The 43170-nt window shown below is 73.3% G+C and carries 34 protein-coding genes and 1 pseudogene; 16 read left to right on the forward strand and 19 right to left on the reverse strand.

Annotated elements, in window-relative coordinates; genetic code table 11:
• Positions 1-19 precede the first annotated feature (19 nt).
• The 4 genes from ACFXHB_RS33000 to zapE form a co-directional block, all read right to left on the reverse strand.
• A complete protein-coding gene (locus tag ACFXHB_RS33000) occupies positions 20-1003 on the reverse strand; it encodes a TerC family protein (protein ID WP_380578563.1) in 984 nt (327 codons plus the stop codon).
• A gap of 344 nt (positions 1004-1347) precedes the next feature.
• Positions 1348-1929 carry a TerD family protein gene (locus ACFXHB_RS33005; RefSeq protein WP_380578565.1) on the reverse strand — a complete coding sequence of 194 codons (582 nt, stop codon included), beginning with the start codon at positions 1927-1929 and terminating at the stop codon, positions 1348-1350.
• A 260-nt stretch (positions 1930-2189) separates the two neighbouring features.
• Entirely contained in the window at positions 2190-4283 is a 2094-nt protein-coding gene (uvrB, locus tag ACFXHB_RS33010; RefSeq protein ID WP_380578567.1) for an excinuclease ABC subunit UvrB, read from the reverse strand.
• A 41-nt stretch (positions 4284-4324) separates the two neighbouring features.
• A complete protein-coding gene (zapE, locus tag ACFXHB_RS33015) occupies positions 4325-5434 on the reverse strand; it encodes a cell division protein ZapE (protein WP_380578569.1) in 1110 nt (369 codons plus the stop codon).
• A gap of 87 nt (positions 5435-5521) precedes the next feature.
• Between zapE and ACFXHB_RS33020 the strand changes: the two genes are divergently transcribed.
• The 4 genes from ACFXHB_RS33020 (at position 5522) to msrB (ending at position 8883) form a co-directional block, all read left to right on the forward strand.
• Positions 5522-6307, forward strand: a complete 786-nt coding sequence (locus tag ACFXHB_RS33020) for a pyrimidine reductase family protein (protein WP_380578571.1) — start codon at positions 5522-5524, stop codon at positions 6305-6307.
• 143 nt (positions 6308-6450) lie between these two features.
• Complete coding sequence (locus ACFXHB_RS33025) at positions 6451-6912, forward strand: indole-3-glycerol phosphate synthase (RefSeq protein WP_380578573.1); 462 nt, start codon at positions 6451-6453, stop codon at positions 6910-6912.
• A 127-nt stretch (positions 6913-7039) separates the two neighbouring features.
• Positions 7040-8476: a UDP-N-acetylmuramate--L-alanine ligase gene (gene murC / locus ACFXHB_RS33030; RefSeq protein ID WP_380578575.1), complete on the forward strand. Its 1437-nt coding sequence runs from the start codon at positions 7040-7042 to the stop codon at positions 8474-8476.
• Positions 8473-8883 (forward strand): peptide-methionine (R)-S-oxide reductase MsrB, encoded by a 411-nt coding sequence (gene msrB / locus ACFXHB_RS33035; RefSeq protein WP_380578577.1) that lies wholly within the window; start codon positions 8473-8475, stop codon positions 8881-8883. Before murC ends, msrB begins: the two co-directional genes overlap by 4 nt.
• A 49-nt stretch (positions 8884-8932) precedes the next feature.
• Here the strand turns inward: msrB and ACFXHB_RS33040 are convergent, their stop codons facing one another.
• The 8 genes from ACFXHB_RS33040 to ACFXHB_RS33075 all read right to left on the reverse strand — a co-directional run bounded on the left by ACFXHB_RS33040 (position 8933) and on the right by ACFXHB_RS33075 (position 16507).
• Positions 8933-10210: a cytochrome P450 gene (locus ACFXHB_RS33040; protein ID WP_380578579.1), complete on the reverse strand. Its 1278-nt coding sequence runs from the start codon at positions 10208-10210 to the stop codon at positions 8933-8935.
• Positions 10207-10896: an ATP/GTP-binding protein gene (locus ACFXHB_RS33045; protein ID WP_380578581.1), complete on the reverse strand. Its 690-nt coding sequence runs from the start codon at positions 10894-10896 to the stop codon at positions 10207-10209. The genes ACFXHB_RS33040 and ACFXHB_RS33045 overlap by 4 nt, the downstream gene beginning before the upstream one ends.
• Positions 10874-11227, reverse strand: a complete 354-nt coding sequence (locus ACFXHB_RS33050; protein WP_380578583.1) for a DUF742 domain-containing protein — start codon at positions 11225-11227, stop codon at positions 10874-10876. Before ACFXHB_RS33050 ends, ACFXHB_RS33045 begins: the two co-directional genes overlap by 23 nt.
• A complete protein-coding gene (locus ACFXHB_RS33055) occupies positions 11224-11652 on the reverse strand; it encodes a roadblock/LC7 domain-containing protein (RefSeq protein WP_380578585.1) in 429 nt (142 codons plus the stop codon). The genes ACFXHB_RS33050 and ACFXHB_RS33055 overlap by 4 nt, the downstream gene beginning before the upstream one ends.
• On the reverse strand, positions 11649-13685 hold the full coding sequence (locus ACFXHB_RS33060; protein ID WP_380578587.1) for an ATP-binding protein: 2037 nt from the start codon (positions 13683-13685) through the stop codon (positions 11649-11651). Before ACFXHB_RS33060 ends, ACFXHB_RS33055 begins: the two co-directional genes overlap by 4 nt.
• A gap of 156 nt (positions 13686-13841) precedes the next feature.
• Complete coding sequence (locus ACFXHB_RS33065) at positions 13842-14867, reverse strand: MBL fold metallo-hydrolase (RefSeq protein ID WP_380578589.1); 1026 nt, start codon at positions 14865-14867, stop codon at positions 13842-13844.
• A gap of 179 nt (positions 14868-15046) precedes the next feature.
• Positions 15047-15793 carry a hypothetical protein gene (locus tag ACFXHB_RS33070; RefSeq protein ID WP_380578591.1) on the reverse strand — a complete coding sequence of 249 codons (747 nt, stop codon included), beginning with the start codon at positions 15791-15793 and terminating at the stop codon, positions 15047-15049.
• A gap of 165 nt (positions 15794-15958) precedes the next feature.
• Positions 15959-16507, reverse strand: a complete 549-nt coding sequence (locus ACFXHB_RS33075) for a GNAT family N-acetyltransferase (RefSeq protein ID WP_380578593.1) — start codon at positions 16505-16507, stop codon at positions 15959-15961.
• A 466-nt stretch (positions 16508-16973) separates the two neighbouring features.
• Here ACFXHB_RS33075 and ACFXHB_RS33080 point away from each other — a divergent pair.
• The 3 genes and pseudogenes from ACFXHB_RS33080 (at position 16974) to ACFXHB_RS33090 (ending at position 20184) form a co-directional block, all read left to right on the forward strand.
• Positions 16974-18220, forward strand: a pseudogene (locus tag ACFXHB_RS33080) (DUF692 domain-containing protein).
• A gap of 36 nt (positions 18221-18256) precedes the next feature.
• Positions 18257-19315 carry a TIGR04222 domain-containing membrane protein gene (locus tag ACFXHB_RS33085; RefSeq protein WP_380578595.1) on the forward strand — a complete coding sequence of 353 codons (1059 nt, stop codon included), beginning with the start codon at positions 18257-18259 and terminating at the stop codon, positions 19313-19315.
• An 86-nt stretch (positions 19316-19401) separates the two neighbouring features.
• Positions 19402-20184, forward strand: coding sequence for a TIGR04222 domain-containing membrane protein (locus tag ACFXHB_RS33090; protein WP_380578627.1), 783 nt, complete (start codon positions 19402-19404; stop codon positions 20182-20184).
• A 92-nt stretch (positions 20185-20276) separates the two neighbouring features.
• On the opposite strand, the gene hemQ is transcribed toward ACFXHB_RS33090, so the two are convergent.
• The 3 genes from hemQ to ACFXHB_RS33105 are packed head-to-tail and all read right to left on the reverse strand — an operon-like array spanning position 20277 to position 23054.
• A complete protein-coding gene (hemQ, locus tag ACFXHB_RS33095; RefSeq protein WP_380578597.1) occupies positions 20277-21002 on the reverse strand; it encodes a hydrogen peroxide-dependent heme synthase in 726 nt (241 codons plus the stop codon).
• Positions 20999-22432 (reverse strand): protoporphyrinogen oxidase, encoded by a 1434-nt coding sequence (gene hemG, locus ACFXHB_RS33100; protein ID WP_380578599.1) that lies wholly within the window; start codon positions 22430-22432, stop codon positions 20999-21001. The genes hemQ and hemG overlap by 4 nt, the downstream gene beginning before the upstream one ends.
• A gap of 34 nt (positions 22433-22466) precedes the next feature.
• Positions 22467-23054 carry a Uma2 family endonuclease gene (locus ACFXHB_RS33105; RefSeq protein ID WP_380578601.1) on the reverse strand — a complete coding sequence of 196 codons (588 nt, stop codon included), beginning with the start codon at positions 23052-23054 and terminating at the stop codon, positions 22467-22469.
• Between the two features lie 116 nt (positions 23055-23170).
• On the opposite strand from ACFXHB_RS33105, the gene ACFXHB_RS33110 reads away from it, so the two are divergent.
• Together ACFXHB_RS33110 and ACFXHB_RS33115 are read left to right on the forward strand one after the other, a co-directional pair.
• Entirely contained in the window at positions 23171-23605 is a 435-nt protein-coding gene (locus ACFXHB_RS33110; RefSeq protein WP_380578629.1) for a DUF523 domain-containing protein, read from the forward strand.
• A 138-nt stretch (positions 23606-23743) separates the two neighbouring features.
• Entirely contained in the window at positions 23744-24814 is a 1071-nt protein-coding gene (locus tag ACFXHB_RS33115; RefSeq protein ID WP_380578603.1) for a DUF4349 domain-containing protein, read from the forward strand.
• A 63-nt stretch (positions 24815-24877) separates the two neighbouring features.
• On the opposite strand, the gene hemE is transcribed toward ACFXHB_RS33115, so the two are convergent.
• Entirely contained in the window at positions 24878-25981 is a 1104-nt protein-coding gene (gene hemE, locus ACFXHB_RS33120) for a uroporphyrinogen decarboxylase (RefSeq protein ID WP_380578605.1), read from the reverse strand.
• A 145-nt stretch (positions 25982-26126) separates the two neighbouring features.
• On the opposite strand from hemE, the gene ACFXHB_RS33125 reads away from it, so the two are divergent.
• From ACFXHB_RS33125 to ACFXHB_RS33145, 5 genes are all read left to right on the forward strand, one after another.
• Positions 26127-26789: a DUF3000 domain-containing protein gene (locus ACFXHB_RS33125; protein ID WP_380578607.1), complete on the forward strand. Its 663-nt coding sequence runs from the start codon at positions 26127-26129 to the stop codon at positions 26787-26789.
• 321 nt (positions 26790-27110) lie between these two features.
• Positions 27111-27836: a LuxR C-terminal-related transcriptional regulator gene (locus ACFXHB_RS33130; protein ID WP_380578609.1), complete on the forward strand. Its 726-nt coding sequence runs from the start codon at positions 27111-27113 to the stop codon at positions 27834-27836.
• 185 nt (positions 27837-28021) lie between these two features.
• Positions 28022-29272, forward strand: coding sequence for an HRDC domain-containing protein (locus tag ACFXHB_RS33135; protein ID WP_380578611.1), 1251 nt, complete (start codon positions 28022-28024; stop codon positions 29270-29272).
• A 341-nt stretch (positions 29273-29613) separates the two neighbouring features.
• Positions 29614-30855, forward strand: a complete 1242-nt coding sequence (locus ACFXHB_RS33140) for a thiolase family protein (RefSeq protein ID WP_380578613.1) — start codon at positions 29614-29616, stop codon at positions 30853-30855.
• A 2-nt stretch (positions 30856-30857) separates the two neighbouring features.
• On the forward strand, positions 30858-32987 hold the full coding sequence (locus tag ACFXHB_RS33145; RefSeq protein WP_380578615.1) for a 3-hydroxyacyl-CoA dehydrogenase NAD-binding domain-containing protein: 2130 nt from the start codon (positions 30858-30860) through the stop codon (positions 32985-32987).
• Positions 32988-33109: 122 nt separating this feature from the next.
• Here ACFXHB_RS33145 and ACFXHB_RS33150 read toward each other — a convergent pair whose 3' ends face one another.
• The 3 genes from ACFXHB_RS33150 to ACFXHB_RS33160 form a co-directional block, all read right to left on the reverse strand.
• Positions 33110-34624, reverse strand: a complete 1515-nt coding sequence (locus tag ACFXHB_RS33150) for an ArnT family glycosyltransferase (protein WP_380578617.1) — start codon at positions 34622-34624, stop codon at positions 33110-33112.
• A 159-nt stretch (positions 34625-34783) separates the two neighbouring features.
• A complete protein-coding gene (gene dxs, locus ACFXHB_RS33155; protein WP_380578619.1) occupies positions 34784-36691 on the reverse strand; it encodes a 1-deoxy-D-xylulose-5-phosphate synthase in 1908 nt (635 codons plus the stop codon).
• A gap of 281 nt (positions 36692-36972) precedes the next feature.
• On the reverse strand, positions 36973-38175 hold the full coding sequence (locus tag ACFXHB_RS33160) for an ROK family protein (RefSeq protein WP_380578621.1): 1203 nt from the start codon (positions 38173-38175) through the stop codon (positions 36973-36975).
• A gap of 336 nt (positions 38176-38511) precedes the next feature.
• On the opposite strand from ACFXHB_RS33160, the gene ACFXHB_RS33165 reads away from it, so the two are divergent.
• Positions 38512-40356, forward strand: a complete 1845-nt coding sequence (locus ACFXHB_RS33165) for a PQQ-binding-like beta-propeller repeat protein (RefSeq protein WP_380578623.1) — start codon at positions 38512-38514, stop codon at positions 40354-40356.
• 155 nt (positions 40357-40511) lie between these two features.
• Entirely contained in the window at positions 40512-43103 is a 2592-nt protein-coding gene (pepN, locus tag ACFXHB_RS33170) for an aminopeptidase N (protein ID WP_380578625.1), read from the forward strand.
• The last annotated feature ends 67 nt before the right edge of the window (positions 43104-43170 follow it).

The following is a 43170-nucleotide window of genomic DNA, read 5'->3' on the forward strand; positions in this document are numbered from 1 at the left end:
GCCGCGGGCCGCCCCGGACTCAGGCGTCGATCTTCTTCTCGGCGGCCTCGTCGGCCCCTTCCTGCTTCTTCGCGGCGATCAGGCTGGTCACCGTGGTGACGGCCAGCACCACCACGATGAAGCCCAGCGAGAACGGGATGCCGATCTCGGGGACGTGCACGCCCTGCTCGTGCAGCGCGTGCAGCACCAGCTTCACGCCGATGAAGCCGAGGATCACCGACAGGCCGTACGAGAGGTGGACCAGCTTCTTCAGCAGCCCGCCGATCAGGAAGTACAGCTGGCGCAGACCCATCAGGGCGAAGGCGTTGGCGGTGAAGACGATGTACGGGTCCTGGGTGAGGCCGAAGATCGCGGGGATCGAGTCCAGGGCGAACAGGACGTCGGTGGTGCCGATCGCCAGCATCACGATCAGCATCGGCGTCATCAGCCGACGGCCGTTCTCCCGGATGAAGAGCTTGGTGCCGTGGTACTTGTCGGTCGACGGGAAGCGCTGCTCGATCGACTTGAGCAGGCGGTTCTCCTCGAACTCCTCGTCCTCCTCGTCGGCCCGCGCCTCCTTGATCAGCTTCCAGGCCGTCCAGATCAGGAAGCCGCCGAAGATGAAGAACACCCAGGAGAACTGGGCCACCAGCGCCGCGCCGCCGGCGATGAAGACCGCCCGCAGCACCAGCGCGATGATCACACCGAACATCAGCACGCGCTGCTGGTAGATCCTCGGCACCGCGAACTTGCTCATGATCAGAATGAACACGAACAGGTTGTCGACGCTGAGCGACTTCTCGGTGATGTACCCGGCGAAGAACTCACCGGCCGGCTTCGAACCGGAGTGCCACCAGAGGAACCCGCCGAAGATCACGGCGAGCACGACCCAGACCGTGGTCCAGACACCGGCTTCCTTGACCGACACCTCGTGCGGCTTGCGGCCGCCGATGAAGAAGTCGGCCACGATCAGGGCCAACAACACACCGATCGTGCCGACCCACATGCTTACGGAAACGTCCACTACTGCTCCTCCGGCAGGTAGGCGAGACAGTCATCGTCACTGCCGGAGGTCTCTTCCGCCCGTCGGGCACGCTGCGAGGCGCCCGCGGACCAGCGCCCCGGGACGCCGCTTCGGGGGCGTCCGTGATGACGGGACAACTGCGAGGGAATACTCCCCTCCGCTCCCACGAGGCTAACAGAAGAGCCAAGAGAAGGTAAAGAAGGTAAAGAACCGCCCCGCGCCCCCACCGCCCGGGAGCCACCGCGCCCGGCGCCGGAAGGACGCCACCGCGCCGGAAGGACGCCACCGCGCCGGAAGGACGCCACCGCGCCGGAAGGACGCCACCGGGCAGCGGAGCCCGCCGGCTAGAGGAAGGGCTCGATGGCCGGCAGCAGGTCCTGGAAGGTCCGGCCGCGGGCGGGCGCGCCGATCGCCTGCATCCCCCAGCCACCGGACGGCTCGCGGAACACCTTCGCCATGATCTGCCCGGTGTGCGGGCCCCCGCCGGCCAGCTCGTACCGGGCCAGCTCCAGCCCGGTCGAGTCGTCCACCAGCCGGCAGTACGCGTTCTGCACCTCGGCGAAGGTCTGCCCGGTGTACGAGCTGACCGTGAACACCACCTGGCTGATGTGCGGCGGCACATGGGCCAGGTCGACCAGGATCGACTCGTCGTCCTCACCCGCTCCGGTGCCGCCGACCAGGTTGTCCCCGGTGTGCCGGACCGAGCCGTCGTTGCTCTCCAGGTGCTGGAAGAAGACCACGTCGGACGGGGTCCGCTCGGCGTACAGCAGCGCCGAGGCGTCCAGGTCGATCTGCCGCGTCCGGCTGCCGAAGAGGCCCCGCTTCGGCGCCGCCTTCCAGCCGAGCCCCATCCGGACGATCGTCAGCGACTCGCCCGAGCCCTTCTGCAGGCTCACCCGCTGCCCCTTGGCAAGGTTCACCGACACGGCGTTGTCCTCTCTGCCCAGCCACGCGGTCGGTCTCCGCGCCGGCTTCACGGTGGAACACCCCCTTGCCGTCCCCCGGCTGAGGCCCCCTGGTGCGACCGCCCGTCCCGGGCGGCACCGCAGGCCAGCCTAGGGCCTGCGGTCGGACGCGTCGGTCAGCGTCTACCCGTTTGTGGCGAGGATGAGACACCGCCGGGCTCGACCGGCACCGGAACCGGCCAAGCCCCGCGCGCGGGCGCCGCCGGGGCGGGCGGGCGCCCCTAGGCGATCCCCGCCTCGCGCATCTGCCGGAGCTCCTTCTTCAGCTCCTTGACCTCGTCGCGCAGCCGGGCCGCGACCTCGAACTGGAGGTCCGTCGCGGCCGCGTGCATCCGGTCGGTCATCGACTGGATCAGCTCGGCCAGCTCGGCCGCCGGCAGGCTCTTGGCGGGCTTGCGGTCCGCGCCCAGCGCCGGCACCGGGGCCTTGCCCTTGCCGGCCGCGCCCCGGTACCCGGAGGAGAGCAGCTCGTCGGTGTCCACGTCCTCGCGGGCGAGGGTGTCCAGGATGTCGCCGATCTTCTTGCGGAGCGGCTGGGGGTCGATCCCGTGCTCCTTGTTGTAGGCCTGCTGCACGGCCCGGCGGCGGTTGGTCTCCTCGATCGCCTTCTCCATCGAGGGGGTGATCCGGTCCGCGTACATGTGGACCTGGCCGGAGACGTTGCGGGCGGCCCGGCCGATGGTCTGGATCAGCGACGTCCCGGACCGCAGGAAGCCCTCCTTGTCCGCGTCCAGGATCGCCACCAGGGAGACCTCGGGCAGGTCCAGGCCCTCACGGAGCAGGTTGATGCCGACCAGCACGTCGTACCGGCCGGCCCGCAGCTCGCGCAGCAGCTCGACCCGGCGCAGCGTGTCGACGTCGCTGTGCAGGTACCGGACCCGGATGTCCAGGCCGAGCATGTAGTCGGTGAGGTCCTCGGCCATCTTCTTGGTGAGGGTGGTGACCAGGACCCGCTCGTCCCGCTCCACCCGCTTGCGGATCTCGTGCACCAGGTCGTCGATCTGGCCCTCGGTCGGCTTGACGATCACCTCGGGGTCGATCAGGCCGGTCGGGCGGATGATCTGCTGGACCTGGCCGTCGCCGCGGGACAGCTCGTACGGGCCGGGGGTGGCCGAGAGGTAGACCGTCTGGTCGATCCGCTCCAGGAACTCCTCCCACTTCAGCGGGCGGTTGTCCATCGCGGAGGGCAGCCGGAAGCCGTGCTCCACCAGGGTGCGCTTGCGGGAGGCGTCGCCCTCGTACATCGCGCCGATCTGCGGGACGGTCACGTGCGACTCGTCGATGACCAGGAGGAAGTCGTCCGGGAAGTAGTCGAGCAGGGTGTTCGGCGGGGAGCCGGGCTCGCGGCCGTCGAAGTGCATCGAGTAGTTCTCCACACCCGAGCAGGTGCCGATCTGACGGAGCATCTCGATGTCGTAGGTGGTGCGCATCCGCAGCCGCTGGGCCTCCAGCAGCTTGCCCTGCTTCTCCATCCGGGCGAGCGTCTCCTCCAGCTCCTTCTCGATGCCGTTGACCGCCCGCTCCATCCGCTCCGGGCCGGCCACGTAGTGCGAGGCGGGGAAGACGTGGACGGAGTCGTCCTGGCTGATGATCTCGCCGGTCAGCGGGTGCAGGGTGTACAGCGCCTCGATCTCGTCGCCGAACATCTCGATCCGCAGGGCGAGCTCCTCGTAGACCGGGAAGATCTCGATGGTGTCGCCGCGGACCCGGAAGGTGCCGCGGGTGAAGGCGAGGTCGTTGCGGGTGTACTGGATGTCGACGAAGCGGCGCAGCAGCACGTCGCGGTCGATCTCCTCGCCCACCTTGAGCCGCACCATCCGGTCGACGTACTCCTGCGGGGTGCCGAGGCCGTAGATGCAGGAGACGGACGCGACCACGATCACGTCCCGGCGGGTGAGCAGCGAGTTGGTGGCGGAGTGGCGCAGCCGCTCGACCTCCTCGTTGATCGAGGAGTCCTTCTCGATGTAGGTGTCCGTCTGCGGGACGTACGCCTCGGGCTGGTAGTAGTCGTAGTACGAGACGAAGTACTCGACCGCGTTGTTCGGCAGCAGTTCGCGGAACTCGTTGGCCAGCTGGGCGGCCAGGGTCTTGTTCGGCGCCATCACCAGGGTGGGGCGCTGCAGCTTCTCGATCATCCAGGCCGTGGTGGCCGACTTGCCGGTACCGGTGGCGCCGAGCAGGACGACGTCCTTCTCGCCGCCGCGGATCCGGCGCTCCAGCTCGGCGATGGCCGCGGGCTGGTCGCCGTTGGGCTGGAAGGGGCTGACGACCTCGAAGGGCGCCACTGACCGCTCAATGCTCGTGATGGGTCGCACGTGTCCACCGTACGACCCCTCACTGACAACGCGAGCGGCCCTCAGCCCTCCCGGCCGCCGTCCCGGGGGGCCTCGCGGGCGCTGTCACGGGCCAGGGCGACCAGTCGGGAGACCGCCCGCAGGTACTTCTTGCGGTAGCCGCCGCGCAGCATCTCCTCGGGGAAGACCTGGTCGAAGGGGATCCCGGAGGCGGTGATCGGCAGCTCGCGGTCGTACATCCGGTCGGCGAGGACGACCAGGCGCAGCGCGGTGGACTGGTCGTCGACCTGGCGCACGCCGCGCAGGCAGACCGCCTGCACGTCGTCCAGCAGCGCGCCGTAGCGGCTGGGGTGGACGGCGGAGAGGTGGTCGAGCAGCGCGGGGAAGTCGTCCAGCGAGGCGCCCGGGGTGCGGGCGGCGACGGCCTCCACGGTCCGGTCGTCGTACGGCGGCGGGGCGTCCGGCAGGCCGCGGTGGCGGTAGTCCTGGCCGTCGATCCGCATCGGGCGGAAGTGCGCGGACAGACCCTGGATCTCGCGCAGGAAGTCGGCGGCGGCGAACCGGCCCTCGCCGAGCTTCTCCGGCAGGGTGTTCGAGGTGGCGCAGAGCTTGACGCCGTTGTCGACCAGGCGGCCGAGCAGGGTGGAGACCAGCACGGTGTCGCCCGGGTCGTCCAGCTCGAACTCGTCGATGCAGAGCAGGCGGTGGTCGGACAGCGTCCGAACGGCCTGCTGGAAGCCGAGCGCGCCGACCAGGTTGGTCAGCTCGACGAAGGTGCCGAACGCCTTCGGGCCGGGAGCGGCGTGCCAGAGCGAGGCCAGCAGGTGGGTCTTGCCGACGCCGTACCCGCCGTCCAGGTAGACCCCGGCCGGGCCGGTGGGGGCGGGGGCGCTGCGGCGGAACCAGCTGCGTTTGGGGGCGGCGTCGGCGCCGTTGAGCGTCCCCGCGAACTGCTCCAGGACCTGGACCGCCTCGTACTGGCTGGGCTGGTTCGGGTCGGGGAGGTACGTTCCGAAGCTGACGACGGAGAAGCGCGGTGGCGGGACCATCTCGGCGACCAGGCGCTCGGCGGGGACGACGGGACGCCGGTCGGTGAGCGCGAGGGGAGCGGTGGCCACGTCTGCGGTCGCTATCGGCTCGGTCGGCGCGTCGGGGAGTGGGGCTGCGGGCACGGTACTAGAGGGTACGCCTGCCGCCGCGCCGGTCGGGCGGAGGGCTGCCGGTGGATTGTCGGTCCACCGGCGACGAGACTGGACGGCATGCAACAGTTGATCAGTCCGCTGCCCCGACCGTTCGCCGATCCGGCGTCGCTGGAGTCGCTGGCGGCCGTCTACGCGTACCCCGACCAGGTGAATCACGGCCGGCCGTGGCTGCGGGCCAACATGGTGGCCGGACTGGACGGCGGGGCGAAGCTGGCGGGTCTGTCCGAGGGGCTCTCCGGGGACGCCGACAAGCGGATCTTCGGGGTGCTGCGGGCGCTGTCGGACGTGGTGCTGGTGGGTGCCGAGACGGTCCGTGCCGAGGGGTACCGGCCGGGCCGGGCCCGGGCCGAGTTCGCCGAGGCGCGCCGGGCGGCCGGGCAGGCGCCGGCACCGGTGATCGCGATCGTCAGCCGCTCGCTGCGGCTGGACCTGGCGGCGCCGCTGTTCACCGAGCCGCTGGTGCGCACGGTGGTGGTCACCACGGAGGACGCGCCGGCGGCCGACCGCCGGGCGGTGGCCGAGGTGGCCGACGTGGTGGTGGCCGGCAAGGGCTCGGTGGACCTGCCGGCGGCGGTCGCGGAGCTGGCCGGGCGGGGCTGGACGAGGCTGCTGAGCGAGGGCGGCCCGCGGCTGCTGGGGCAGCTGGCCGCCGCGGACCTGCTGGACGAGCTGTGCCTGTCGACGGCGCCGCTGATCACGGCCGGCGACGCGCCGCGCATCATCCACGATGCGGAAATGCCTGACGTGCAGCGGATGCGACTGGTCTCATTGATCGAGCAGAAAGGATTCCTCTTCACCCGCTACCTGCGTCTTCACCCGCAAGCCGCGTCACCGGCCCCGTGACCGCCGGACAGTGGTCCCGCTCTCCTTCGGGACCGCCGCCCGCGTGGTCCGCGGACCCGGCGGGCAGCGTGCGGAAAGCTTCCCGCCGGGCAGTATGGGACGCGATGCCGGGGCCCGGGGGCCGGCCACTGGAAGGGACTCACGTGTTCAAGACGGTACTGATGATCGAAAAGGCGCTCTCCGACGCCGATGTGGAGCTGGTCACCACGCTGCACAGCGACGAGAAGGTGTCCTTCGTCGTCCTGATGCAGCCGCGCGGCAAGCAGGACGAGCTGCTGCGGGCGCTGGACGACGTCGCGCTCGGCCACCTCGACAAGGTGGTGCGCGAGCACGACGAGTCCGAGAGCGGGCCGACGGTGGCCAGCGAGTCGCTCGAACACAGCCTGCGCCACCTGCGCCGGGCCGGTGCCGAGGCGGTCGGCGAGCTGGTCGAGGAGAAGCCGCTGGAGCGGCTGCGCGCGGTGGTCGAGGAGCACCGCGCCGACGAGGTCGTGGTGCTCACCTCGCCGCACTTCGTGGAGGAGTTCTTCCACCGCGACTGGGCCTCCCAGGCCCGGCACAAGGTGGGCGTCCCGGTCCTGCGACTGTTCGCCAGCGACTCCTGACCGGACCCGCCGGTGGTGCAGAATCGTCCTTGCGGCCCGTCCGCGAGGACGATTCGCCCGTTGTACCCACACGGCCCGCTGTACCCGCTGTCCCCCTTGTCTGCCCCCGCCCGTACGGAGCCTTGCCTTGAACGACGCCGCGCACGACCTGCACGCCCCGCACTTCATCGGCATCGGCGGCGCCGGGATGTCCGGCCTGGCGAAGATCCTCGCGGTGCGCGGCGCCAGCGTCTCCGGCAGCGACTCCAAGGAGTCCGAGACCGTCCTGGCGCTGCGCGCGCTCGGCGCCAGCGTGCACATCGGCCACGCCGCCGAGCACGTGCCGGACGGCGTCAGCAGCGTGGTCGTCTCCAGCGCCATCCGCGCGGACAACCCGGAGCTGGCCGCCGCCCGCGAGCGCGGCGTGCCGGTGGTCCACCGCTCCGACGCGCTGGCCGCGCTGATGGGCGGCCGCCGGGCGCTGGCCGTGGCCGGCACCCACGGCAAGACCACCACCACCAGCATGCTCGCCGTCGCCCTCGGCGAGCTGGGCCTGGACCCCTCGTACGCGATCGGCGGCGACCTCGACGCGCCCGGCTCCAACGCCCACCACGGCACCGGCGAGATCTTCGTCGCCGAGGCCGACGAGAGCGACCGCAGCTTCCACAAGTACGCGCCCGAGGTGGCGATCGTGCTCAACGTGGAGCTCGACCACCACGCGAACTACGCCTCGATCGAGGAGATCTACGAGTCCTTCGAGACCTTCGTCGGCCGGATCACCCCCGGCGGCACCCTGGTGGTCTCCGCCGACCACGACGGCGCCCGCGAGCTGACCTCCCGGGTGGCCGGCCGCGAGGGCCTGAACGTCGTCACCGTCGGCGCCGCCGAGGACGCCGACGTCCGCGTCCTGTCGGTGGTCGCGCACGGCATGACCAGCGAGGTCACCGTGGAGCTGGACGGCGTCGAGCTGTCCTTCACCGTCTCGGTGCCCGGCCGGCACTACGCCCACAACGCGGTCTCGGCGCTGGCCGCCGGCGTCGCGCTGGGCGTGCCGGCCGCCGACCTCGCCAAGGCGCTCGGCGCCTACACCGGCGTGCGGCGCCGGCTCCAGCTGAAGGGCGAGGCGGCCGGCGTCCAGGTGATCGACTCCTACGCCCACCACCCGACCGAGATGACCGCCGACCTGGAGGCGATCCGGGAGGGCCTGAACGGCAGCGGCCGGGTGCTCGTGGTCTTCCAGCCGCACCTGTTCAGCCGCACCCAGCAGCTCGCCGAGGAGATGGGCGCGGCCCTCGCCCTCGCCGACGCCTCGGTGGTGCTGGACATCTACCCGGCCCGCGAGGACCCGATCCCCGGCGTCACCAGCGAGTTGATCATCGAGGCGGCCGAGCGGGCCGGCGCCGACGTCACCGCCGAGCACGCCTTCGACGCCGCCCCCGCCCTGCTGGCGGGCCTGGCCCGCCCGGGCGACCTGCTGCTCACCATGGGTGCCGGGGACGTCACCAACCTCGGCCCGGAAATCCTTCGGCACCTCGCGAGCGTTGGCACCGACGTCCACGACCTGCCGACCGGGAGTCTGCGATGAGCTACGAGATCGAGAAGAGCGACGCCGAGTGGCGTGCCGAGCTGAGCCCCGAGGAGTACCACGTGCTCCGCGAGGCCGGCACCGAGCGCCCGTTCACCGGTGAGTACACCGACACCAAGACGGTCGGCGTCTACGGCTGCCGTGCCTGCGGGGCCGAGCTGTTCAGCTCGGAGACCAAGTTCGACAGCCACTGCGGCTGGCCGTCGTACTACGCCCCGCTGGCCCAGGACCGGGTGCGGTACATCGAGGACACCACGCTCGGCATGCGCCGGGTGGAGGTCCGCTGCGCCCGCTGCGGAGGGCACCTGGGCCACGTCTTCGAGGGCGAGGGCTACGGCACCCCGACCGACCAGCGCTACTGCATCAACAGCGTCTCGCTGACGCTGCGGCCGGCCGACGAGAGCTGACCGCGACGACCGCGGGCCCGGGAGCCGACCAGGCGCCCGGGCCCGCGGGTTATCCACCGGCCGGGTGGAAGCGGACCGGCAGGTGGACCAGGGCACGGTGGAACGGCCCCGGGCGCCAGAGGAGCTCCTCGGCGGGGGTGCTCAGTTCGAGGTCGCTCAGCCGGCTGGTGAGCTGCTCGATCGCGGTGATCGCGATCAGCAGCGCCGGGTCCCGGGCCGGACAGGCGTGCGGGCCGGCCGCCCAGGCCAGGTGGGCGGACTCGCCGCTGCGCAGTTCGGCGCCGTCGGTGGGCGGCGCGGCCTGCGAGTTGGCCGCCGCGTAGGACACCAGGACCAGCGAGCCGGCGGCGATCTCCCGGCCGTGGAAGGTGATGTCGTAGCGCGGGTAGTGGGCGGAGAGGTTGGCCATCGGCGGCTCGTGCCAGAGCACCTCGTCGATCGCCTGGTACGCCGTCACGGCGCCGCCGAACAGTGACCCCGCGTACCGGGCGTCGGTGAGCAGCCGCAGCAGCGCGTTGCCGATCAGATTGGTGGTCGGCTGGTGCCCGGCGATCATGGTGAGGGTGATCTGCCGGACCACCTCGTCGTTGTCCAGCCCGACCGGGTGGGTGAGGAACCACGAGGTGAGGTCGTGCCGGGGGCGTTCGCGCCGCTCGGCGACCATGCCGGTGACCACCGAGACGAGGTCCCCGTAGGCGGCGACGGCCTTCTCGGTGGACTCCATCATCCCGGCGATGCCGGCCACCAGCCGGGCGCTGTGCTCCTCGGGCACGCCGAACCAGGTGTTGAACACGAACACCGGCAGCTGCCGGGCGTACTCGGCGATCAGATCGGCCGAGCCGGTGGCCGCGAAGGCGTCGATCAGCCGGTGCGCGACCTCGGCGACCCGGCGCTGGAGCAGGTGCGGTTCGAGCAGGGCCAGCCCGTCGGTGATGACCTGGCGGTAGCGGGCGTGGATCTCGCCGTCGCTGAAGAAGGCGGTGGGGCGGTAGCCGAGCACCGGCAGCAGCGGCGAGGTCGGCGACACCGTGCGCTGCCAGGCCCGCGAGTCCTTGGAGAAGGTGTCGGTGTCGCGCAGCAGGTCCAGCGCGGCCTGGTAGTCGGTGACCAGCAGGGCCTCCACGCCGGGGGCGATCTCCACCGGGGCGACGGCGCCGTAGCGGCGCAGCCGGTCGTAGACGGGCTGCGGGTCGGCGGCGAAGGCCGGGCCGTAGATCGGGATCGGACGGGTGGCGGACGCGGTGCCGGGCGCCTCGTCGGGGACGGGCGCCTCGTCGGGGACGGGCGCCTCGTCGGTGCTGGTCACGGCTGCGTCGGTGCTGGTCACGGGTGCTCCGGGGCGGCGTCGGGTGCGGCGGCGGATGGCGCGTCGGGCGGGACGTCGGCCGGGACGTCGGGGGAAGCGGGCAGACCGTGCAGGACGTGCTCGGCCAGCGCGATCAGCGCGTCGAGGCTGGAGCCGCGCTCACGGGCGTCGCAGAGCACCAGCGGGGTGGCGGCGTGCAGGTCCAGGTGGGACCGGAGCACCTCGATCGGGTGCGCGGGCGCGCCCGGGAAGCAGTTGACGGCCACCGCGTAGGGCAGCCCCTGCTCCTCCACCATGTCCATGATCTCGAAGGAGTCGGCGAGCCGGCGGGTGTCGGCCAGCACCAGGGCGCCGACGGCGCCGCGGGCGATGTCCTGCCAGAGCGGGAAGAAGCGGCGCTGGCCCGGGGTGCCGAACATGTAGAGCACCACCTGCCCGGGCAGCGTGAGGCGGCCGAAGTCGACCGCCACCGTCGTGGTGGTCTTGCCCGGCGGCAACCCCCGCGCGTCGTCGACGGGCGCGCCGGTCTCGGTCATCGCCTCCTCGGTGTGCAGCGTGGGGATCTCCGACAGGGTGCGGATCAGCGTGGTCTTGCCGACGCCGAACGGACCGGCGACCACCAGCTTCATCAGCGTCTGGTCCCGGTCGGGCAGGTAGCCCACCCGGTCGGTCCGGCCGGTCGGGCTACCGGAGCGTACGGAGTCCAACGAGGAGCCTCTCAACGATGGAGCGGTCGGTCTGCTGTGCGCGGGGGATCGGGGCCCGGGCCCGTAAGCAACCCGTCTCGACCAGGTCGGCCGCGAGGAAGACGGTGGCGCTGACCGGCAGGCGAAGGTGGGCGGCGGCCTCCACCACGGTCAGTGCGCCGGGCCGCAGCAGCTCCCAGAGCCGCCGGTGCTCGTCCTCCACCTCCTGCGGCGGTTCCGCGCCGGCCGCGTACAGGACGGTGAGCCGTTCGAAACCCGCCGTACCGGGCCTGGTCCGGCCGCCGGTGGCCAGGTAGGCGGGGACCATCCGCCTGCGGGGTACGGCGGTCATGACCGGGCGGTGCTGTCCTGCTGCCTGGCCGGGCTCGCCAGTGCGCGGCCCAGAGCGGCGACCTGCACCTGCATCTGGTAGGCCACGTTGCCGAGTTGGGCCTCCGGCGTGGTGAACACCGCCAGCGAGGTGTTCTCGCCGGCCGGGACGACGACGGCGAAGCCCAGCTCGGACTCGACCACGGTCTGCGCCAGGCGGGGCTGCTCGGCGTCGGTGAAGGCCGTGGTGAACGCGCGGGCGGCGGCGTGCACGGTGGCGGTCATCGCCGCGACCCGCTCCGCCGAGGCTCGGCCGAGGCCGGCCGAGGCGCCCTCGACGAGGCCGTCCCCGGTCGCGATCACGGCGTGCAGGACACCCGGCAGCTCCAGCAGCGGGGTCAGCACCCACGAGATCTCGTCGGTGGCGGTAGGGCTGGGCGTGCTCACTGCTCGGCTCCTTCGGAGGTCTGGGCGGGGCGGTGGCCGGGCCTCCCCGTGCGGTCGGCGAAGCCGGTGTGGTCGGCTGCCTCCGCTCCGGTGACCCCGGCGCTGGTGGTGCTCGTGGTGCTCGTGCCGGCGTCGGCGCTCGGACCGGTACTCGGACCGGCGCTCGCGGCGACCGCGTCCGCGACCCGGTCGACCGGCTCGGCCGGGGTCTCGGGGGTCTCCGGCGCGGCGGGGGCACCGGGCGCGGCCGGGCTGTCGGGGCCACCGGGCGCGGCCGCCCTGGCGACCTCGGCGCGGCCGGAGTCCGTGCCCTGCTGCAGGGCCTCCCAGCGGGCGGCGGCCTGCTCGGGCGTCCGGGCGGCGCCGCCGGCGGGCGTGGCGTCCGCCCCGAGGCCCGAGGGGCCCGTGCGGTCCGGGGCCGCCGCCGCCCCGGCCGGGGCGGCGTCCGGCAGTCGGGTGGCCCGCCCGGACGCTTCGCCGGACGGCCGGCCCGCCGGCGCCCGCTGGGTGAGCGGCTGACGCCTGCGCCGGCTGGGCAGGCCACTGTCGTCGGAGTCCACCGGCCGCACCGGTGGCACGACGTGCATGGCCGGCACGGTCTGCCGGGTCGGCAGACCGTGCCCGTCCGGCAGGTCGTGCCGGTCCGGCAGGTCGTGCCTGTTCTGATCGTCGGATTCTTCGCGCGGGTCCGGCACCGCCTGGACGGTGGGCGCGGGAGCCGGGCCGGCGCCGGCCCGCAGCGGCAGCGGAGTGAGCACCGACAGCGGCTGCTCCTCGTCCACGACCGTCAGCAGGGCGGCCGGGATCCGCACGATGGTCCGCATGCCGCCGTAGGGCGAGGGCTCGACGTGGCAGGAGAACCCGTACTGCCGGGCCAGCTTGCCGACCACCGCGAAGCCGGTCTTCGGCGGGTTGCCCAGCTCGGTGAGCAGCACCTCGGCCGGGCCGGCCACCAGCCGCCGGGCCCGGCGCAGCTGGTCCTCCTCCATCCCGATCCCGCTGTCGTCGATGATCACCAGCGCGCCCCGGCCGCCCTGCTGGACGGTGACCGGGACGTCCGTCTCCGGGTGCGAGTACGACGTGGCGTTGGCGAGCAGCTCGGCGACGGTGATGGCGAGCGGCTCGGCGGCCCGGGCGACCACGGCCAGCCGGCTCTCCCGCAGATGGTTGGCCACCTTGATCCGGGCGTAGCCGGGCACCCGGGAGAGCGCGCCGACCACCACCTCGGCCAGCGGCGAGTCGGTCCGGGCCAGCCCGGGCCAGGCCTCGCAGAGCACCGCGATGGTCTGGATCCGGCGCAGCGCGACCTCGTTGCGGAAGTCGACCTCCAGCAGGCGCGGATCGTCGTTGTCGTGCTGGAGCTGCTGGACGAGGCTCTGGATCTGGTACAGCAGGGTCTGGATCTTGGAGGTGGCGCCGCGCATCGCGGACCGGGCGGCGGCGTCGACCCGCTCGCGCTCGTCGGTGACGGCGGCGGCCGAGGCGTCCAGCACGGCCTGCAGGGCCCGGACCGCCTCCGGGCCCACGGCCCGCGCGTCCAGCGGTCCGGAGACGGGCGCGTTGGGGTGGCTGAGCCGCAGCGCGGCGGCCGCCACCCGCTCCCCGGCCAGGTGGTCGACCTCGGCCAGCAGGGCCGCGGCCCGCTCCTCGGCGGCCGCCTGCCGCTCCTGCGCCTCGGTGGTGCGGTCCTCGGCCGCGCGGGCGTGCAGCTCGGCCTCGGCCGCGCGGTGGTCCGCGGCGGCGGTGCGCTGCTCCGCCTCACGGACCCGGCCCTCGGCGGCGAGCGCCCTGGTCTCGACCCGTTGGACCTCCTCGTCCGCCCGCCGGGCGGCCGCCTGGGCCTCGCGCTGCTGCTGCTCGCCCCGGGCCAGCCGGCCCTCGGCGGCGCGGGCGCGCTCCTCGCTGTGGGCGGTGGCCGCCTCGGCGGCGGTGGCCCGGGCGAGTGCCCGGGCACGCCCGCGGGCCAGGACAGCGGCCGCCGCGAGCGCGGCGACCGCGGTCACCGCGAGGGCGAGCAGCGCGATCTGGGTCATCGAAGTCCTCGGAAGTCCTCGATCGAAGGGGTTCGGAATCGCCGGAGGCGGCGGGCCGGGCCGGACGGTCGGCGCCGCCGGACGGGCCGGGCCCCGGCGAGGGGCACCGGCCGCGGCCCGGCCGCCCGGGAGGCGGTCGGCGGCGGGCGGGTCGGGTCAGGCCGGCGAGGAGGGGAAGCGCCCGGGCCGGGACCGCGGTGCCCGGGCGGCGTCCTGGGCCAGCTCCCGGGCCACCAGGGCGACCTGGCTCATCGCCTCCAGGACGTTGGGCACCGCGCTGCCGTCCAGGTGCCGGTACTCGGCCGCGACGGTCAGCACCAGGCGCTCGGGCAGGCCGAGTTCGGGGTGCCGCTGCTCGGCGATGATCCGCCGGGCCGCGTCCAGGGCCGGTATCCCGGCGCGGTGCAGCGCGTGCGCGCGCTCACGGACGTACCCGAGGTAGCCGATGTGGGCCTCGACGCCGGACCGGTCGAGCACCGGACCGTGGCCGGGGACGAAGATCTCGGCGCCGGTGGCCAGCGCCTGCTCGCAGGCGCCGATGATGTTCTCCAACGGGCCGGCCCAGTGCGAGGGGTGGTCGCCCGGCTGTTCGCGGGTCGACCCGAAGATCACGTCGCCGGTGAACACCACGCGCTGGCGCGGCAGATGGACGATCAGGTCGCCGCCGGTGTGCGCGGCGGGCAACGCGGTGATCCGCACGGGGTACTCCCCCACCCGCAGCTCCAGTTCGCCGCTGAAGACGGTGTGCGGGTGGACGGGGTCGGTCCGCGACCAGTCGAACGGGCCGAAGTGCTCACGGAGGTAGTCGCCGAGCGGCGAGGCCGGGTCGCTGCCCACGACCAGCGCGTGCTGCTGCTTGGGGGTCGGCTCGTAGTGGATGTGGTCCAGCGCCTCCCGGGTGGCGATCACCTCGGCGTCCGGAAGCACCCCGGCGCCCCAGAGGTGGTCACCGTTGGCGTGGGTGACGACCACCCGGTCGATGCCGACCCCGTCGGCCAGCCGCTGCCGGCTCTGCGCGAGGAACTCCGCGGCGAGGGAGGGGTCGTACGGCGTGTCGATCCAGAGCGCGGTCCGCGGCGAGGCCAGCAGCCCGCAGTTGGCCAGGCCCCAGCCCCGCTTCGGCGGAAGCCACACGTACAGGTCTTCGGCAATCGCGCTCACGTTCGCGCGGCTGATCGTCATGGGCGCGATTATGCCGATGATATGACGATGGTGAAGCAAAACCCTTGTGATTCAAGCCAATTCCTGCCCCAGACCCTCCCGAGCTGTCCCAATTCGCACCAGTGCGGTCTGGACCACATCGTCTCAAGGGGCAGGATGAACGGTCCGGACCGTGACACCGGACCCCGGGCACCGCCCGCTCACACCACCGGCAGCAACCGGCAGACCTCGACCGTGACATCGACCGTGTCGAGACCGATCACCCGGCCCTCGACGGCGGCGAATCCTTTCTCCCCGGCGCGGAACATCGCCGCCAGCGGCGACTTCCGGGTGGCGGCCGCCAACGCCTCCACGGCCATCGCCGAGCCGAAGGCGAAGACCCCGCAGAGCACGACGCAGGGCGCGTGCCGCGAGGTCCGGGTCACGAAGACGAAGCCGTGGTCGCGGATCAGTTCGTCGGCCGCGTTGTACTGCGCCTCGAAGGTCATCCCGCCCCAGCGGGCCCGGGCCGCCTCCGGGTACTCGATGCAGAAGTCCGGGAATCCCGCGCCGAGCACGGTCGCCGAGTACCGATTGACGCTCGGTCCGCCGATCGAGAAGGTCGGCATCCTCGGGTCCTGCGCTCCGGCCGCGACCAGTTCGATCGTCGCCTTCCGATTGATCTTCCGCAGCAGATCCGTGAGTTGGGCTATCGCCCGGGCCTCGGCCATCGGCATGAAGAGGACGTTCTTCGGCCCCCGGCTCGTCAGCCGCCGACCGTCCTTCGCGAAGGCGAACTCCGCCGCCTCGATGCTGGGGGTGACGATCTGCACCCGGCTGTACGGGGCGAGCAGCACCCGCAGGAACCCGTACCGCAGGAACAGCCGGGCCCGGGCGAGGGAACGGGCCGCCAGAAAGCCGATCACCGCCGGAACGAACCCGACCAGGACCTGAAGCAGGATCTCCATAGCATCCCCCGCGAGGACGACTCGGGCACGAACTGTCTGCCGTGAGGTGATGCCCCGTAGAACACCGGGAACTCCCGACACGGCAGTCCACCCCGCGCCAGCTGCGGAATGCGCGCCCGATTCACCCCTTCGAGTGAAGGAAACCGGCCGCCCGTTCCCCTCCGGTCAGCCGTCCAACCGCTTGGTGAACTTCCGCTCACTCGCACACCGCTGGTACCCGAGCCACGCGTTGATCGCGAGCATCGGCGCGTTGGTCGCGTCGTTGCTGGTGTACGCCCACCGGTAGCCGGCCTCCCGGGCCCGGCGCAGGGACTCCGCCTTCGCCGGCTTGCTCAACCCCCGGCCGCGGAACTCCCGGCGGCAGGCGGTGAACGCCGACCAGTGGCGCCGGGCCCCGTCCGTCTGCACCGCGCCGAACGCGGCCGGCTCGCCGTCCACCACCGCCACCACGGTGAGGTCGCGGTCGAAGTCGGGGCGGGCCCACTCGCCGGTGAGGAACTCCTCGTGGTCGGCGGCGTCCATCGCCACCTCGCCCGGCTCGTCCCGGAGCGCGTCCGCGACGAGGGTACGGAACTGCTCGCCCTTGGCCTGCCGGGCGTTCAGCCAGGTCAGGACCTCGGGGGTGAGCAGCAGGTGCTCACGGCCGGCCCGGTGGGCGGCCGCGGCGGCCGCGGCGTCGGCGGGGCGGAAGTCACGGACGGTCAGCGTGGTCACAGGCGGGCCACGGTAGCCCGGGCCGCGGCCCGTTCGCCCCCGAATTTCCTCCCCGTCGGCGGGCCGGCGACAGGGACGGGACCAAAGTCCCTCATCACCGGTCCGACAAGCTCAAATAATGCTCTGAGAAGACCGGGCGGGGCTTGGCAGCCGTCCCCACCGGGGACATCCTCAGCAACACGGCCCGGCCCGACCCCGGCAACGACGCCCGCGTCGGCCGACGGCTTCCCACCAGCCCTCCGAAGGGGGCGAACCGATGACCACTCCTGCCATCCGGCGCAGGACGCCCGCCGCTCCGGCCCGGGACACCGGGCGGACGCCGGACACGACCGGCCCGACCGGCCCGACCGGTCCGACCGGCTCCACCGGCGCGACCACCTCGACGGCCCAGGCCACGGCGGCCACGACGACCGCGACCGGCACTCCGGGTACCGCGCTCGGTGTCGGCCTCGGCTGGCGCGCCGAGATCGACACCGTCGTGGAGCGGCAGCCCGGCCTGGACTGGGTCGAGGTGGTCGCGGAGAACATCTGCGCCGACCACCTCCCCGAGTCGCTGCGGATCCTGCGGGCCCGCGGCGTCACCGTGGTCCCGCACGGCGTCTCGCTCGGCCTCGGCGGAGCCGACCGGCCCGACCCGGCCCGGCTCGACCGGCTCGCCGAGGCGGCCGGGGCGCTCGGGTCCCCCCTGGTGACCGAGCACCTCGCGTTCGTCCGGGCCGGCGGTCTGGAGGCCGGGCACCTGCTGCCGGTCCCCCGCTCCCGCGACGCCCTCAAGGTGATCGCCGAGAACGTCAGGATCGCGCAGGACCGGCTCCCGGTGCCGCTGGCCCTGGAGAACATCGCGGCCCAGCTGGCCTGGCCCGACGACGAGCTGACCGAGGGCCAGTTCCTCGCCGAGCTGGTCGAGCGCACCGGTTGCCGGCTGCTGATCGACGTCGCCAACCTGCACACCAACCGGGTCAACCTCGGCCTGGACCCGGCCGCCGAACTCGACCGCCTGCCGCTGGAGGCGCTGGCCTACGTCCACGTCGCCGGGGGCACCATGATCGACGGCGTCTGGCACGACACCCACGCCCACCCCGTCACCGAGCCGGTGCTGGAGGTGCTGGCCGAGCTCTGCGCCCGGGTCGCACCGCCCGGCGTCCTGCTGGAGCGGGACGCCGACTTCCCGCCCCCGGCCGAGCTCGCCGCCGAACTGGAGGCCATCCGCCGGGTGCTGGCGGGGGGCGGCGCCGGATGACCGCCCCGACGGACGAGTCCACCGACCTCACCGCCGCCCGCGCCGCGCTGGCCCGGCGTCAGGAGGAGCTGCTGAAGGCCCTGGTGGCCGGCGGACCCGTCCCGCCCGGCTTCGACCCGGCCCAGGTGCGCGCCCAGTCGGCCGGCCTGGCCGCCAAGCGCCGCGACACCACCGCCAAGGTGGCCCCGGAGCTGCCCCGCCTGCTCGGCCGGCGGTACGGGCCGCTGTTCCTGCGCTACGCGGGTACGCACCCGCAGACCGGCGGCTACCGCGCCGACGCCCGCGCCTTCGCCGTCTGGGCACTCACCGACGGACCGGGCGCGGGGCCCGACCCGGCCCGGCCGGGCGCCGGGCCGCTCGACGCCGAGCAGCGGCAGGCCCTGGAGCGGTGGCTCCACGGCCCCGCCGCCGAGCGCCCGGCCGGCCCGCTCACCCGCCTGCGCCGGGCCCTGCGCCCCGGCCCGCGGCACTGAACCAGAACCACCCACACCATTCCGGGGGAACCGCCCATGTGGCACAACGTCTTCTTCGCCGTCCCGGCGATGCTGCTGTTCGCGGCCGCGTCGTACGCCTCGCACACCAGGAACCTGGTCAAGCGGGTACCACAGGTCAAGGGCCTGCCCGGGCGCGGGCTCCCGCTCCTGGACACCGCGTTCCTCTCCGGAGGCCCCGGCCGGGTCTTCGACACCGCCCTGGTCCGGATGCACCAGGCCGGCCGGGTCGTCGTCAACCGGGCCGGCCTGGTCACGCTGACCACCGAGAAGCCCTACGACGCCGTCGACCTGGCGATCATCGAGGCCGTCGGGCCGACCCGGCAGCGCGACCTCACCTCCCTGCGGCGCGCGGTGATGCGCGCCCCCGCCGTCCAGGAGCTCGGCGACCGGCTCGCCGACCGCGGGCTGCTGCGCAACCCCACGCTGATGCGCCGGGCCAAGGTGGCCCGGCGACTGCTCTGGTCGGCCCTGCTGCTCACGGTGGCGACCATCGTGGTCGCCTACCTGGTCGACCACGGCGAGGCCGACCGCCCCTCGCTCTGGCTCCCGCCCGTGCTGGTGCTCGTCGGCCTGGTGTCGCTGCTGGTGACCTGGCCGCTCAAGGGCCGGATCACCCCGGCCGGCCGGCGCCAGCTCGCCCTGATGTCCGTCGGCAAGCCGTGGAAGCCCAGCTCCGGTCTGGCCCCGCGGGCGGCCGGCGGCGCCCTGGTCGGTGCGATCGCGCTCGGCGGACTGGCCGCCTCCGGACTGGAGGACGCGGAGCTCCAGGAGGCGCTGCTCGCCGCCGCGGCGGCCGACCTGGTGACGGCCAGGTCCGCGGTGGCGGGCGGGTCCTCGTCCTCCTCCAGCAACTCCGTCGCCACCTCGTGCTCCTCCACCGGCACCTCCTGCGGCGGCGCCACGTGGTGCGGCAGCGGCTCCGACTCGGGCTCCTCGGGGTCGAGCTGCGGCGGCAGCGGCTGCGGATCCTCCTCGTCGAGCTGCGGGTCCTCGTCCTCGTCGAGCTGCGGGTCGAGCTCCAGCAGCTGCGGCTCCTCCTCCAGCTGCGGTGGTGGCAGCAGCTGCGGATCCTGAGGCCCGGGGTCCTCCTGAGTCACAGTTCGGTATCGCGGACCGGAAATTCGTTCCGCCCGGAGCCGGGGCAGGTCTACAACAAGCCCATGTGGTTGCTCTTCCTGATCCCGGCCTGTGCCACCGCGGTGCTCTCCTGCATCCGGCTGGTCCGGATGACCGCCACCGCCGACGCGCTCGCCGGACAGGAGGGGCTCCGGCCACCGGAGGCGGTCGGGATCGGGCTCTACGAGACCGCCTACCTGGCGGGCGGCCCGGACCGCGTGGTCGAACTGGCCCTGGTCCTGATGGCCTCCCGGGGGCGGCTGCACCTCGCGCACACCGGCTGGACCACCGTCGTCGACCCCAGGGGCCGCAGCCGCCTGGAGCGGGCGGTGGTCGCCGCCGTCGGGCCCGGGGGGCAGTGCCGGACGGACGACCTGCGCCACGCGATGTCCGTCCACCCCACCGTGCTGGAGATCGGCGGCCGCCTCGCGCTGGCCGGCCTGGCCACCCCGGCCCCGGTGCAACGGCAGACCGTCCTGGTGATCCGGCAGGTCCGGCAGGCGCTGCTGTTCTCGCTGGTGCTGCTGGCCGCCGCACTGGCCGTCGGCGGGTTCTCCGGCGGTGACGCCCTGGCGCCGCTCGCCTGGTTCTCCCTGCCGCTGGTGCTGACCGCGGGCACGCTGCTGATGGCCCGGGTCGACGTCTACCCCTACACCCGGTGGGCCTCCCCGGTCGGCCAGGAAGTGCTGCGCGAGGTCCGTCCGCCGCGCCAGCACGGCCTCACCGACGACGACGAGCGCGAACTGCTCACCGCCGTCGCCATGATGGGCCCGTCCGCGCTCCCGGACGCCCGGCTCCGCGCGGCCCTGCGCCCGCACCGGAGCTGACCGACCGGCAGCGGACCGGGAGCCCCCGCAGACGCCGGGAGGCCGGCTCCCCCCTCGGCGGGGCGGAGCCGGCCTCCCGGCGGGCGGGCGGGTCAGACCAGGCCGGCCAGCAGCTCACTGACCGGCTTGCGGCGACCGGTGAAGAAGGGGACCTCCTCGCGGACGTGCAGCCGGGCCCGGGACGGGCGCAGGTCGCGCATCAGGTCGACGATCCGGTGCAGCTCGTCCGCCTCGAAGGCGAGCAGCCACTCGTAGTCGCCGAGCGCGAACGAGGCCACCGTGTTGGCCCGCACGTCCGGGTAGCCGCGCGCCATCTGGCCGTGCTCGGCGAGCATCGCGCGCCGCTCGGCGTCCGGCAGCAGGTACCACTCGTAGGAGCGGACGAAGGGGTAGACGCAGACGTAGTCGCGCGCGCGCTCGTCGGCCAGGAAGGCCGGGATGTGCGACTTGTTGAACTCGGCCGGGCGGTGCAGCGCCATGTTGGACCAGACCGGCTCCAGCACCCGGCCGAGGCCGGTGCGGCGGAAGCGGTTGTACGCCTCCTGGAGGTCGTCCGAGTCCGCCGCGTGCCACCAGACCAGGATGTCGGCGTCCGCCCGCAGGCCGGACACGTCGTAGGTGCCGCGCACCGTGACGTCCTTGGCGTCGAGCTGCGCGAACAGCTCGTCCACCTCGGCGGCCAGGGCGGCCCGGTCCTCGGGCAGCTCGCCCTTGAGCTTGAACACCGACCACATGGTGTAGCGGATGACCTGGTTCAGGTCGCGCGCCTTCTTCTTCTCGGGCTGCTGCTCCGGCTGCTGCTCAACGGTCTCAGTCATGCGCCCATTGTCCTCTCCGTGACGTTCTCCCCGGTCGTCGGGGTCAACACTTCGTCGAGCGCGGCGACGGCCGCCCGCGCGCTCGCGATACAGGCCGGGATGCCCACTCCGTCGTAGGCGGCCCCGCAGACGGCCAGCGCGCCCGCCCGGCCGACGGCCGTCCGGATCCGGGCCACCCGGTCCAGGTGACCGACCGGGTACTGCGGCAGGCCGGACCGCCAGCGGGTGACCGCGGTGTCGTAGGGACGGGCGGTCAGGCCGATCGCCTCACCCAGGTCGGACAGCGACCGCGCCACCAGCTCCTCGTCCGCCAGCTCCAGCGGCTGCTCCTCGCGCAGCCGGCCGAGCGAGGTGCGCAGCAGGAAGGCGTCGGGGGCCGAGCGCTCCAGCCAGCCCCACTTGTTGGAGGAGAAAGTGGAGGCCTTGATCCGCCGGCCGTCCACCGGCGGCACCAGGAAGCCGCTGCCGGTCGGCGGCTCCGGGAGGTCGGCCCGCCGGAACGCCAGGGTGACCAGCGCCATCCCCGCGTACTCGACGGCCGCCAGCTCGGCGGCCGCCCCCGGCGCGTCCGGGCGCAGCAGCCGGGCGGCGGCGGGCGCGGGCACCGCGAGCACGACGGCGTCCACGTCCAGCGCCTCGCCGTCGGCGGTCACCACCCGCCAGCCCCCCGGGATCCGGCGCAGCCCGTCCACCGCGGTGCGGGTGCGCAGCTCGACCCCGGCCCGGGCGCAGGCCTCGGCGACCGCCCCGGGCAGCGTGCCGATGCCGCCGCGCAGCCCCTGGAAGACGGGGGTGCCGACGATCCGCGGCCGGGTGGCCAGCTCGTGCACGCCCTCCACCAGTGAGCCCCCGCCCCGCGCGATCTCCAGCAGCTGCGGTACGGCCGCGCGCAGCGAGATCTCGTCGGCGTGCCCGGCGTAGACGCCGCCGAGCAGCGGTTCGACCAGCCGGTCCACCACCTCGCGGCCCAACCGGTCCGCGACGTAGCGCCCGATCGCGACATCGTCCGTGACCTCGGTGGCGCCCTCGTGCCGGGCCCGCTCCAGGCCCTCGGCGCTGAGCACCCCGGAGGCGGCGAGCGCCGCGAGGTCACCGGGGACGCCCATCACCTGACCGCCGGGCAGCGGACGCAGCGCGCCCCTGGTCCAGATCGCGGCCTTCGCGGTGGTCGGCGGCTCCAGCGCGTCGCCCAACCCGACCGCCCGCGCCAGCTCGACCGCCTCCGGCCGCCGCGCCAGCATCGACTCGGCCCCGAGGTCCACCCGGACCCCGCCGACCTCTCCCCCGGACAGCTTCCCGCCGAACCGGTCGGACGCCTCCAGCAGCGTCACCCGCGCCCGTGCGGCGCCACCGGCCGCCCCGCTGAGAAAAGCGGCCGCGGCCAGCCCCGCGATACCGCCACCGATCACGACGACCTGTGCTTGCGACATGTCCCGCAGTCTCGCAGGTCCTTACATCAATGCCTCAATCCGCCCGCTTCCGGACAGGGACGAGAGCGTCGAGGTCGAGGTCGACGGGGAACGGGACCGGCCGTCGCAGCCGGCCCCGGAAGATCCCGGCCGGAGCGTAGGAGGAGGTACTGGCCTCGCGTTCGAAGACGTGCGCCACCGGCAGGCCCTCCTCCTCCTCGATGATCCAGTAGTGCGGGATCCCGGCCTCGGCGTACTTGCGCACCTTGACGGTACGGTCCCGGTGGGCCGACTCCGGCGAGACGACCTCCACGACGAGCGCGACCTCCTCGGGTGCGAACCACGTACGGTCGGGGTCGAACTCGGCGGTGGCGACCAGCAGGTCCGGCTCCGGACGGTTGCGCGGGTCCAGCTTGATCGTCATCTCACGCTCCGCGAGGACCCCGTCCGGCACGAGCTCCTCCAGGACACCGGTCAGCGCCGTGACCACCCGGCTGTGCCAGGAACGCTGCGGGGACATCACGAAGACCAGTGCTCCATCGATCAGTTCGGTGTGCCGCGGCGCCTGCGGCAGGTGGTCGAGGTCCTCGGCGAGCCACCCCTCCTCGCGGGGCGCGTACATCCAGTCCGGCAACTCACTCATGGAGCCCAAGGTAGCGTCCGGGACGGTCCGCGGGCATCCGCTCACCCGGGCCACCGAGCGGAGGAGAGGCAGTGGAGCCTGCGGAAGTCCTCGGGGACCGACCGGCCCCGGAGGAGATGATCCTGGTGAGCGCGTGCCTGGCCGGCGTGCCCTGTCGCTACGACGGGCGGGCGAAGACCGCGGAGGCCGTGGTCGGGCCGGCCGGGGAGGGGCGGGCGGTGGTGGTCTGCCCGGAGGGGGCGGGCGGGTTGCCGACGCCGCGGCCGCCGGCCGAGATCGTCGGTGGGGACGGCGCCGACGTGCTGGACGGCCGGGCCCGGGTGGTGGACTCGACGGGGGCCGACCTCACCGAGGCGTTCCTGGACGGCGCCCGGCAGGCGTTGGCCGCCGCCGAGGCCGCCGGGGCGCGGCGGGCGCTGCTGATGGCCCGCAGCCCCTCCTGCGGGTGCGGCCGGATCTACGACGGCACGTTCACCGGGGCGTCGCGGCCGGGTGACGGGGTGACGGCGGCGCTGCTGCGGCGGGCGGGGATCGCGGTGGAGGCGGTCTGACGCCTTGTCCGCTCCGCAGCCGAGCCGTGATCGAGCTGCGACCTCCGGAGCGGGTCCGATCGGGGCCCGGTCCCGTCGAATGGTTCGGGTGCCGGACGGAAGCGGCACCGGAACCGAGGACGCGGGGAGGGCTCGATCGTGGAACGAGGACGGCACAGAGCGGGGGCGCTGGCGGCGGTGGTCGTGGCGGCGGTCCTGGCCGGCGGGTGCGGCGCCGCCGACCGGGGGGACTCCGCGCGCGGAGTCCCGGCGGCAGCGGCGGCCGGTGACGCGGCGGCGCCGGCGGCGCCGGGAGCGGCGGCCGCGCCCAAGGTCGCGCCGGAGTCGGGCTCCGGGCAGTCGGGCTCCGGGCAGTCCGCCGTGGTGCCCGTGGTGGACACCCGGCAGATCGCGTACAGCGCGCAGCTGTCGGTGCGGGTGGCGCGGACGGACACCGCGCTGGCGAGGGCCCGCGAGCTGGCGATCGGCGCGGGCGGCTACGTGGCGAGCGAGACGGTGAGCGGCGGCGGTCAGCCCGGTGACACGGGCACCGGCGGTCGCCCGGAGGACCGCCCCGCGCCCGGCCCGCAGAGCGGGCAGCTCACGGTGAAGGTGCCGTCGGCGGCCTACCAGCAGACCCTGGACCAGCTCGCGGGGCTCGGCGAGGTGCTGTCCCGCAAGAGCCAGGCGGACGACCTCACCCAGCAGGTCGCGGACGTCTCCAGCCGGACGCAGACCCAGCAGGCCAGCGTGGACCGGGTCCGGGCGCTGATGGCCCAGGCCAGGACACTGGCCGAGATCACCAGCCTGGAGGGCGAGTTGAGCCGCCGCGAGGCGGATCTGGAGTCGCTGCAGAAGCAGCTGAAGGAGCTGTCGGCGAGGACCTCGCTCTCCACCATCACGCTCGACGTGCGGCAGCGGGCGGACACCCCGGCACCGGACCGGCCCGACGCGAAGGAGCACGACGGCTTCCGGGACTCCGTCGGCTCGGCGCTGGGCGGCGGCTGGCACGTCCTGACCGCGATCGTGCGGGGCGTCGCGGTGGCGGTCGCCGCGGTGACGCCGTTCCTGTTGGTGCTGGTGCCGGCGGCGCTCGCCTTCTGGCTCGTCCGCCGGCGCCGGCGGCCCGCGCTGCCGCCGGTCCCCGCCCACCTGCCGCACCAGCCGCACCAGCCGCAGGACGAGAACGGGGACGAGGACCAGCGGGCCCAGGAGCGACAGGAGCCGTGAGAACGACGACGGCGGGCCCCGGTCGAACGGGGCCCGCCGGGTCGACGCCGTCGCGGCGGCCGGTCAGCGCGCGCTGGCCTCGTGCACGAACGCCACCAGCCGGCTGAGCGCGTCCGGGTCCATGCTGGGCAGCACGCCGTGGCCGAGGTTGAAGATGTGGCCGCTGGTGCCGAGCACCCGGGCGGCGTCCAGCACCTCGCGGGCCTTGGCCTCGACCGCCTCGGTGGGCGCGAAGAGGACGGCCGGGTCGAGGTTGCCCTGCAGTGCCTTGCCGGGGCCGACCCGCTCGGCGGCGACGTTCAGCGGCACCCGCCAGTCCACGCCGACGATGTCCGCGCCGGCCTCGCCCATCAGCCCGAGCAGCTCACCGGTGCCGACGCCGAAGTGGATCCGCGGCACGCCGTACCCGGCCACCGCGTCGAAGACCTTGGTGCTGGCCGGCATCACCGAGCGGCGGTAGTCGGCGGGGGCGAGCGCGCCCACCCAGGAGTCGAACAGCTGGACGGCGGAGGCGCCGGCCTCGATCTGCACCTTCAGGAACGCGGCGGTGATGTCCGCCAGCCGGTCGAGCAGGGCGGCCCACAGCTCGGGCTGCCCGTACATCATGGCCTTGGTGTTCTCGTGGTTCTTGGAGGGCCCGCCCTCGATCAGGTAGCTGGCGAGGGTGTAGGGGGCGCCGGCGAAACCGATCAGCGGGGTGGTGCCGAGCTCGTCGACGAGCAGGCCGACCGCCTCGGTGACGTAGGAGACGTCGTCCGGCTCCAGCGGGCGCAGCCGCCGCAGGTCCTCGGCGGTGCGGATCGGGTCGGCGATCACCGGGCCGATGCCGGGCTTGATGTCGACGTCGATGCCGACGGCCTTGAGCGGCACCACGATGTCGCTGAAGAAGATCGCCGCGTCGACCTTGTGCCGGCGCACCGGCTGCAGGGTGATCTCCTTGACCAGCTCGGGCCGCATGCAGGACTCCAGCATGGGGATGCCCTCGCGGACCTTCAGGTACTCGGGCAGCGAGCGGCCGGCCTGGCGCATGAACCACACCGGGGTGTGCGGCACCGGCTCGTGCCGGCAGGCGCGCAGGAACGCGGAGTCGTGCGCGGCGCCGCGTCGCACGGAGGACTGCTGACCGGTGGGGGTGGCTGCCGTGGTGTCTGCCGTTGTCTCGCTCACGGTTCAAATCTTCGCACGCGCTCCGGACCCGACTCCCCGCCCGGTCTCGTGGGTTCCTCCAAGATCTGGCCGGTTTGCCGTCCCGGCACGCCGCGCGAGCAGAAGTTGCGGCGATTACCCCGGTCTTCGACCTAGTCTTCGGGACATGGCAGCGGTCGGCGGGCACCCCGCACAGGGTGGCGGAACAGGTGGCGGAACGGGTCGGGAGGCGGCGCCGAGCGAGTTCCGGGCCGCGGTCGAGGCTCTGACGGGGGCGCGGCTGCGCCCCGAGCTCGAACTCTCCCCCGCCCCGGCGCCGCGCCGGCTCGCCCCCCACGCGTTCGCCCTGACCGCCTCGGTGGAGGTGGACGGCGACGAGCTGGCCGACGGCCGGCTGGTGCTGCTGTACGACCCGGCCGGGCAGGAGGCCTGGAACGGCGACTTCCGCGTGGTGACCATGACCCGGGCGGAGCTGGAGCCGGAGATGGCCGGCGATCCGATGCTCTCCGAGGTCGGCTGGGCCTGGCTGCTGGACGCCCTGCAGGCGCACGGCGCCGGGTACGCGGAGCCGTCCGGCACGGTGACCAGGTGCGCGTCGCAGTACTTCGGCGCCCTGGCGGACCGTGAGTCCTCCACCGAGATCGAGATCCGGGCCTCCTGGACGCCGGCCGACGGCCGCTTCGAGCGGCACCTGGCCGCCTGGGGGGATCTGCTGTGCATCAGCGCGGGCCTGCCGCCGGCCGCGCCCGCGCCGCAGCCGGCCGCCGACGTGCCCTCACTCGGCGGGGTGGTCCCGATGCCGGCCCGTCGACGCCCGCGCTCGCACTGACGGGTGGTCCGCACGCCGCGGTCGCGGCAGCTGCCCCAACGCCACCCCCAGGGCTGACGGACTGTGGCTCGGCATCTGCTCTGCGTCAATTGTCCGACCCAACGTGACCGATCCATGCCGATTCTGATCGATTTTGTACGAATCCAAGGCATGTCGCATCAGTCATATGCGCGATTTGTCCGTATTGTTACTCACTAGATCGTGATCTTTCGCTAAAGCCGGGCACGGTAGCTGCCGAAGCAGACTGTGACCCTTTCCAAACGCGGAACACTCCGACCGCCCCCATCGGGGTTCCGTCCGCCACTCCCCGCAGGAGGCCTGGTGTCGGTCCTTCTTGAGCACCCCGCAAACGTGGTCGCCTACCGGCCGACCAAGCCCACCGCCATGGTGGTCATCGCTGATCCCCGTGTCCGAAACACCGTCACCCGCCACCTCTGGGCGCTCGGCGTCCGGGACGTGATCGAGGTGTCCTCGATCGCCGAGGCCCGCCCCCGGGTGTCCACCCCGCGCGACATCTGCGTCGCCGACGTCCACCTCCCGGACGGCTCCGGACTGACCATCCTGGCCGAGACCCGTGCCGCGGGCTGGCCCAACGGCCTGGCGCTCTCCGCCGCCGACGACATCGGCGCGGTCCGCAGCGCGCTGGCCGGCGGCGTCAAGGGCTACGTGGTCACCGGCACCCGCACCAATGTGGCGATGCCGGGCCGCCCCGGCATGCCGCTCGGCGCGGCCGGTCTGGCCGGCCGGATGCGCCGTCCCGGCATGCCGGGCGTGCCGGGCGCGGCCGGGGCCCCCGGTGCCCCGGGCGCACCCGGGGCTCCCGGCGCCCCGGGCACCCAGCAGGCCGCCTACCGCGAGCTCTCCGGCCGCGAGGTCGAGGTGCTGCGACTGGTCGCCGAGGGCCAGTCCAACAAGGCCATCGGCGTGGCGATGGGCCTGTCCGCGCTCACCGTGAAGAGCCACCTCGCCCGGATCGCGCGCAAGCTGGGCACCGGCGACCGGGCCGGCATGGTCGCCGTCGCGCTGCGCACCGGCATCATCCACTGAGCGATCGGTAGGGCCGCTGCGGCGGTTCTGGAGGAACGTTTCCTCCAGAACCGCCGCATTGGTGTTCGATCCCCTCCGGGCCGCGGGGGCGGGGACGGCCGGAGCCGCACAGCGGCATAGTCACGAACCCGGTCTGACCAGTCCGACAACACTCCCGGCCCCGAGGACCGTCGTACCCTTGGTGAGTGACCGACGCCGTAGCAGCCACCCAAGAAGAAGCAGCCCCGGTCCCGCTCCTCGAACCGAAGGAGGGGATCCCGCCAGTCGTGGCGGACGAGCAGGCGCTGGCCGCCACCGTCGCCGCCTTCGCCGCGGGAACCGGACCGGTCGCCGTCGACGCCGAGCGGGCCTCCGGCTACCGCTACGGGCAGCGGGCGTACCTCATCCAGCTGCGCCGCGCGGGCGCCGGCACCGCGCTGATCGACCCGATCGCCTGCCCCGACCTCAGCGGGCTCGGCGCGGCCCTCGCGGACACCGAATGGGTGGTGCACGCCGCCACCCAGGACCTGCCCTGCCTGGCCGAGGTCGGGATGCGGCCCCGACGGCTCTTCGACACCGAGCTGGCCGGCCGGATCGCCGGCTTCGCCCGGGTCGGACTCGGACCGATGACCGAGAGCGTGCTCGGGCTGAGCCTGGCCAAGGAGCACTCGGCGGTCGACTGGTCCACCCGCCCGCTGCCCGAGCCGTGGCTGCGCTACGCCGCTCTGGACGTCGAGGTGCTGGTCGAGCTGCGGAACGCACTCGAACAGGAGCTGGACGCCCAGGGCAAGCTCGACTGGGCCCTGGAGGAGTTCGCCGCGATCGCCGCCGCGCCCCGCCCGGCACCGCGCACCGACCCCTGGCGCCGCACCTCGCAGCTGCACAAGATCCGCCGGCGCCGTCAGCTGGCCGTGGTGCGCGAGCTCTGGCTGACCCGGGACCGGCTGGCGCAGGAGCGCGACGTGTCGCCCGGCCGGGTCCTCTCGGACGCCGCGATCGTCAACGCCGCGCTGGCCGTGCCGCTGAACATCGCCGCCCTGCAGGCCGTCCAGGGCTTCGGACCGCGGGTGCACCGGCGCCAGCTGGAGCAGTGGCTGGCCGCCGTGCAGCGGGGCCGGGAGATCCCGGAGAACCAGCTGCCGCCGGCCGCCGCACCGCACGACGGCCCGCCGCCGCCGCGCGCCTGGGCCGAGAAGGACCCGGTCGCGGCCGCCCGGCTGTCCGGGGCGCGGGCCGCGGTGAGCGAGCTGGCCGAGGCACGCAACCTGCCGGCCGAGAACCTGATCACGCCGGACCTGGTCCGCCGGGTCTCCTGGGAGCCGCCGGCCGACCCGAGCGCCGCCGGAGTGGCGGCCGCGCTGCGCCGCCTCGGCGCGCGCCAGTGGCAGGTCGACCTGGTGGCGCCGGTGGTGGCCGCGGCCTTCGTCAAGGCGGCGGAGGCCGAGCCGCAGGAGTAGGAACGCGGGGCCCGGGACCGGGCACCGGCCCGGCGGGGCACCTCCGCCGGGACAGAGGGGATGCCGTCCCGGGGACGGCATCCCCTCTGTCGTCCCCGCCCTCGTGCCCGCCGTCGTCCCCCGGGCCGCCGCCTCCGCTGCGCACCCTCGCGCGCGCCCCTCCCGGCCCCGGGCGCGGGGACGTGTCGGGGGACACACCGGGAGAACCGGCCGTCGGGCCTGGGCAGGTTGGTTACCGGCGGGTAGCATGACGGTGAGGCAGCGCCGCTCACGTCCCCCCGTGCGACGGACGGCGGCAGCCTGCCCACCTCAATCTGTTGGTCCCTGGGAGGAGAGCCCCCGTGCCTCGTACCGCGAGGGACGTCGTCTTCGTCGATGGCGTCCGCACCCCGTTCGGCAAGGCCGGCCCGAAGGGCATCTACCACGAGACGCGCGCCGACGACCTGGTCGTCAAGTGCATCCGGGAGCTCGTGCGCCGTAACCCGAACCTGCCCGTCGAGCGGATCGACGAGGTCGCCATCGCGGCCACCACGCAGATCGGCGACCAGGGTCTGACGATCGGCCGCACCGCGGCCCTGCTGTCCGGCCTGCCGAAGTCCGTCCCCGGCTACGCCATCGACCGCATGTGCGCGGGCGCGCTGACCGCCGTGACCACCACCGCCGGCGGCATCGCCTTCGGCGCGTACGACGTGGTCGTGGCCGGCGGCGTCGAGCACATGGGCCGCCACCCGATGGGCGAGGGCGTCGACCCGAACCCGCGCTTCGTGTCCGAGAAGCTCGTCGACGAGTCCGCCCTGTTCATGGGGATGACCGCGGAGAACCTGCACGACCGGTTCCCGCACATCACCAAGGAGCGCTGCGACGCCTACGCCGTGCGCTCGCAGGAGAAGGCCGCCAAGGCGTACGCCAACGGCGACATCCAGCCGGACCTGGTGCCGATCACCGTCCGCAACACCAACCCCGAGGTCGGCGAGACCGGCTGGGGTCTGGCGACCACGGACGAGCCGATGCGCCCGGGCACCACGATGGAGTCGCTGGCCGGGCTGAAGACCCCGTTCCGCCCGCACGGCAACATCACCGCGGGCAACTCGGCCGGTCTGAACGACGGTGCCACCGCCTCGCTGCTGGCCGCCGAGGACGTCGCCGAGGAGCTCGGCCTCCCGGTCAAGATGCGCCTGGTCTCGTTCGCCTTCGCGGGCGTCGAGCCCGAGGTGATGGGCATCGGCCCGGTGCCGGCCACCGAGAAGGCACTGGCCAAGGCCGGTCTGACCATCGACGACATCCAGGCCTTCGAGGTCAACGAGGCCTTCGCCGTCCAGGTGCTGGCCTTCCTGGACCACTACGGCATCGCGGACGACGACGAGCGGGTCAACCCGTTCGGCGGCGCGATCGCCTTCGGCCACCCGCTGGCCTCCTCGGGCGTGCGCCTGATGAACCAGCTGGCCCACCGCTTCGAGCAGCGCCCGGACGTCCGCTACGGCCTCACCACGATGTGCATCGGCTTCGGCATGGGCGGCACGATCATCTGGGAGAACCCGCACTGGAGCGGCGAAGAGTCGTCCGAGTCCGAGGGTGGTAAGTGAGCATGAGCACCACGACTGAGCTGCTGCGCCAGGGCGCCGAGCTGTTCCCGGGCGAGGTCGTCACGACCGCGCACGTCCGCCACCTGGACCTGCCGCTGCGGGCCGGCCAGCTGGCCCTGATCACCCTGGACAACGGCTTCGACCACACCAAGCCGACCACCTTCGGCCCGGGCTCGCTGCTGAAGCTGTCCGCCGCGCTGGACCAGGTCGAGGCCGAGGCCGCCGAGGGCGCGATCGTCGGTGTCGCGATCACCGGCAAGCCGTTCATCTTCGCGGTCGGCGCCGACCTCAAGGGCGTCGAGATCCTCAAGGAGCACGCGGACGCGCTGGCCATCGGCAAGGGCGGCCACGAGGTCTTCAAGCGGATCGCCGCGCTGTCCGTCCCCTCCTTCGCCTTCTACAACGGCGCGGCGATGGGCGGCGGCGTCGAGGTCGGCCTGCACGCCACCTACCGCACCGTCAGCGCGGGCGTTCCGGCGTTCTCGCTGCCGGAGGTCTTCCTGGGCCTCGTCCCCGGCTGGGGCGGCTGCACCCTCCTGCCGAACCTGATCGGCCCCTCGAAGGCGATCAAGGTCATCGTCGAGAACTCGATGAGCCAGAACAAGCAGCTCAAGGGCAAGGACGTGTTCGAGCTGGGGATCGCGGACGCGATCTTCGAGCCGGCCGACTTCCTGGAGCAGTCGCTGCTGTGGGCCGCCAAGGTCCTCACGGGCGAGGTCACCGTCGAGCGCGAGGCGATCGACCGCGGCAAGGCCTGGGACGACGCCGTCGCCTGGGGCCGCCTGATCGCCGACGCCAAGGTGCACGGCGCGGCGCCCGCCGCGTACAAGGCGCTGGACATCATCCAGCAGGTCAAGGACGCCGACCTGCAGGCCGGCTTCGACGCCGAGGACGCGGCGCTGGCCGACCTCATCATGAGCGGCGAGCTGCGCAGCGGCATCTACGCCTTCAACCTGGTGCAGCGCCGGGCGAAGCGCCCCGTCGGCGCGCCGGACAAGTCGCTGGCCCGCCCGGTCACCAAGGTCGGCGTCGTCGGCGCCGGTCTGATGGCCTCGCAGCTGGCGCTGCTGTTCGCCCGCCGTCTGGAGGTGCCGGTGGTCCTCACCGACATCGACCAGGAGCGCATCGACAAGGGTGTCGGCTACGTCCACGCCGAGATCGAGAAGCTGCTCGGCAAGGGCCGGATCGGCCAGGACAAGGCCAACCGGCTCAAGGGCCTGGTCACCGGCTCGCTCGACAAGGCCGCCGGTTTCGGCGACGCGGACTTCGTGATCGAGGCCGTGTTCGAGGAGATGGGCGTCAAGCAGACCGTCTTCGCGGACCTGGAGAACGTGGTCTCGCCGACCTGCGTGCTGGCGACCAACACCTCCTCCCTCTCGGTCACCGAGATGGCCTCGAAGCTGAAGCACCCCGAGCGGGTCGTCGGCTTCCACTTCTTCAACCCGGTCGCGATCCTGCCGCTGCTGGAGATCGTCCGCGGCGAGCGGACCGACGACGCCGCGCTGGCCACCGCCTTCGGCGTCTCGCGGAAGCTGAAGAAGACCTCGGTGCTGGTCAAGGACGCCCCGGCGTTCGTGGTGAACCGGATCCTGACCCGCTTCATGGGCGAGATCCAGGACATCATCGACGAGGGCACCCCGATCGCCACGGTCGAGAAGGGCGTCGAGCCGCTCGGCCTGCCGATGTCCCCGATCGTGCTGCTGGAGCTGGTCGGCCCGGCCATCGCGCTGCACGTCTCGGAGACCCTGCGCGACGCGTTCCCGGAGCGGTTCACCGTCTCCGAGAACCTCGGCAAGGTGGTCAAGGCCGGCAAGCGCGGCTTCTACACCTGGGTCGACGGCAAGCAGGTGCTCGACCCCGAGGTGCTGGAGCTGCTCTCCTTCGGCGACACCGTGCTGACCGAGGAGCAGGTGCTGAACCGCGCCCTGGAGGCCGTCGCGCAGGAGATCGGCCTGATGCTGGAGGAGGGTGTCGTCGCCGAGGCGCAGGACATCGACCTCTGCATGATCACCGGTGCCGGCTGGCCCTTCCACCTGGGCGGGATCACCCCGTACCTGGACCGTGAGGGTGTCTCGGAGCGGGTGAACGGCAAGCCGTTCCTCGCCCCGGGCGTGGCCTCGGTGCCCGCGTAGGGCACAGCGGTACGACCCGCCGGAGCCCCGGTGACCTCGGAGGAGGTCACCGGGGCTCCGGCGTGTTCCGGGAGGAGCGGGCCGGGGGCGGCGCCCCGCTGTGCGGCCCCCGGTGCGGTCCGTCAGCGCTTGAGGCGGTAGACCACGGTGTCGGCGAAGACGCCGACCATCTCGTAGTGGGTGTCCAGCAGGTTCTCGATCTTCGGGATCATGCCGGGCTGGTAGGGCGCCAGACCGGAGTCGTCGACGACGATCTCGGGCAGGCCCTTGGCGATCTCCTGGTCGAAGGTCTGCCAGGCGTTGCTGACGCTGAACTGCTCGCCGACGTTGGCGTTGCCGTCCTTGCCGCCGCTGAAGTTGGTCAGGAAGCCCGCGGTCAGGTAGCGGGTGGCCGGCTTGCGGTCGGCCAGCCAGTACAGCTCCGGGTGCATGCCCCAGACCAGCACGGTGTCCTGCGGCTTGCTCTGCGCGGCGACCGCGGTGGCCACCTCGGTGGTCCGGTTGAGCCGCTCCCCCGGCCAGGCCAGCGCGAGCCCCCAGAACACCGTGGCGGCGGCCGTGGTGTACACCAGGACCGGCTTCCAGCGGATCGCCGAGGTGGCCACCGCGCCGGTGCCCAGCAGCACCAGCGGGGGCATCAGCTGCAGGTAGTAGTGGCCGAAGAAGTGGAAGCCGACGCTGACCGCGATCACCGAGGAGAGCAGCCAGACCCAGAGGTCGGTGGTGGAGCCGTGCTCCTCCCCCGCGACCGGCAGCGGGCGGTGCCGGTGCTTCAGCCAGAGCCGGCGGCCGACCGGCAGCAGGAAGCCCAGTCCGGCGGCGATCAGGATCGCCGAGTTGCCGAGCGCGCGGCCGGTCATCTGCAGCCAGGCGCCGCCCACCGAGGCGTAGTCGCCGCTGCCGGTGACCACCCAGAACAGGAAGCCCTTGGGCTTGGTGAGGATCACCGCGACCAGCGCTATCGGCAGGGTGAAGCCGAACCCGATCTTGAACAGGGCGGGCGGCCAGCGGACCCCGCGCCGACGGGCGTCCTGGAACAGCATCCAGAGCACCGGCAGCAGGACCGCGCCGCCGGTCTGCTTGGTCAGCGAGCAGAGCGCCACCGCGATGCCCGCGGCCAGCCAGCGGCGCCGCTCGGCGTAGCGGAAGGCGGCCACCATGGCGGGCAGCATGAAGACCTCGAAGGTCGCCGCCTGGGTGTCCTCCGGGGAGAGGCCGATGGAGACCAGCAGGTAGAGCAGGCCGGCACCGGCACCCGCCCGGTTGCCCCAGCGGCCGCGGGCGATCGAGGCCAGCAGGATCGCGGTGACCAGGTGGGCGACCACCGCCAGGGTGCGCAGCGGCCAGAGCGAGGCGGAGCCGAAGACGGCGAAGCACGCCTGGTAGAGCCAGGGCAGCAGGGGCGGCTTGCGGTCGACCACGGTGTCGTAGAGCACACCGCCGTCCGCCAGCATCCGGGCCTGGGTGGCCAGGAAGCCCTCGTCGGGGCTCCAGACCGGCCGGACGAAGGAGGGGATGTGGGTGGCGAGCGCGACCAGGGCCAGCACCGGCACCAGCCTCGTCCAGTAACCCTGGCGGACGCGGTCGGGCAGGCGCTCGGCAAGCCCGGCGAGGCGGGGGCGGGTGGGGGTCGGCACGGATGACAACCTACCGGGCGGGATCGGCGCGGGCAGCGCCGGTCCCGCCTTTCGGTGCGATTATCAGCCTGTATTGCGGTGAACTGTTGCGCGGTTGTGGCAAACGGCCGACGACCGGCCGGGCAGCGGGCCGGCCCGGGCGGACCCGGGCCGGGCGGCTCAGGCCCGGACGGTCGCCACGTCCAGCCGGGACACCAGCGCCGTCACCCTGCGGGCGATGTCCGGGGCGGTGAGGCCGATCTCGGCGAGGATCTCGGGCCGCGAGGCGTGGTCCAGGAACTCCTGCGGGATGCCGAAGTCGCGCACCGGGACGTCCACCTCGGCGTCGCGCAGCGCCTGCGCCACAGCGGCGCCCACCCCGCCGACCCGACCGTTGTCCTCGATCGTGACCACCGCGCGGTGCTCGGCCGCCAGGCCGGGCAGGGACCGGTCCACCGGCTTGACCCACCGCGGGTCGACCACGGTGGCGGTGATGCCCTGGGCGGCCAGCAGGTCGGCGACCTCCAGGCTGGTGGGGGCCATCGCGCCGACCGAGACGATCAGGACGTCCGCGCGACGCTCGTCGGCCGGGGCCTCCGGGGCGCGCAGCACGTCCATGCCGCCGATCCGGCCGGCCGCGGGGACGGCCGGGCCGACCGTGCCCTTGGAGTAGCGGACCACGGTGGGGGCGTCGTCGACCTCGACCGCCTCGCGCAGCTGGGCGCGCAGCTGGTCGGCGTCACGCGGCGCGGCCAGCCGCAGACCGGGGACGACCTGCAGGATCGACATGTCCCACATGCCGTTGTGCGAGGCGCCGTCCGTCCCGGTGACACCGGCCCGGTCCAGCACGAAGGTGACCCCGAGCTTGTGCAGGGCCACGTCCATCAGGACCTGGTCGAAGGCCCGGTTGAGGAAGGTCGCGTAGACCGCGAACACCGGGTGCAGACCGTTGGTGGCCATGCCGGCCGCGCTGGTCACGGCGTGCTGCTCGGCGATGCCGACGTCGAAGATCCGGTGCGGGAAGGCCTTGGCGAAGGGGGCCAGGCCCACCGGGTGGAGCATCGCGGCGGTGATGCCGACGATGTCCTCGCGCTCGCGGCCGAGCGCGACCATCTCCTCGCCGAAGACGGACGTCCAGTCCTTGCCCGCGCTCTTGATCGGCAGACCGGTCTCCGGGTGGATCACGCCGACCGCGTGGAAGCGGTCCTCGTCGTTGTTCTCGGCGGCGTGGTAGCCGCGGCCCTTCTCGGTGAGGCAGTGCACGATCACCGGGCCGCCGAAGCCGCGCGCCTTGGTGAGCGCGGACTCCAGGGCGGTGAGGTCGTGGCCGTCGATCGGGCCGATGTACTTGAGGCCGAGGTCCTCGAACATGCCCTGCGGGGCGATGAAGTCCTTGAGGCCCTTCTTGGCGCCGTGCAGCGTCTCGAAGAGCTGCTGGCCGACCACCGGGGTGCGCTGCAGGGCGTCCTTGCCCCAGGAGAGGAAGCGCTCGTAGCCCTGGGTGGTGCGCAGCGTGGCCAGGTGGTTCGCCATGCCGCCGATGGTCGGGGAGTAGGAGCGCTCGTTGTCGTTGACGACGATGACCAGCGGGCGGTCCCGGGCGTCGGCGATGTTGTTGAGCGCCTCCCAGGCCATGCCGCCGGTGAGCGCGCCGTCGCCGATCACGGCGACCACCGGGCGGTCGAGGTGGCCCTGGAGCTGGTTGGCCTTGGCCAGGCCGTCGGCGTACGAGAGCACGGTGGAGGCGTGCGAGTTCTCGATCACGTCGTGCTCGGACTCGGCGCGGGAGGGGTAGCCGGAGAGGCCGTCCTTCATCCGCAGCCGGGAGAAGTCCTGGCGGCCGGTGAGCAGCTTGTGGACGTAGCTCTGGTGGCCGGTGTCGAAGAGGATCCGGTCGCGCGGCGAGTCGAAGACCCGGTGCAGCGCGATGGTCAGCTCCACGACGCCGAGGTTGGGGCCGAGGTGGCCACCCGTCTTGGAGACCTCCGTCACCAGGAAGGTCCGGATCTCCTGGGCCAGGGCGGCCAGCTGTCCGGGCGTGAGCCGGTCGAGATCGCGCGGTCCCCGAATGCGGGTCAGCAGGGCCACCCGTTCCTCCTCGTTCAAAGTCGCGGACCGCGGGCGGTCCGACGGGCCTCGCTGCCCGGTGTGCCGACGCGCGCCGATCGGTCTCGGTCGGTGCCGACCGGTCGAGTCTAATGTCCGCCTACCGGACACCGAGCGGGGTGCCCGGTGCCATCGGCCTGTCACCGCCGTTCACGACCGACGGCGGGCACGGAGGGTCCGGTGGCGGGCACGGACGGTCGGGGAACGACACACCCGGTCGGCAGCGGACACGGACGATCGGGTCACGGGCCGGCCGGCGGCACTCACGGCCGGGCGACGGACGCCTGTACGGATCGCCCGATCGGGCCGGAGTCGCCCATCTCGCTCATCACCAGGGCGAGCGCGCCGAGCACCTCGGCACGGCCGCCGAGGGTGCCGGGGACGACGGAGAGCTGGCGGGCCGCGCTGGGGATGGCGTAGCGGGCCACCGAGTCGCGGATCGGGCCGAGCACCAGTTCGCCCGCGTCGGCGAGGTCGCCGCCGAGGATCACCCGGCGCGGGTTGAGCAGGTTGCACAGGGTGGCGACGCCGGTGCCGATCTGCCGGCCGGCGTCGGCGATCACCCGGCGGCTGCCGAGGTCGCCCTGGTGGGCCAGCTCGACCACCCGCGGCAGGGTGAGGTCCGGGCCGAGCGTGGAGCTCAGCAGGCCGAGCAGGTAGCGGGAGCCGACGAAGGTCTCCAGGCAGCCGCGGTTGCCGCACCGGCAGACCGGGCCGGCCTCGTCCAGCGTGATGTGCCCGATCTCACCGGCGGTGCCGCCCGGGCCCCGGTAGATCTGCCCGTTCACCACCAGGCCCGCGCCGACGCCGCTGGCCACCTTGATGTAGGCGAGGTCGCTCAGGCCGCGGCCGGCGCCCCAGACCAGTTCGCCGAGCGCGCCCAGGTTGGCGTCGTTGTCCACGTGCACCGGCATGCCGAGGCGCTCGGCCAGCTCCCGGCCGGGGGCGATGCCCGTCCAGCCGGGCAGGATCGCGGTGGAGCCGAGCGCGCCGGTCTCCACGTCGATCGGGCCGGGGACGCCGAGGCCGACGCCGATCACCTTGTCCGGGCGGAAGCCGGCCTCCCGGAGCAGCCGCTCGACCAGCGCCTCGGCCCGGTCGAAGCCCTGGGCGGCGGAGACGTCGACGTCGATCGGCGCGCTCTCCTCGGCGAGCACCCGGTGCGCGAGGTTGCCGACGGCGACCCGGAGGTGGGTGTGGCCGAAATCGATCCCCACCACGATGCCGGCGTCACCGCTCAGCGAGACGCTGCGGGCGCGGCGGCCGCCGGAGGAGGTGTCGGCGACCACGACGGTGCCGCTCTCCTTGAGCTCCCGGACGATGTTGGACACGGTCGCCGCCGAGAGACCGGTGCCGCGGGCGATCTCGGCCTGGGTGAGCGAGCCGGCCATCCGTACCGCCCGCAGCACCCGCTCCAGGTTGGCCCGGTGCAGTGAGGACTGCGAACCCGGTGTGTCCGTCGCCATGATCCACCCTTCCAAGGGCGAGGGAACCCCTCCGCCGGGCGATCCCTTCAACTCCTGAAGCCTAGGGCCTGACGCCGGCCGGTGGCGCGGGTAGCGGACGGCGGGGTCGGGGCGGCGGGGTGGCGGCGGCGGGCGGGGCGGCCGGACGGCGGGGTCCGCGACCGGGAGCCGGCCGCCGCGGACGGGGCCCAGCTCAGCGGGAGGACGCGTGGGGTCCGGGGCTCCTGCGACCGGCCGAAAACGGCCCACCCGTACGATGGTGCCCATTCTCACCCGTCCCACCGGCCACGGACGCGACCCGGCCGGGGGGCGCTTCAAGACATGACGGGGCATCAGATGTCAGGGGATCACCCTACGCCGGGGGCGGGCGACACGTCCGGCACCAATCCGCAGGACAACCGGGGCGTCTCGCTCGGGCGCACGCCCGGCGGCACGGACCCGGCCGCCGTGGCGAACCAGATGACGCGACTGGACGGGGCTCCGGTCCCCGGCCAGGCCGGACCGGCCGCGCCGGGCGCCGCACCCGGGCAGCCGCCGGCCCCGGGCAGCGAGTACGCCTACGCGCCGACCGCCGCCGCCTTCCCCGCCCAGGGTGCCCCGCCGCCCCCGCCCGGCATGCCGCCGGTCGGCCCGTACGACCCCGGCCAGCCCCCGTTCGGAGCGCCGGGCGCCGGCCAGCAGTACGGCTACACCGCCCCGCCGCAGGCCGACGGCGGAGCCGGTTACGGCTACCCGCAGCAGCCGGCCCCCGGCTACGGCTTCCCCGGCGCGCCGACGCCGGCCGCGCCCAAGCCCCGCAACCCGGTGATGATCTGGGGCGGCATCATCGGCGGCGTGCTGGCCGTCGCCATCGTCGCCGGCCTCGTCGTGCTGTTCACCCAGACCAACGAGCCCGACAACCCGACCGCCGACGGCGGCACCACCAGCGGCACGGGCGGCACCACCGGCGGCTCGACCACCGACCCCAGCGCCACGGCGGGCACCGGCGGCACCACCGGCGGTGGCGGCAACGGCGGCAAGGCGGGGTCCTACAGCCTCGCCTGGACCGCCGCCAAGCCCGCCAACGCGGCCAGCGGCTCGCAGCTGCTCGGCGTCTGGGGCGCCGACAAGACCGTGGTGCGCGCGGACAGCTACGGCATCCGCGCCCTCAACTCGGCCGACGGCAAGGAGCTGTGGACGATCACGCCGCCGGCCGGCGCCAAGGAGTTCTGCGCCGTCTCGTACGGGGTGAACTCCAAGCACATCGCCGCCGTCGCGCTCAACACCGGTGACAGCGACTGCTCCACCGTCGGCGCGGTCGACATCAGCACCGGCAAGCTGCTCTGGTCGGCCAAGGTGAGCACGGACCGGATGTCCTCGCCCACCCTCAGCGTCACCGAGAAGGTCATCGGCATCGGCGGCAACGTGGCCGGCGCGGTGAACATCGCCGACGGCTCGCCGGTCTGGCAGTTCCAGCCCCGTGACAAGGACTGCAACGTCTACGGCAAGGCCGCCGGCAACCAGATCGCGGTGAGCGACCGCTGCTACGGCTCCAACGCCAACCCCAAGTCGCAGCTGGTACTGGTCGACACGGACACCGGCAAGGCCACCAGCGCCGCGCCGATCCCGCTGACCGGCAGCATCGAGCGCGTCGACAAGGTCGTCTCGGACCAGCCGCTGGTGCTGCTGGTGACCAACGGTCCGAACGGCGACTACATCCTGCCGTTCGACAAGAGCAACAAGCCGCTGACCCCGATGTCGGTCAAGGAGCCCGGCGCGGACAGCCTGCGGCTCTCCGGCCAGTCCGACGCGTTCACCCAGAACGTCGTCAGCGGCACCACGCTGTACGTCCAGACCAACCCGAGCAAGCCGGCCGTCAACGCCTACGACCTGACGACCGGCAAGCGGCTCTGGTCGTCCACCGGCGGCACCAACGACGGCATCCGGCTGGTCTCCGGCACCGACAAGGACGGCAAGGTCCGGGCCGTGCTGGACATGGGCTACGGCAAGGACGCCAAGGTGGTCACGCTCTCGCCGACCGACGGCGCCGGGACCGAACTCGGCACCATCACCAGCCAGAAGGGCGCCGACTTCATCGGCTCCAGCACCACCGAGTACGTGCTGCAGTCGGACGGCTCGCTGTACGGCTTCGCCCGCGGCGCGAGCTCGGACGCCCCGGTCGTCAAGTACGCGAAGAAGTGACGCCCCGGACGTAGCCTCCGGACGTCCGACCCCGTCGGGGGCGGGGCGGAACAAGCCGCTTGGCCTGTTCCGCCCCGCCCTCGAACATTTCCCCGGGCTCCGCGCGCCGGGCATGGGAGGATGCGAAGCATCAGCCTGACGAAGGAGTCCTGCGAGTGCCCGGCACCAACCTGACCCGCGAGGAGGCCCGTACCCGGGCCGACCTCCTGCACGTGGACGCGTACGACATCGAGCTCGACCTGAGCTCGGCCCGGGAGGGAGGCACCTTCCGGTCCACCACCGTGGTCCGGTTCAGCGCCAACACCCCCGGCGCGGCCACCTTCATCGACCTCGTGGCGCCGAGGGTCGAGGAGATCGTCCTCAACGGCGAGCGACTCGACAACGCCAACTTCGCCGACAGCCGGATCGCGCTGCCCGACCTGGCCGCCGAGAACGAGCTGCGGATCGTCGCCGACTGCGCCTACACCAACACCGGCGAGGGCCTGCACCGGTTCGTCGACCCGGTCGACGGCGAGACCTACCTCTACACCCAGTTCGAGGTACCGGACGCCCGCCGCGTCTTCGCCACCTTCGAGCAGCCCGACCTCAAGGCCACCTTCGCCTTCACGGTGACCGCCCCCGAGGGCTGGGTCGTGGTCTCCAACTCGCCCACCCCGACCCCGGTCGGCGACGGCGACACCCGGCTCTGGACGTTCGAGCCGACCGGCCGGATCTCCTCCTACATCACCGCGCTGGTGGCCGGCCCGTACGTCGGCGTCTTCGACAGCTACGAGAACGGCGACCAGAAGGTCCCGCTGGGCGTGTACTGCCGCCCGTCGCTGCGCGAGTTCCTGGACGCCGAGGCGATCTTCGAGGTCACCAAGCAGGGCTTCGACTACTTCCAGGAGAAGTTCGACTTCCCCTACCCGTTCGCCAAGTACGACCAGCTGTTCGTCCCGGAGTTCAACGCCGGCGCGATGGAGAACGCGGGCGCCGTCACCCTGCGCGACCAGTACGTGTTCCGCTCCAAGGTGACCGACGCCTCCTACGAGGCGCGGGCCGCGACCATCCTGCACGAGCTCGCCCACATGTGGTTCGGCGACCTCGTCACCATGGAGTGGTGGAACGACCTCTGGCTGAACGAGTCGTTCGCCACCTTCGCCGAGGCCGTCTGCCAGGCCGAGGCCCCCGGTTCGAAGTGGCCGCACTCCTGGACCACCTTCGCCAACCAGATGAAGACCTGGGCGTACCGGCAGGACCAGCTGCCGTCCACCCACCCGATCATGGCCGACATCAACGACCTGGAGGACGTCCAGGTCAACTTCGACGGCATCACCTACGCCAAGGGCGCCTCGGTGCTCAAGCAGCTGGTGGCGTACGTCGGCCAGGACGCCTTCTTCCAGGGCGTGCAGGCCTACTTCAAGCGGCACGCCTGGGGCAACACCCGCCTGGCCGACCTGCTCGGCGCCCTGGAGGAGGCCAGCGGCCGCGACCTCAAGGCCTGGTCCAAGGCCTGGCTGGAGACGGCCGGCATCAACGTGCTACGCCCGGCGCTCACCCTCGACGGCGACGGCGAGATCGAGTCCTTCGCCGTGCTGCAGGAGGCCCCGGCGCTGCCGGCCGGCGCCAAGGGCGAGGCCGTCCTGCGCCCGCACCGGATCGCCATCGGCCTCTACGAGCTGAACGACGGCACCCTGGTGCGCACCGACCGGATCGAGCTGGACGTCGACGGCCCGCGCACCGAGGTCCCCGAGCTGGTCGGCCGGCACCGCCCGGCCGTCATCCTGCTCAACGACGACGACCTCTCCTACGCCAAGGTCCGTCTGGACGAGGACTCGCTGGCGGTCGTCACCGAGCACCTCGGCGGCTTCACCGACTCGCTGCCGCGCGCGCTCTGCTGGGCCTCGGCCTGGGACATGACCCGCGACGGCGAGCTCGCCGCCCGCGACTACCTGGCCCTGGCCGTCTCCGGCCTCGGCCGGGAGTCCGACATCGGTGTCGTCCAGTCGGTGCACCGCCAGGTCAAGCTCGCCCTCGACTCCTACACCGACCCGGCCTGGCGCGAGCAGGGTCTCGCCCAGTGGGCCGAGGCCGCCGAGGAGCAGCTGCGCGCCGCCCGGCCCGGCAGCGACCACCAGCTGGCGTGGGCCCGCACGCTGGCCTCGGTCGCCCGCAGCGCGGGGCAGCTGGACCTGCTCGCCGGTCTGCTGGACGGCTCGGTCGAGATCAAGGGCCTGGCCGTCGACACCGAGCTGCGCTGGACGCTGCTCGGCCGGCTGGCCGCCACCGGCCGCGCCGACGAGGCCGCCATCGCGGCCGAGCTGGTCCGCGACAACACCGCGGCCGGCCAGGAGCACGCCGCCAGCTGCCGCGCCTCGGTGCCGACCACCGAGGCCAAGGCCGCGGCGTGGGCCTCGGTGATGGAGTCGGACAAGCTCACCAACTACGTCCAGGACGCGGTGATCGCGGGCTTCCAGCAGGCCGACCAGGCCGAGCTGCTGGCGCCGTACGCCGGGAAGTACTTCGCGGCGCTCAAGGGCATCTGGGAGAGCCGCAGCCACGAGATCGCGATGCTGATCATCGTCGGGCTGTACCCGGGGGTGCAGGTCGAGCAGGCGACGCTGGACGCCACCGACGCCTGGCTGAGCACCGCCGACCCGGCCCCGGCCCTGCGCCGGCGGGTCGTCGAGCAGCGGGCCGGCGTCGAGCGCGCGATCAAGGCGCAGGCCGCCGACCGGGCGGCGGGCGCCCGGGCGCTGGGGCACTGAGCCGGTCGGGGCCCCGGGGACGACCCCGGGGCCCCGAGCCGCGGCAACGCCCGAGGGGGCGCCGGAC

Origin of the sequence: Kitasatospora sp. NPDC059327 (assembly GCF_042752535.1) — a bacterium.
Classification (GTDB): domain Bacteria; phylum Actinomycetota; class Actinomycetes; order Streptomycetales; family Streptomycetaceae; genus Kitasatospora.

What these genes read in the sequence shown, in the direction of transcription:
- ACFXHB_RS33105 (WP_380578601.1), bottom strand. Translation starts at nt 23,054, where the DNA reads ATGAGTGAGTTGCCGGACTGGATGTACGCGCCCCGCGAGGAGGGGTGG.
- ACFXHB_RS33085 (WP_380578595.1), top strand. Translation starts at nt 18,257, where the DNA reads ATGTGGCACAACGTCTTCTTCGCCGTCCCGGCGATGCTGCTGTTCGCG.
- ACFXHB_RS33165 (WP_380578623.1), top strand. Translation starts at nt 38,512, where the DNA reads ATGTCAGGGGATCACCCTACGCCGGGGGCGGGCGACACGTCCGGCACC.
- ACFXHB_RS33020 (WP_380578571.1), top strand. Translation starts at nt 5,522, where the DNA reads ATGCAACAGTTGATCAGTCCGCTGCCCCGACCGTTCGCCGATCCGGCG.
- ACFXHB_RS33050 (WP_380578583.1), bottom strand. Translation starts at nt 11,227, where the DNA reads ATGACCGCCGTACCCCGCAGGCGGATGGTCCCCGCCTACCTGGCCACC.
- ACFXHB_RS33060 (WP_380578587.1), bottom strand. Translation starts at nt 13,685, where the DNA reads ATGACCCAGATCGCGCTGCTCGCCCTCGCGGTGACCGCGGTCGCCGCG.
- ACFXHB_RS33090 (WP_380578627.1), top strand. Translation starts at nt 19,402, where the DNA reads ATGTGGTTGCTCTTCCTGATCCCGGCCTGTGCCACCGCGGTGCTCTCC.
- hemQ (WP_380578597.1), bottom strand. Translation starts at nt 21,002, where the DNA reads ATGACTGAGACCGTTGAGCAGCAGCCGGAGCAGCAGCCCGAGAAGAAG.
- ACFXHB_RS33110 (WP_380578629.1), top strand. Translation starts at nt 23,171, where the DNA reads ATGATCCTGGTGAGCGCGTGCCTGGCCGGCGTGCCCTGTCGCTACGAC.
- msrB (WP_380578577.1), top strand. Translation starts at nt 8,473, where the DNA reads ATGAGCTACGAGATCGAGAAGAGCGACGCCGAGTGGCGTGCCGAGCTG.
- ACFXHB_RS33070 (WP_380578591.1), bottom strand. Translation starts at nt 15,793, where the DNA reads ATGGAGATCCTGCTTCAGGTCCTGGTCGGGTTCGTTCCGGCGGTGATC.
- ACFXHB_RS33125 (WP_380578607.1), top strand. Translation starts at nt 26,127, where the DNA reads ATGGCAGCGGTCGGCGGGCACCCCGCACAGGGTGGCGGAACAGGTGGC.
- ACFXHB_RS33145 (WP_380578615.1), top strand. Translation starts at nt 30,858, where the DNA reads ATGAGCACCACGACTGAGCTGCTGCGCCAGGGCGCCGAGCTGTTCCCG.
- ACFXHB_RS33160 (WP_380578621.1), bottom strand. Translation starts at nt 38,175, where the DNA reads ATGGCGACGGACACACCGGGTTCGCAGTCCTCACTGCACCGGGCCAAC.
- hemG (WP_380578599.1), bottom strand. Translation starts at nt 22,432, where the DNA reads ATGTCGCAAGCACAGGTCGTCGTGATCGGTGGCGGTATCGCGGGGCTG.
- ACFXHB_RS33065 (WP_380578589.1), bottom strand. Translation starts at nt 14,867, where the DNA reads ATGACGATCAGCCGCGCGAACGTGAGCGCGATTGCCGAAGACCTGTAC.